The 57,328-nt window shown below is 69.5% G+C and carries 53 protein-coding genes, 1 tRNA gene and 1 pseudogene (2 of these 55 cut by a window edge); 18 read left to right on the forward strand and 37 right to left on the reverse strand.

The window, feature by feature from the left end:
* The 6 genes from KCH87_RS07510 to KCH87_RS07535 form a co-directional block, all read right to left on the reverse strand.
* Positions 1–42, reverse strand: partial view of an alpha/beta hydrolase gene (locus KCH87_RS07510; RefSeq protein WP_210585115.1) — the beginning only. 858 nt of this gene lie to the left of the window's left edge; the window shows 42 of its 900 coding nt (coding positions 1–42); the start codon lies at positions 40–42; the stop codon falls past the left edge of the window.
* A gap of 174 nt (positions 43–216) precedes the next feature.
* The gene (gene kynU, locus KCH87_RS07515; RefSeq protein ID WP_210585116.1) at positions 217–1,410 is read right to left on the reverse strand and encodes a kynureninase; all 1,194 of its coding nucleotides are present in this window, start codon (positions 1,408–1,410) and stop codon (positions 217–219) included.
* On the reverse strand, positions 1,403–2,242 hold the full coding sequence (locus tag KCH87_RS07520; RefSeq protein ID WP_210585117.1) for a tryptophan 2,3-dioxygenase family protein: 840 nt from the start codon (positions 2,240–2,242) through the stop codon (positions 1,403–1,405). The genes kynU and KCH87_RS07520 overlap by 8 nt, the downstream gene beginning before the upstream one ends.
* Positions 2,243–2,391: 149 nt before the next feature.
* The gene (locus KCH87_RS07525) at positions 2,392–3,489 is read right to left on the reverse strand and encodes a magnesium and cobalt transport protein CorA (protein ID WP_210585118.1); all 1,098 of its coding nucleotides are present in this window, start codon (positions 3,487–3,489) and stop codon (positions 2,392–2,394) included.
* 93 nt (positions 3,490–3,582) lie between these two features.
* Positions 3,583–4,749, reverse strand: coding sequence for a magnesium and cobalt transport protein CorA (locus KCH87_RS07530; RefSeq protein WP_210585119.1), 1,167 nt, complete (start codon positions 4,747–4,749; stop codon positions 3,583–3,585).
* 71 nt (positions 4,750–4,820) lie between these two features.
* The gene (locus KCH87_RS07535; RefSeq protein ID WP_210585120.1) at positions 4,821–5,780 is read right to left on the reverse strand and encodes an endonuclease/exonuclease/phosphatase family protein; all 960 of its coding nucleotides are present in this window, start codon (positions 5,778–5,780) and stop codon (positions 4,821–4,823) included.
* A gap of 144 nt (positions 5,781–5,924) precedes the next feature.
* Between KCH87_RS07535 and KCH87_RS07540 the strand changes: the two genes are divergently transcribed.
* A complete protein-coding gene (locus KCH87_RS07540) occupies positions 5,925–6,344 on the forward strand; it encodes a DUF3151 domain-containing protein (RefSeq protein ID WP_210585121.1) in 420 nt (139 codons plus the stop codon).
* Positions 6,345–6,470: 126 nt separating this feature from the next.
* On the opposite strand, the gene KCH87_RS07545 is transcribed toward KCH87_RS07540, so the two are convergent.
* The 8 genes from KCH87_RS07545 to KCH87_RS07580 form a co-directional block, all read right to left on the reverse strand.
* On the reverse strand, positions 6,471–7,937 hold the full coding sequence (locus KCH87_RS07545) for an MFS transporter (protein ID WP_210585122.1): 1,467 nt from the start codon (positions 7,935–7,937) through the stop codon (positions 6,471–6,473).
* 64 nt (positions 7,938–8,001) lie between these two features.
* Positions 8,002–9,033, reverse strand: coding sequence for a class II fructose-bisphosphate aldolase (gene fbaA / locus KCH87_RS07550; RefSeq protein WP_210585123.1), 1,032 nt, complete (start codon positions 9,031–9,033; stop codon positions 8,002–8,004).
* 116 nt (positions 9,034–9,149) lie between these two features.
* A complete protein-coding gene (pyrE, locus tag KCH87_RS07555; protein WP_210585124.1) occupies positions 9,150–9,701 on the reverse strand; it encodes an orotate phosphoribosyltransferase in 552 nt (183 codons plus the stop codon).
* Positions 9,702–9,711: 10 nt separating this feature from the next.
* The gene (locus KCH87_RS07560; protein WP_210585125.1) at positions 9,712–10,509 is read right to left on the reverse strand and encodes an aldose 1-epimerase; all 798 of its coding nucleotides are present in this window, start codon (positions 10,507–10,509) and stop codon (positions 9,712–9,714) included.
* Between the two features lie 233 nt (positions 10,510–10,742).
* Entirely contained in the window at positions 10,743–11,501 is a 759-nt protein-coding gene (locus tag KCH87_RS07565) for an SRPBCC domain-containing protein (protein WP_210585126.1), read from the reverse strand.
* Positions 11,502–11,682: 181 nt separating this feature from the next.
* The gene (locus KCH87_RS07570; protein ID WP_210585127.1) at positions 11,683–13,320 is read right to left on the reverse strand and encodes a polyamine aminopropyltransferase; all 1,638 of its coding nucleotides are present in this window, start codon (positions 13,318–13,320) and stop codon (positions 11,683–11,685) included.
* Between the two features lie 58 nt (positions 13,321–13,378).
* A complete protein-coding gene (locus tag KCH87_RS07575; RefSeq protein ID WP_210585128.1) occupies positions 13,379–13,945 on the reverse strand; it encodes a DUF2617 family protein in 567 nt (188 codons plus the stop codon).
* Between the two features lie 384 nt (positions 13,946–14,329).
* Entirely contained in the window at positions 14,330–14,605 is a 276-nt protein-coding gene (locus KCH87_RS07580) for a hypothetical protein (protein WP_210585129.1), read from the reverse strand.
* 129 nt (positions 14,606–14,734) lie between these two features.
* Here KCH87_RS07580 and KCH87_RS07585 point away from each other — a divergent pair, with 129 nt between their 5' ends.
* Complete coding sequence (locus tag KCH87_RS07585; protein WP_210585130.1) at positions 14,735–15,928, forward strand: pyridoxal phosphate-dependent aminotransferase; 1,194 nt, start codon at positions 14,735–14,737, stop codon at positions 15,926–15,928.
* Positions 15,929–16,036: 108 nt separating this feature from the next.
* Here KCH87_RS07585 and KCH87_RS07590 read toward each other — a convergent pair whose 3' ends face one another.
* The 3 genes from KCH87_RS07590 to KCH87_RS07600 form a co-directional block, all read right to left on the reverse strand.
* Positions 16,037–16,564 (reverse strand): YbjN domain-containing protein, encoded by a 528-nt coding sequence (locus tag KCH87_RS07590; protein WP_210585131.1) that lies wholly within the window; start codon positions 16,562–16,564, stop codon positions 16,037–16,039.
* 147 nt (positions 16,565–16,711) lie between these two features.
* A complete protein-coding gene (gene clpB / locus KCH87_RS07595; protein ID WP_210585132.1) occupies positions 16,712–19,309 on the reverse strand; it encodes an ATP-dependent chaperone ClpB in 2,598 nt (865 codons plus the stop codon).
* A gap of 392 nt (positions 19,310–19,701) precedes the next feature.
* Entirely contained in the window at positions 19,702–20,040 is a 339-nt protein-coding gene (locus tag KCH87_RS07600) for a hypothetical protein (RefSeq protein ID WP_210585133.1), read from the reverse strand.
* A gap of 288 nt (positions 20,041–20,328) precedes the next feature.
* On the opposite strand from KCH87_RS07600, the gene KCH87_RS07605 reads away from it, so the two are divergent.
* Together KCH87_RS07605 and KCH87_RS07610 are read left to right on the forward strand one after the other, a co-directional pair.
* Positions 20,329–21,372, forward strand: coding sequence for a helix-turn-helix transcriptional regulator (locus KCH87_RS07605; protein ID WP_210585134.1), 1,044 nt, complete (start codon positions 20,329–20,331; stop codon positions 21,370–21,372).
* Positions 21,369–22,352, forward strand: coding sequence for a helix-turn-helix transcriptional regulator (locus KCH87_RS07610; RefSeq protein WP_210585135.1), 984 nt, complete (start codon positions 21,369–21,371; stop codon positions 22,350–22,352). The genes KCH87_RS07605 and KCH87_RS07610 overlap by 4 nt, the downstream gene beginning before the upstream one ends.
* Here the strand turns inward: KCH87_RS07610 and KCH87_RS07615 are convergent.
* Entirely contained in the window at positions 22,315–23,337 is a 1,023-nt protein-coding gene (locus KCH87_RS07615; protein WP_210585136.1) for a LuxR C-terminal-related transcriptional regulator, read from the reverse strand. The two genes, KCH87_RS07610 and KCH87_RS07615, sit on opposite strands and share 38 nt — an antisense overlap.
* Positions 23,338–23,606: 269 nt before the next feature.
* Here KCH87_RS07615 and KCH87_RS07620 point away from each other — a divergent pair, with 269 nt between their 5' ends.
* Genes KCH87_RS07620 through KCH87_RS07630 form a run of 3 tightly spaced genes read left to right on the forward strand, consistent with a single transcriptional unit; the run spans position 23,607 to position 26,925 of the window.
* Entirely contained in the window at positions 23,607–25,151 is a 1,545-nt protein-coding gene (locus KCH87_RS07620; protein ID WP_210585137.1) for a circularly permuted type 2 ATP-grasp protein, read from the forward strand.
* Positions 25,148–26,080: an alpha-E domain-containing protein gene (locus KCH87_RS07625; protein ID WP_210585138.1), complete on the forward strand. Its 933-nt coding sequence runs from the start codon at positions 25,148–25,150 to the stop codon at positions 26,078–26,080. The genes KCH87_RS07620 and KCH87_RS07625 overlap by 4 nt, the downstream gene beginning before the upstream one ends.
* A gap of 2 nt (positions 26,081–26,082) precedes the next feature.
* The gene (locus KCH87_RS07630) at positions 26,083–26,925 is read left to right on the forward strand and encodes a transglutaminase family protein (RefSeq protein WP_210585139.1); all 843 of its coding nucleotides are present in this window, start codon (positions 26,083–26,085) and stop codon (positions 26,923–26,925) included.
* Between the two features lie 127 nt (positions 26,926–27,052).
* Here the strand turns inward: KCH87_RS07630 and KCH87_RS07635 are convergent, their stop codons facing one another.
* Positions 27,053–28,159, reverse strand: coding sequence for a substrate-binding domain-containing protein (locus KCH87_RS07635; protein WP_210585140.1), 1,107 nt, complete (start codon positions 28,157–28,159; stop codon positions 27,053–27,055).
* A gap of 316 nt (positions 28,160–28,475) precedes the next feature.
* On the opposite strand from KCH87_RS07635, the gene KCH87_RS07640 reads away from it, so the two are divergent.
* Positions 28,476–30,452 (forward strand): fibronectin type III domain-containing protein, encoded by a 1,977-nt coding sequence (locus tag KCH87_RS07640; RefSeq protein WP_247195874.1) that lies wholly within the window; start codon positions 28,476–28,478, stop codon positions 30,450–30,452.
* Positions 30,453–30,510: 58 nt separating this feature from the next.
* Here KCH87_RS07640 and KCH87_RS07645 read toward each other — a convergent pair whose 3' ends face one another.
* From KCH87_RS07645 to KCH87_RS07665, 5 genes are all read right to left on the reverse strand, one after another.
* On the reverse strand, positions 30,511–30,960 hold the full coding sequence (locus KCH87_RS07645; protein ID WP_210585141.1) for a heat shock protein transcriptional repressor HspR: 450 nt from the start codon (positions 30,958–30,960) through the stop codon (positions 30,511–30,513).
* A gap of 5 nt (positions 30,961–30,965) precedes the next feature.
* Positions 30,966–32,144 carry a molecular chaperone DnaJ gene (gene dnaJ, locus KCH87_RS07650; RefSeq protein ID WP_210585142.1) on the reverse strand — a complete coding sequence of 393 codons (1,179 nt, stop codon included), beginning with the start codon at positions 32,142–32,144 and terminating at the stop codon, positions 30,966–30,968.
* A gap of 33 nt (positions 32,145–32,177) precedes the next feature.
* The gene (gene grpE / locus KCH87_RS07655; protein WP_210585143.1) at positions 32,178–32,834 is read right to left on the reverse strand and encodes a nucleotide exchange factor GrpE; all 657 of its coding nucleotides are present in this window, start codon (positions 32,832–32,834) and stop codon (positions 32,178–32,180) included.
* A complete protein-coding gene (gene dnaK / locus KCH87_RS07660; RefSeq protein WP_210585144.1) occupies positions 32,831–34,681 on the reverse strand; it encodes a molecular chaperone DnaK in 1,851 nt (616 codons plus the stop codon). The genes grpE and dnaK overlap by 4 nt, the downstream gene beginning before the upstream one ends.
* Positions 34,682–34,775: 94 nt before the next feature.
* Positions 34,776–35,795: an MraY family glycosyltransferase gene (locus tag KCH87_RS07665; RefSeq protein WP_210585145.1), complete on the reverse strand. Its 1,020-nt coding sequence runs from the start codon at positions 35,793–35,795 to the stop codon at positions 34,776–34,778.
* 183 nt (positions 35,796–35,978) lie between these two features.
* Here KCH87_RS07665 and KCH87_RS07670 point away from each other — a divergent pair, with 183 nt between their 5' ends.
* The 5 genes from KCH87_RS07670 to KCH87_RS07690 all read left to right on the forward strand — a co-directional run bounded on the left by KCH87_RS07670 (position 35,979) and on the right by KCH87_RS07690 (position 41,973).
* Positions 35,979–38,246, forward strand: coding sequence for a (Fe-S)-binding protein (locus KCH87_RS07670; protein ID WP_210585146.1), 2,268 nt, complete (start codon positions 35,979–35,981; stop codon positions 38,244–38,246).
* Between the two features lie 98 nt (positions 38,247–38,344).
* Positions 38,345–38,632 carry a zinc-ribbon domain-containing protein gene (locus tag KCH87_RS07675; protein WP_210585147.1) on the forward strand — a complete coding sequence of 96 codons (288 nt, stop codon included), beginning with the start codon at positions 38,345–38,347 and terminating at the stop codon, positions 38,630–38,632.
* Between the two features lie 134 nt (positions 38,633–38,766).
* Complete coding sequence (locus KCH87_RS07680) at positions 38,767–40,065, forward strand: VCBS repeat-containing protein (RefSeq protein ID WP_210585148.1); 1,299 nt, start codon at positions 38,767–38,769, stop codon at positions 40,063–40,065.
* Between the two features lie 167 nt (positions 40,066–40,232).
* Positions 40,233–40,871, forward strand: a complete 639-nt coding sequence (locus KCH87_RS07685; RefSeq protein ID WP_210585149.1) for an FG-GAP repeat protein — start codon at positions 40,233–40,235, stop codon at positions 40,869–40,871.
* An 85-nt stretch (positions 40,872–40,956) separates the two neighbouring features.
* Positions 40,957–41,973, forward strand: coding sequence for a Yip1 family protein (locus tag KCH87_RS07690; protein ID WP_210585150.1), 1,017 nt, complete (start codon positions 40,957–40,959; stop codon positions 41,971–41,973).
* 96 nt (positions 41,974–42,069) lie between these two features.
* Here KCH87_RS07690 and KCH87_RS07695 read toward each other — a convergent pair whose 3' ends face one another.
* Positions 42,070–42,567, reverse strand: a complete 498-nt coding sequence (locus KCH87_RS07695) for a phosphoribosyltransferase (RefSeq protein WP_210585151.1) — start codon at positions 42,565–42,567, stop codon at positions 42,070–42,072.
* An 8-nt stretch (positions 42,568–42,575) separates the two neighbouring features.
* Positions 42,576–43,151 carry a dCTP deaminase gene (gene dcd / locus KCH87_RS07700; RefSeq protein ID WP_210585152.1) on the reverse strand — a complete coding sequence of 192 codons (576 nt, stop codon included), beginning with the start codon at positions 43,149–43,151 and terminating at the stop codon, positions 42,576–42,578.
* A 502-nt stretch (positions 43,152–43,653) separates the two neighbouring features.
* Here dcd and KCH87_RS07705 point away from each other — a divergent pair.
* Positions 43,654–43,724, forward strand: a tRNA-Gly gene (locus KCH87_RS07705).
* Between the two features lie 416 nt (positions 43,725–44,140).
* Here KCH87_RS07705 and KCH87_RS07710 read toward each other — a convergent pair.
* From KCH87_RS07710 to KCH87_RS07730, 5 genes are all read right to left on the reverse strand, one after another.
* Positions 44,141–44,551, reverse strand: coding sequence for a PIN domain-containing protein (locus tag KCH87_RS07710; RefSeq protein ID WP_210585153.1), 411 nt, complete (start codon positions 44,549–44,551; stop codon positions 44,141–44,143).
* Positions 44,548–44,769, reverse strand: coding sequence for a type II toxin-antitoxin system VapB family antitoxin (locus KCH87_RS07715; RefSeq protein WP_067033141.1), 222 nt, complete (start codon positions 44,767–44,769; stop codon positions 44,548–44,550). Before KCH87_RS07715 ends, KCH87_RS07710 begins: the two co-directional genes overlap by 4 nt.
* A 336-nt stretch (positions 44,770–45,105) precedes the next feature.
* Entirely contained in the window at positions 45,106–46,446 is a 1,341-nt protein-coding gene (locus tag KCH87_RS07720; RefSeq protein WP_210585154.1) for an amidohydrolase family protein, read from the reverse strand.
* A gap of 20 nt (positions 46,447–46,466) precedes the next feature.
* Positions 46,467–46,934, reverse strand: a complete 468-nt coding sequence (locus KCH87_RS07725; protein WP_210585155.1) for a nucleoside deaminase — start codon at positions 46,932–46,934, stop codon at positions 46,467–46,469.
* The gene (locus KCH87_RS07730; RefSeq protein WP_210585156.1) at positions 46,910–48,313 is read right to left on the reverse strand and encodes a cytosine permease; all 1,404 of its coding nucleotides are present in this window, start codon (positions 48,311–48,313) and stop codon (positions 46,910–46,912) included. Before KCH87_RS07730 ends, KCH87_RS07725 begins: the two co-directional genes overlap by 25 nt.
* Positions 48,314–48,595: 282 nt before the next feature.
* On the opposite strand from KCH87_RS07730, the gene KCH87_RS07735 reads away from it, so the two are divergent.
* From KCH87_RS07735 to KCH87_RS07745, 3 genes are all read left to right on the forward strand, one after another.
* Positions 48,596–50,131, forward strand: a complete 1,536-nt coding sequence (locus KCH87_RS07735; protein WP_210585157.1) for a PucR family transcriptional regulator ligand-binding domain-containing protein — start codon at positions 48,596–48,598, stop codon at positions 50,129–50,131.
* A gap of 684 nt (positions 50,132–50,815) precedes the next feature.
* Positions 50,816–51,274 carry a helix-turn-helix domain-containing protein gene (locus KCH87_RS07740; protein WP_210585158.1) on the forward strand — a complete coding sequence of 153 codons (459 nt, stop codon included), beginning with the start codon at positions 50,816–50,818 and terminating at the stop codon, positions 51,272–51,274.
* Positions 51,275–51,277: 3 nt separating this feature from the next.
* Entirely contained in the window at positions 51,278–51,844 is a 567-nt protein-coding gene (locus KCH87_RS07745; RefSeq protein ID WP_210585159.1) for a PIN domain-containing protein, read from the forward strand.
* A 146-nt stretch (positions 51,845–51,990) separates the two neighbouring features.
* Here KCH87_RS07745 and KCH87_RS07750 read toward each other — a convergent pair whose 3' ends face one another.
* The 6 genes and pseudogenes from KCH87_RS07750 to KCH87_RS07775 form a co-directional block, all read right to left on the reverse strand.
* Complete coding sequence (locus KCH87_RS07750) at positions 51,991–52,188, reverse strand: hypothetical protein (RefSeq protein ID WP_210585160.1); 198 nt, start codon at positions 52,186–52,188, stop codon at positions 51,991–51,993.
* 72 nt (positions 52,189–52,260) lie between these two features.
* On the reverse strand, positions 52,261–52,608 hold the full coding sequence (locus tag KCH87_RS07755; protein ID WP_210585161.1) for a hypothetical protein: 348 nt from the start codon (positions 52,606–52,608) through the stop codon (positions 52,261–52,263).
* 855 nt (positions 52,609–53,463) lie between these two features.
* Positions 53,464–53,979, reverse strand: coding sequence for a DUF4396 domain-containing protein (locus tag KCH87_RS07760; protein ID WP_210585162.1), 516 nt, complete (start codon positions 53,977–53,979; stop codon positions 53,464–53,466).
* 149 nt (positions 53,980–54,128) lie between these two features.
* Positions 54,129–54,553: pseudogene (locus KCH87_RS07765) on the reverse strand (heavy metal translocating P-type ATPase); the annotation flags it as partial.
* Between the two features lie 220 nt (positions 54,554–54,773).
* Positions 54,774–55,061, reverse strand: a complete 288-nt coding sequence (locus KCH87_RS07770) for a heavy-metal-associated domain-containing protein (RefSeq protein WP_210585163.1) — start codon at positions 55,059–55,061, stop codon at positions 54,774–54,776.
* A 447-nt stretch (positions 55,062–55,508) separates the two neighbouring features.
* The gene (locus KCH87_RS07775) at positions 55,509–56,369 is read right to left on the reverse strand and encodes a DUF5134 domain-containing protein (protein WP_247195876.1); all 861 of its coding nucleotides are present in this window, start codon (positions 56,367–56,369) and stop codon (positions 55,509–55,511) included.
* Positions 56,370–56,996: 627 nt separating this feature from the next.
* On the opposite strand from KCH87_RS07775, the gene KCH87_RS07780 reads away from it, so the two are divergent.
* On the forward strand, positions 56,997–57,328 hold the beginning of the coding sequence (locus tag KCH87_RS07780) for an alpha/beta fold hydrolase (protein ID WP_210585165.1). The gene runs 466 nt beyond the window's last position; the window shows 332 of its 798 coding nt (coding positions 1–332); the start codon lies at positions 56,997–56,999; its stop codon lies beyond the right edge, outside the window.

Consider the following 57,328-nt stretch of genomic DNA (forward strand, 5'->3'; position numbering starts at 1 on the left):
CTCCTCTTCGGCGGCGGCTCGGGCTGCGGCATCGTCCGGCATGCTCCAACCTCTCAGCGACGAAACAGATTTGGCGGACCAGGAGAGAATTCGGCCGTTGGCGGGGACGGTATCAGGCCGGTGACGTGCGCGGACACGGGGATGTCACGCTCGGTTAGGGTTAACGGTTCTGCCGTGCCACCGCACTCACCGCCTTCGACGGATCGCCCCGTTTTGTCACCCGGTTCCGGTGAGCGTCTCCCCCAGCACGCGCGCCGCCCGCTCCACGTCCGCGAACCCGACGTAGAGCGGCGTGAACCCGAACCGCAGCACGTCGGGAGCGCGGAAGTCGCCGACGACGCCCCGCTCGATGAGCCGCTTCATGACGTCCCCGGCGTCGTCACAGCGCAGCGCCACCTGGCTGCCCCGCTCCTCGTGCGCGCTCGGCGTCAGGGACTCGACCCTGCCCTCGGGGACGTACGACGTCACGCACTCCAGGAAGAAGTCCGTCAGGGCGAGGGACTTGGCGCGCACGGACTCGATCGAGACACCGTCCCAGACCTCCAGCGCCGCCTCCAGCGCCAGCATCGAGAGGATGTCCGGCGTCCCGACCCGACCCCGCAGCGCACCCGCCGCCGGTTCGTACGCCGACCGCATGCCGAAGGGCTCGGCGTGGGAGTTCCAGCCGGGCAGCGGGGAGTCGAAGCGGTCCTGAAGCTCACGACGCACATAGAGGTACGCCGGTGAACCCGGGCCGCCGTTCAGGTACTTGTACGTGCAGCCCACCGCCAGGTCGACCCCGTGCTCGTCGAGCCCCACCGGCAGGGCGCCCGCGCTGTGGCACAGGTCCCAGACCGACACGGCGCCGGCCGCGTGGATCGCGGACGTCAGGGACGGCAGGTCGTGCAGCCGGCCCGTCCGGTAGTCGACGTGGTTCAGCAGCACCGCCGCCGTACGGCCGGACAGCGCCCCCGGCACCTCCGCCGGTGTCACCGGCCGCAGCGTGCAGCCCGTCATCCGGGCGGCGGACTGGGCGATGTAGCCGTCCGTGGGGAACGTCGTGGCGTCGACGACGATCTCGTCCCGACCGGAACCGGCCATCCTGACGGCCGCCACAAGTGCCTTGAAAACATTGACACTTGTCGAGTCCCCGACGACGATCTGTCCCGCCGCCGCCCCGACGAGCGGAGCGATCAGGTCGCCGATCCGCTCGGGAGCGGTCCACCAGCCGCTCTCCTCCCAGGAGCGGATCCGCAGCTCGCCCCACTGCCGGCGGACGACGTCCTCGACCCGGCCGGGGACGGGTGCGGGCAGCGCGCCCAGCGAGTTGCCGTCGAGATACACGACCTCGTCGAGCACGAACCGCGAACGCACCCCGGCCAGTTCGTCGGCCGCGTCCAGTTTCCCGGCCCGCATCACCTGCTCAGACATGAGACCTCGCCGTCCACAGCTCGGGAAACACGTTCTTCTGCGCGCGCTTCTCCAGCCAGGCGACCCCGGCGGAGCCGCCCGTGCCGGCCTTGGAGCCCATGGCCCTGCGCGTGGCCACCAGATGATCGTTGCGCCAGCGCCACACCAGTTCGGCGACATCGGTCAACGCCTCGCCCAGCCGGGCGACCTCACTGCCCGCATCGCCCGAGTAGACGGCCGTCCAGGCCGCCTCCACCTCGGGCGACGGCTCGTATCGCAGCGCTACGTCACGCTTCAGGACGGACGACGGGATCGCATGCCCGCGCCGCGCGAGGAACCGCAGAACCTCGTCGTACAGGCTCGGCTCGTGCAGTGCCTTCTCCAGCTCGGCGTGGACACGGGGCGCGCCGCGGTGCGGGACCAGCATGGACGCGGACTTCTCGCCGAGCAGGAACTCCATGCGGCGGTACATGGCCGACTGGAAGCCGGAACCCTCGCCGAGCGCGGAGCGGTACGAGTTGAACTGGGCCGGGGTGAGCTGTCCGAGGGGCTTCCAGGAGGCGTTCAGCGCCTCCAGCTCCCGTACCGAACGCTTCAGCGCGTCGACCGCGACCGGTGTCCGGTCCTCGCGCAGGGCGTGCGCGGCCGTCTCCCACTCGTGGACGATGACGGTGAACCACAGCTCCATCACCTGGGTCGTGACCAGGAAGACCATCTCTCCGGGATCGTCGGAGAGGGTGTGCTGGAGGTGGGTGAGCACGTCCGCCTTGACGTAGTCCTCGTACGGCGTCGTGCCTGCGAAGTCGAGATGCGGGGTCTCGGGCTCCTGCGTTTCGTGAGCCTCGTGGGACATCGCTGTCTCCTGTTGTGTACTCCGGGTAGCGGTCCGCCCCTGCCGATGCCGACACGGGGGCCCCGGTCCCCGCCGGGCATCCTCTTCGATGGTCCGACGAAAAGGCAAGGCCCGCCTGGTCACACCCGACGGGCCCGCGCGAGTGCGGCTCAGAGCCAGCCGTTGCGCTTGAACCCCCGGTGGATGACGAAGCAGGCGACCGCGATGACCCCGAGCACGAGCGGGTAGCCGAAGGTCCAGCGCAGTTCCGGCATGTGGTCGAAGTTCATGCCGTAGACGCCGCAGATCATGGTCGGTACGGCGACGATCGCGGCCCAGGCGGTGATCTTGCGCATGTCCTCGTTCTGGGCGACGGTCACCTGCGCGAGATGGGCCTGGAGGATGGAGTCGAGCAGGGCGTCGAAGGCGGCGATCTGCTCACAGACGCGGGCGAGGTGGTCGGCGACGTCCCGGAAGTACGCCTGTATCTCCTTGTCGACGGCGCGCATCGGCTCGATGGCGAGCTTCGACAGCGGGCGGGTCAGCGGAACGACGGCCCGCTTCAGTTCCAGCAGCTCGCGCTTGAGCTGGTAGATACGGCCGGCGTCGGCGGCCCGGGGACTGCGCGGGGAGAAGACGTCGGTCTCGACCTGGTCGATGTCGTTCTGCACGGCGTCGGTGACGGTGAGGTAGCCGTCGACGACGTGGTCCGCGACGGCGTGCAGCACCGTGGACGGGCCCTTGGCCAGCTGTCGCGGGTCGGCCTCCAGGTCCTCGCGCAGGGGGCCGAGCGAGCCGTGGCGGCCGTGGCGGACGGTGACGACGAAGTCGGGGCCGGCGAAGATCATGATCTCGCCGGTGTCCACGACCTCGCTGGTCGAGGTCAGCTCCTCGTGTTCGACATACGCGACCGTCTTGAACACGGCGAACAGGACGTCGTCGTACTGCTCGATCTTGGGGCGCTGGTGGGCCTGGACCGCGTCCTCGACGGCCAGCGGGTGCAGGCCGAACAGCTCGGCCACCCCCGCGAACTCCTTCTCCGACGGCTCGTGCAGGCCCAGCCAGACGAACCCGTCCTTGTGCTTGCGCACCTGCCGGACGGCTTCGTCCACCGTGTCTGTGCCGGGCTGCCGGACGCCGTCGCGGTAGACGACGCAGTTGACCACCGCGGAGCCGAGCGGCGAGCGGGCCGGGTGGCTGAGGTCCACACGTCGGCCGCCCCGCCGCGCCAGCCGGGCGACTCTGCGCAGGTTGCCCACCATCGACATACGGGACTCTCTTCCCCCCTGAGCTCGGACGAGCTCCGACCACTGCTTTCCGGACAGTGTGACAGGAGGGTCTGACATCGAGGTCAAGCGACGTCAAAGCCAGTCGCGGCCCTTGAAGACGAGGTACAGGCCGACGCAGACCACGGCCATCAGGAGGATGGCGAAGGGGTAGCCCAGGACCCAGCCCAGCTCGGGCATGTGCTGGAAGTTCATGCCGTAGACCGTGCCGATCAGGGTCGGGGCGAAGAGGATGGCTGCCCAGGACGAGATCTTCTTGATCTCGTTGTTCTGCGCGTGGCTCGCCTCGGCCAGCAGCTTCATCTCCTCGTTCTGGCCCTGGGAGACCAGCGTGGCGTTGACGGTGAGGATGTTCTCCAGCATCTGCCGGAAGCCGTCCACCCGCTCGGCGGCGGTGGTGGCGTGGTCGGCCACGTCACGGAGGTAGCGGCGCAGCTCCTCGTGGGTGCCGTACTTCTCGAAGCCGGCCTCCAGGTCCCGCATGATCGTCAGCAGGGGGCGGGCGGCGCGCTGGAAGTCGATCACTTCGCGGGACAGCTCGTAGATACGGCGGGAGACCTTGGGGTCGCCGCTGAAGACCTCGGTCTCGATCTCGTCGATGTCGTTCTGGAGCCCGGCGATCACCGGGGCGTAGCCGTCGACGACGGCGTCCAGCACCGCGTAGAGCACCGCCTCGGGGCCGAGTGCCAGCAGCTCGGGGTCCGCTTCGAGACGGCGGCGTACGACTCCGAGGTCCGGGGCCTGCGAGTGGCGCACGGTGAGGACGAAGTCGGGGCCGATGAACAGGTGGATCTCTCCGAAGTCGACCTCCTCGGCCTCGTCGATGTAGCGGGCGGCGCGCAGGACGACGAACAGGGTGTCGCCGTAGCGCTCCAGCTTGGGCCGCTGGTGGGCGACGATGGCGTCCTCGACGGCCAGCTCGTGCAGGCCGAACTGCTCGGCGGCGGCCAGCACCTGCGCCTCGGCCGGCCGGTACAGGCCGATCCAGGCCATGGTGCCGGGCTCGCCGGGCAGCTGCCCGTAGATCTCCGCCAGTGAGGTGGGGCCCTTGACCCGGTGCCCGTTCCGGTAGAGGGCGGCATCGACCAGACTGCGCTCCACGGACAGGGCGGGCGGCTCCGTGGACTCGTCGGTCCAGGGGTCCAGTGAGTGCTCGGGCGCCTGTTCCTTCCCGGTGCCACCCGGTGAGCGGGTGAACGGCCGCTTGCCCGCTCGTACCGCGCGTCCACGCCAGTCGGACATGGCTGCAACCTCCGGAGGTTTCGCCTGGTCCCCGGGGATCAGGCTAGTCCCGGTCCTGGCAACACGCGCCACTACGGTTTCGTGGAGCGGGCGGATCGTCTCAGGGCCAGCGAGGCCTGCACCGGCAGATGGTCGCTCGGGAACCGGCCGTCCCTGGAGAAGGTGTTGATCGCCGCCGAGTGCGTTGTCACCCCGGGGGTGGCCAGGATCCAGTCGATGCGCCAGCCGTCGGGCTGAAGCGGCCGGAAGTTGTTGAACGTCGCGTACTGCGGGCCGCGCTCGGCCGCGGTGTCCCAGGTGTCCACGAGCCCGGCGGCCAGCAAGGTGTCGTAGACCGGATTGTCGTGGGCCACGGCGTTGAAGTCGCCGAGCACCAGGACGGGTAAGGAGCGGTCGAACCGGGCGAGCGTCTGGGCGATCAGCTCCGCGGAGCGTTCGCGCGCGTACTGGCTCACATGGTCCAGATGGGTGTTGAGGACGTAGAACTCCCGGCCGCCGTCGCCCAGATCGCTGAAACGGGCCCATGTCGCCATGCGCGGGAAGCGCGCGCCCCAGGTGTTGGAGGCGATCTCATAGGGCGTGTCGGAGAGCCAGAAGTTGTCGAACTCGGTCGGCTTCAGCCGTCCGGTGTCGTAGAAGATCGCCATGAACTCGTCCTCGCGGCCGCCCCCGCTCCCCGTGCCGAGCCAGTCGTAGTGCGGGCCGATGTCCTGCTCGATCCTCCGCAGCTGCTGGTAGAGGCCCTCCTGGGTGCCGATGACATGCGGCCGTTCCCGGCGCAGCAGTTCCCGCATCGCCGGGCGGCGCACGGGCCAGCGGTGGCTGCCGGTGGTGCTCGCGAAGCGCACGTTGTACGTCATGACGTTCAGCGCGGGCGGAGGCCCGGCGACCGTGCCGGGCCGGTTGGCCCCGGCGGTGGCGGGCCGGGTGGACTCCGTCGTGGCGGGCTGCCGGGTGGAGCCCGCCACGGTCAGCAGCGGTGCGGCCATGGCGACCGCCGCCACGGTCCGCAGGCTTTGGCGGCGCGTCATTCGTCCGTCGTTCAGCACGTGATCCCCTCCCCTTGGGAGTCAGGATGAAGGCTGCGTGCTGTGTTACGGAAGAGGCGGCGGGGCTGCGGCGAAGGCCCGCCCGCACTGCCCCGGAGGCCCGGCCGTAAGTGGGAGACTGCATGCATGACGACTCACAAGAACCTGCTCGGCGGCCCGGAGCCGACGTACCTGCCGGAGAACGAAGAGGCGTACCGCCTGCTGGGCGAGGACTCCAAGGCGCCGGCCGAGGTCGCGGCGCAGCACCCCACGTTCTCGCTCGCCTGGGCGATGCTCGCGGACGACGCCTTCGAGGCTGGTCGCGTGATCGAGTCGTACGCCTACGCCCGTACCGGCTACCACCGCGGACTCGACTCCCTGCGCAGGGCCGGCTGGAAGGGGCACGGCCCCATCCCCTGGGACCACCGCGCCAATCGCGGCTTCCTGCGCTGCCTCGCGGCGCTGGGCCGTGCCGCCGGCGAGATCAATGAGAAGGACGAGACGGAGCGATGCTGGCAGTTCCTTCAGGACAGCAGCGCTGAGGCGTATACCGCGCTCAAGCGGTAGCGCCAAGCGCTCCGCGGGTTGTGCCACGAAGGGCCGTCGATCGGCTACGGGTCCGTCGTGGCTGGTCGCGCAGTTCCCCGCGCCCCTTTGGGGCGCGGGCCGCCCGGCCTGTGAATGTGCTGGGCCCTATTCGATACGGCCCTTTGCGCGCTCCCCCTCCAGTGGCGGGGCGGTGATCGAGCCGAAGGTGCGGCATTCGGGGCGGCGGCAGTCGGGTGGCAGGCTTCGTACGGTCGCGAAGGACAGGACGGAGCCCGCCACCAGGACGCCCGCGCACCAGACCATCGCCCGGCCGAAGGCGTCGTCGAAGGCGTCCGGCGAGCGGTAGGCGTCCTCGCCCATCCCGGCGAGCAGCGGCAGCGCCGCCACCGCGATCAGGCCGGCCGCCCGCGCCGCCGCGTTGTTGATGCCGCTGGCCAGGCCCGCCCGCGAGGTGTCCACAGAGCCGAGGACGGTGGCCGTCAGGGGCGCGACCAGGGTGACCAGGCCGACGCCGAAGACGAGCACGGCGGGCAGGATGTCGGCGACGTACGAGGCGTCCGGGCCGACGCGCAGCATCAGCAGCAGGCCGGCGGCGCACACCAGGGGGCCGACGGTGAGCGGGATGCGGGGGCCGATGCGTTCGCCCAGTTCGCCGGAACGGGCGGAGAACAGCAGCATCAGGACGGTCGACGGCAGCAGGGCCGTACCGGCGGCGAGCGCCGAGTAACCGACGACCACCTGGAGCTGGATCACGGCCAGGAAGAAGAAGCCGCCGATCGCCGCGTACACGCACATGGTGACCAGGTTGACCGCGGTGAACTGGCGGACCGCGAAGATCCCGAGCGGCATCATCGGGTCCGGCCGCCGTTTCTCGACGTACACGAAGGCGACTCCGGCGGCGACCCCGGCGATCGCGGTGACGGTGACGACCAGGGACCCTCCGCGGGCCTCGATCAGCGCGTACGTCACCAGCGCGAGGGACAGCGCCCCGAGGACCGCGCCGAGGACGTCGAAGTGGCCGTGCTTGCGGCCGTCCCCGGACTCGGGGACATGGCGCAGGGCGATGGGGACGCACAGCAGCGCCAGCGGGACGTTGAGCAGGAAGACCCAGCGCCAGCCGGGACCGTCCACCAGCCAGCCGCCGAGGAACGGGCCGACGGCCGCGCCGATACCGCCGAAGCCGGACCACAGGCCCACCGCCCGGCCCCGGTCGTCGGGATGGAAGGAGGCCTGGATCAGGGCGAGCGAGCCGGGCGTGAGAAGCGCGCCGCCGACGCCCTGGAGGGCCCGCGCGGCGATGAGCACGCCGGCGTTCGGGGCGAGCCCGCACAGCAGCGAGGCCACGGCGAACCAGATGACGCCGATGACGAAGATCTTGCGGCGGCCGTACTGATCCCCCAAGGAGCCGCCGAGGAGGATCAGACCGGCGAGCGTGAGCATGTACGCGTTGACGGTCCACTGGAGGGCGGACAGGTTCGCGTCGAGGTCCTCGCCGATACGGGGGAGGGCGACATTGACGACGGTCGAGTCCAGCAGGGCCATGCTGGAGCCGAGGACGGTGGTGAGCAGGATCCACTTGCCCTGCGGGGAGGCGATCCGGACGTCGGGCATGCCCACAGGTATACAACGAGCCCGGCGCCGTAGCACCGGGCTCGCTGCAAACGTGCGACTACGGCTACTTGATCTTCGTGCCGGTGGAGCGCAGGTGGCCGCAGGCCTCGAGAACGCGCTGCGACATGCTCGCCTCGGCCAGCTTGCCCCAGGTGCGCGGGTCGTAGGTCTTCTTGGAGCCGACCTCGCCGTCGACCTTGAGGACGCCGTCGTAGTTCTTGAGCATGTGGTCGGCGACGGGACGCGTGAAGGCGTACTGCGTGTCCGTGTCGATGTTCATCTTGACGACGCCGTTCTCCAGCGCGGTCGCGATCTCCTCCGCGGTGGAGCCGGAGCCGCCGTGGAAGACGAAGTCGAAGGGCTGGGAGCCGGCCGGCTGCCCGTACTTCGCGGCCACGCCGTCGTGCAGGTCCTTCAGCAGCTCGGGGCGGAGCACGACGTTGCCCGGCTTGTACACACCGTGGACGTTGCCGAAGGAGGCGGCGAGCAGGTAGCGGCCCTTGTCACCGAGGCCGAGCGCCTCGGCCGTACGCAGGGCGTCGTCGACGGTGGTGTAGAGGGAGTCGTTGATCTCGTGCGAGACGCCGTCCTCCTCACCGCCGGTCGGGGTGATCTCCACCTCAAGGATGATCTTTGCGGCGCGGGCGCGCGCGAGGAGTTCCTGGGCGATGGCCAGGTTGTCGTTCAGGGTCTCGGCGGAGCCGTCCCACATGTGGGACTGGAACAGCGGGTTCTCACCGCGCGCGACGCGCTCCTCGGAAACGGCGATCAGCGGCCGCACATACCCGTCGAGCTTGTCCTTCGGGCAGTGGTCCGTGTGCAGGGCGACGGTGATGTCGTACTTCTTGGCGACGATGTGCGCGAACTCGGCCAGGGCCACCGCACCGGTCACCATGTCCTTGTTGTGCTGGCCGCCCAGGAACTCGGCGCCACCCGTCGAGATCTGGATGATGCCGTCGCTCTCCGCCTCCGCGAAACCGCGCAGGGCCGCGTGCAGGGTCTGGGACGAGGTCACGTTGATGGCCGGGTAGGCGAACTTGCCCGCCTTGGCCCGGTCAAGCATTTCGTTGTAGACCTCGGGGGTTGCGATGGGCATCTGTCCGCTCCTTGATTATGCGGGTGGCGTTCTGCTTGCTTACGGCCCTGACCTAGGGGGTGACGTCATCGTCTCGCCCATCTTTCCAGACAGGACCGGATGATCGGGACGCCCCGTCAGTCCAGTCCCAGCTCGTCCTTGGAGTACGCGAAGAGGTACGGCACCCCCGCGCCCTCCTGGATCTTCTCGGCGGCGCCGGTGGCCCGGTCGACGATGGTGGCGACGGCGACGACCTCGGCACCGGCCTCCCGCACGGCCTCGACGGCGGTGAGCGGGGAGTCGCCGGTGGTGGAGGTGTCCTCGACGACGAGGACACGGCGGCCGGCGATGTCCGGGCCCTCGACGCGGCGCTGTAGGCCGTGCGCCTTGGCGGCCTTGCGGACGACGAAGGCGTCCAGCTTCTGCCCCTTCGCGGCGGCGGCGTGCAGCATGGCGGCGGCCACCGGGTCGGCGCCCATGGTGAGGCCGCCGACCGCGTCGAAGTCCAGATCGTCCGTCAGGTCCAGCAGCACCTGCCCGACCAGCGGAGCGGCCTCCCCGTCGAGGGTGATCCGGCGCAGGTCGACGTAGTAGTCGGCCTCCAGACCCGAGGAGAGGGTCACCTTGCCGTGCACCACGGCCTTGTCCTTGATCTGCTGCAGCAGCGCGCCGCGTACGTCCGTCGTCATGCCTGTCAGCTTAGACAGCTCCCAGACGCCGCCAGGCCCAGGTGGTCGAGGCCTCCAGCGGCTCCAGCGGGGTGACCAGGCGGGGCAGGGTGTTGAGCCCGTTCGGCGGCCCGGTCTGCGGCTCGACGCACACGGCCGCCTCCTGCTCGTCGTACACGACGACCCACTCCTCACGGCTGCTGACGGTCAGCTCCAGCTGTCCCGGCCAGGTGAGGGTGACGCCGACACCGCCGGGCATGCCGAAGCAGTCGTCCCAGGGGCCGGGCGCGGGGTCGATCCGCTTCCCGGTGGGCAGGTGGTCGTCGCCGCGCTCCTCCTGCCAGGCGGGGGCGAAGTCGAGGAGCACGTCCTCCGCTCCCAGGTTCCGGTTGAACCACGGGTGCCAGCCGATCTGCGCCGGGAAGGAGGAGTCGTACGTCTCCACCGCCATGGTCAGCGTGAGGGCGTCCTCGGTGAGGCTCACGGCCTGGGTGACGCGGCCGGGGTAGGGCCATGGGTCCACGAGGTCGTACGTGATGACGGCCTCGTCGGTGGTGACGCGGGCCGTGCGCCAGGCGCCCTCGCGGACGGTGCCGTGGATGGCGTGCGGCGGGGAGTTGAGCGGCATCTGCTGGACGACGGCCCCGTCCCGGAACCGTCCGTCCCGGATCCGCCCGCACCAGGGCACCATCGGGAAGCAGCCGAAGCGGTCGCCCTGGCGGAGGAGTTCGGTGCCGGCGATCTGGAGGCCGGCGATGCGGCCGCCGTTGCCCGGCCGTACGGTGACCTCCGCGTCGCCCGCGGTCAGCTTGATGTCTTCGTTGCTCACGGGATGACCCTACTGGGGGCGGTGCGTCGTCAAAGTGCGGACCGTGGGGGCTGGTCGCGCAGTTCCCCGCGCCCCTAGGTGGGTGATGTCAGCGGCGTTTCACAGTGCCCCACCCAGCATGATTCAGCCCGTCCGGCGTTTGAGGACGAGGCCCTTCGGGCCGACAGCGGGGGGCTGGGGGCGGCCGCCCCCAGGGACGGGACGGGTAGGGGCGGCGGGGGCGAAAAACTGCTCTAGCGCCGCTTCCGCAGGACCCGGCCGACCACGATCGCCGATGCCAGGACGAGCGCCGCCGCCGGCGCCGCCCAGCGGAGCGTGGAGTGGGAGGCGACCGTCTGGGGCGCGGGAACGGGGGCGTACCGGCCGCGCGGCGGCGCATGGTCGACCTCCTCCGCGCTGCGGCCGATCATCGTGCGCCGAGCGTGGGCGGCTTCGGCGGCGGGGGGCTCCACGGCGTCGGCGGGCGGCGGCGTCGGCGGGGGCACCTCCGTGTCGAACTCGGAGGCCTCCGGCGTCTCGGCGACGGCGTCCTCGGACTCGGACTCCGACTCCGCACCGCTCGGCTCCTCCCCCGCCTCGGCGCCCAGGTTCTCCGCGAAACGGTTCAGCAGACGGGTCACAGCCGAGGCGACCGTCTCCGCCGGGAGTTCCGTGACACGTCCGTCGGCGGTGGCGGTCCCGTCGAACGTGAACGTCGTGCCGCCGTCCGTGTCCCGGAGGCGGACGGTGAGGGAGAGCTTGACCGAGCCGGTGCCGCGGGCCTCGGTCGCGTCGCCCTCGACGGCGTACGACCCGTCGTCCTGGCCGGAGAGCCGGGCGGAACCGCGGTAGGTGATGGTGTGGCCGCCGATGCGCACCTTCAGTCTGCCGGTGACGGGCTCGGCGCCCGCGTCCTGCTGGAACCCGGGGACCGCCCGGGCAACCCGTGCGGGGTCGGCCAGCGCCTCCCTGAGCCGCTCGGCCGGAACCGGAACGAACACCTCATGCTCCATGTCGGCCGAGCGTACCCGTTTGAGCCGGCCGTACGCTCCCGTTGGCTGCAAGTTGCCGTGCCTTTGTGAGGGCGTCGACTGGGGGCTGCCGCCCCCAGACCCCCGCTTCGGCCTGAACGGCCTCGTCCTCAAACGCCGGACGGGCTGGACATGCGGACCTGCGCCGAGAAAGGAACCCCTCTCAATACCGCGGATGCACCAGCGTCGAAGTCTCCAGCCCCCGCACCCGCATCCCCTCCAGCGCCCTCGCCCCCGTCTCCAACTCCCCCTGGGTCAGCATCCGGAGCGTCGGCGAGGCGGCAAGGCTCAGCGGCGGTTTCCTCCCGGTCGTCGCCAGGACGAAACCCCAGTCGTGCGGGGTACGGGTCGGGCCGCCGGTCGAGCGGTCGGGCCCGGCGAGGAAGCCCGCGTCGCGGCCGGCGACGCAGTAGGGGGACGTCCGCAAGGAGGCGGCGCGCATCGTCGTGTCGACCGTCCAGAACGTCTTCGGGCGCGAGGACACCGGGCCGGCGTGCACGACGAGACGGCCGCCCGGCGCCAGCACCCGCCCGGCCAGGCCGTAGAACTCCTGTGAGTACAGCTTGGTGCTGGCCGTGATCCCGGGGTCCGGCAGATCGGAGATCACCACGTCGTACGCCGATCTGGGCGCCGACCGCAGCCAGGCGAAGGCGTCCGCCGTGGTCACATGGACGCGGGGGTCGTCGTAGGCGTGGCCGTTCAGCGCGGAGAGTGCGGGGTCGGTGCGGGCCAGGCTGACCACCCCGGCGTCGAGTTCGACGACGTCGACGCGGTGGACGTCCGGGTAGCGCAGGACCTCGCGGGCGGCCAGCCCGTCCCCGCCGCCGAGAATCACCACGCGCGCGTGCGGGCCGTTCATCGCGGGGTGGACCAGCGCCTCGTGGTAGCGGCGCTCGTCGTGGCCGCCGACCCGGAGCCGGCCGTCGAGGTAGAGGTCGAGGGGCCGGCCGTCGGTGCCGCCGGTGAGGACGACCTCCTGGATGTCGGTCTGCACGGCCACGCGTACGTCCCTGCCGTACACCGCGTGCCGAGCCGCCCGCTCGAAGTCGTCGACGTGGACGGCGGCGGTCGCGAGGGCGCCGAGCACGGTGAGGTTGGCCAGCACCAGCAACCACCGGCCGCGCAGGGTGAGATCGCTGCGGAACAGGCCCAGCACCAGCGCGCCACCCACCACCGCGTTGACCGCGCCCGTGAGCAGCGCGCCCGTCAACTGGCCCAGCAGGGGGAGCAGTACGAAGGGAAAGGCCAGGCCGCCGACCAACGCGCCCACATAGTCGGCCGCGAACAGGTCGGCCACCGCACCGCCCGGGTCCTGGCGCCGGATGCGCTGGATCAGCTCCATCAGCAGCGGCACTTCGGCGCCGATCAGCAGACCGATGGCGAGGGAGAAACCGACGAGCAGGAGCCGCGGGCCGTGCACCCACAGCCCGCCCCAGTCGCCGGTCCAGGCGAAGACGGCGTACAGGGCCATCGCGCTGGAGCCGCCGACCAGCGCGAGCGTCGCCTCGATCGCGCCGAAGCCGGCCGCGGCGAGGCTGCGCAGCCGTTTCGCGGCGAGGGAGCCGATGCCCATCGCGAACACCATCACGGACAGCACGACGGACGCCTGGGTGACCGAGTCGCCGATCAAGTACGAGGCGAGGGCGACGAGTTCGAGTTCGTACACGAGTCCGCAGGCAGCGCAGACGAACACCCCCGCCAGGACCAGGAACCGGCCGACGCCGGGCCGGACGGGCAGCCGCGCGGGGCCGCCCCAGGGCGGCGGTGTGCCGGGTGGGGCGGGCGCGTGCGGTTCGATCACCTTGCGACGGTACGTCACACCGCGGGCACGCTTCGTCACCCACACGTGTGGAGTCGGTTTACAGTCGCCGGATGCTGGTTTGGGCCTCAAGCTCCCCCGACGGACCCAGTCGGCCCACCGGTACCCGCACCCCCACCCGGGTCCGTGTGGCCACCAACTGGCCGTCCTGCGGATACGCGTGCCAGGTCCGCCAGTGCACCTGCCCCTCGTACCGCTGGGCCAGCAGCGCGGTGAAGGCGTGCGGGCTGCCGGGGAAGACTCCGGCGAGACCGTGGGGGTGGTCGGAGACCAGGGCCAGCAACTCCTGGGCGCGGCCGGCGAAGGAGCCCGGGGAGAGCACCTCGACACGGGCCGCGAACTCGTACTCCCAGTCGCCCACCCGCTTGGCGACACCGAGCGGCAGCGGTGTGCTGCTGCCGGCGATGCACGCCACCGTCTCCGAACACACGCCCTGTTCCTCCTCCAGGAGCACCTGGTGGGACGCGCCGAGCAGTCTCAACTGGAGCTTGCCCCCGGCAAGTTCGAGGTCGAGCGTGGCCAGTGCGGGAAGCGGCTCCCGCCCCAGGGCCCAGGCGAGGTCGGCCGCGCGCGTGTCGGTGTACGAGGTTGTCAGGGTCGTGAGCATGGGTCGGCTCCGCTAGCACGCAAAGAAAGGGAGGGGTGGGTCCAGCGCATCCCCGGCCCACGCCGGGAGATCGGCCCGGTCAGCCCGGTCGGGAACAGGTGTCCGCGGGACGTCCGAGGGGCCGCTTTGGTGATTTAGAGGGAATCATGAACTGAGGCGCCGCCACAGCGTTTTTACCCAACTTCGTGGGGTTTCCATCCCTCAGTGGGCTCTACAGCTCAACTGTTCAACCACGGCGTGCGCCTGAGCTCGTACGGCGCGCGCCGGAGCGCACGAGCGCCCGCCGGGATTTGTTCCCGGCGGGCGCGCATTGGGGCCCGGCACAGAGCACGGACCCCATGGTCCGGATGCGGTTCCCCCTACTCGGAGCTCAGCTGCCCCGTGTCAGCTGCCTCCTCCACCGCATCCGCCACCCCCGCCGCCGCCCCCGCACGACGACCCGCCGCCACAGGACGAGCCGCCGCCGCACGACGAGCCGCCGCCGCTGTCTCCCCCGCCGGCCCACCAGCTGCCGCCGGCGCCGCCGCTGGAGCCGCTGGAGCCGCTGCTGCTGTACCGCCCCGCACGCCGGCGACGAGACTGGCCGCTCCTGCGCGCATTGGCGATCAGGGCTGCGAAGAACAGAATGATGAAGACCGTCAGGATGATGCCGAAGGTCATGGCGTCACCCTCCTTCCGTTTCCCCCGAAGCGGCCCCCCGTGGGCGCCTCGCTGGTTGCGTGACCTGGGAATGCCCGGCCGCCCCGACGGTCAAAGCAGAGTTGAGGAAGTCCAGAGCTTGGGCGCAGGATGACGGGCATGACCTCCAGCGCACGCCCGCTCCTCAACCGCCGGCTCGCCGAGTTCGGGACGACGATCTTCGCCGAGATGTCCGCCCTGGCTCTGAAGACCGGCTCGATCAACCTCGGCCAGGGCTTCCCCGACACCGACGGCCCCGAAGAGATCCGGGAGGCTGCGGTGCGCGCCCTGCGCGACGGCCGCGGCAACCAGTACCCGCCGGGCCCGGGCATCCCCGAGCTGCGCGGCGCCGTCGCGGCGCATCAGCAGCAGCGGTACGGGCTGTCGTACGACCCGGACCGTGAAGTGCTGGTGACGGCGGGTGCCACCGAGGCGATCGCCGCCTCCCTGCTGGCCCTGCTGGAGCCCGGTGACGAGGTGATCGCCTTCGAGCCGTACTACGACTCGTACGCGGCCTGCATGGCGATGGCGGGCGGCACGCGCGTGCCGGTCACTCTGCGCCCGCACGACGGCAGCTTCCGCCTCGACCTCGACGAGCTGCGCGACGCCGTGACGGACCGGACGCGCCTCCTCCTCATCAACACCCCGCACAACCCGACCGGCACCGTCCTCACCCGCGAGGAGCTGACCGCGATCGCCGAGCTGGCGGTCGAGCGGGATCTGCTCGTGGTCACGGACGAGGTGTACGAGCACCTGGTCTTCGACGACGCCGAGCATCTGCCGCTGGCCACGTTCCCGGGGATGCGCGAGCGGACCGTCACCATCGGCTCGGCCGGGAAGTCCTTCTCCTTCACCGGCTGGAAGGTCGGCTGGATCACCTCGACGCCGGAGCTGGTCACGGCGGTGCGGTCGGCGAAGCAGTTCCTGACGTATGTCGCGTCCGGCCCGTTCCAGTACGCGGTGGCCGAGGCCCTGGCCCTCCCCGACACCTACTTCTCCGCCTTCCGCGCGGACATGCTGGCCAAGCGGGACCTGCTGGCGGCCGGGCTTGCGGAGAGCGGCTTCGAGGTCTTCAAGCCCGCCGGGACCTACTTCATCACCACCGACATCCGCCCCCTCGGCGAGAGCGACGGCTTCGCCTTCTGCCGCGCGCTGCCGGAGCGCGCCGGGGTGGTCGCCATCCCGAACGCCGTCTTCTACGACCACCGGGAGGCGGGCGCGCCCTTCGTCCGGTTCGCGTTCTGCAAGCAGACGGGGGTGCTGGAGGAGGCGGTGAAGCGGCTGAAGGCCCTGGCGGAGGGCTGAGGTCAGCAGGGTTTCAGAGTTTTCCACAGGCTGTGGACGACGAGAACCCGGCCCTGGCGCGCGGCCGCACTGGCCCACGCCCTGGCCGGGCTCCGCTGTGGCCGGGACTTACTCGTCGTCCTCCGGCGTCTCCGCGTCGTTGACCTCCTGCTCGAGGCCGAGCTGCTCCACGAGCCACTTGTCGAACTCGATCGCGGCCCGCACCCAGCTGACCGTGGACGAGACGAAGTGCTCCAGGCTCACGCCCGTGCCGATCAGCATCTGGGCCTCGCCGATCAGGCGGACGGTGCCGTCGTCGTGGGTGTGGCTGTAGACCTTGGGCCACAGGGTGCGCCGGTTCCAGTCGTCGATGGACTCCAGCAGCAGCGGCTTCTCGTCGATCTTGTGGGGCCGGTCGTAGAACGTCCGTACCGAGAAGACCTGCTGGTCACCCTCGCCGCGGAACATGAAGTACGTACGGAACTGCTCCCACGGCGCGACGAGGTCACCCTCCTCGTCCACGAGGTGCTTGAGCTCCATCTGGTCGAGGAGCTGCTTCACGAGGTCCTGATCCGGGACGACGGGGCCCGCCGGTCCTTGGGGCTGCGGCTCGGGCTGGCCCCCGAAGTTCGGAATCGAGGACGGGTCGATGGTCACCGTGAATTTCCCTTCGTACGGATTCCGCCATCCTCCCCCATGCGGGGCGGGGGGTGGCAACCCCCGCCCCGGACGGTTCACCTCTCATTGGCGTAATTCAGCTCTGAGCGTGTTTACCGAGCCCGTCACCGGGTTTTCCGGCGCCGGTCACAGGGTTTTCCCCGTGGCCGGCCCGACGATCAGACCCTCCCCGAAGGCATCCACCCGGACCGTGTCGCCATCCTTGACCTCGCCCGCCAGGATCTCCTTGGCGAGCCGGTCGCCGATCGCGGTCTGGACCAGTCGGCGCAGCGGCCGGGCACCGTACGCCGGATCGTTGCCCTCGTCCGCCAGCCAGGCGAGCGCCTCGGGCGTCACTTCCAGTGTGAGCCGTCGTTCGGCGAGCCGCTTGGCGAGGCGGCCGATCTGGAGCCCGGCGATGCGCTCCAGCTCCTCCTTGTTCAGCACGGAGAAGACGACCAGGTCGTCGAGCCGGTTGAGGAACTCGGGCTTGAAGGAGGCCCTCACCACCTCAAGCACCTGCTGCTTCTTCTCCTCCTCGCTCGTCAGCGGCTCCACCAGGAACTGACTGCCGAGATTCGAGGTGAGAACCAGGATGGTGTTGCGGAAGTCGACGGTCCGCCCCTGACCGTCCGTCAGACGGCCGTCGTCCAGCACCTGGAGCAGGATGTCGAAGACCTCGGGGTGTGCCTTCTCGACCTCATCGAGCAGGACGACGCTGTACGGCCTGCGCCGCACCGCCTCCGTCAACTGCCCGCCCTCCTCGTAGCCGACGTAGCCGGGCGGGGCGCCGACCAGGCGGGCGACGCTGTGCTTCTCGCCGTACTCCGACATGTCGATACGGACCATCGCCCGCTCGTCGTCGAAGAGGAAGTCGGCGAGCGCCTTGGCGAGTTCGGTCTTGCCGACACCGGTGGGGCCGAGGAAGAGGAACGAGCCGGTCGGGCGGTCGGGGTCGGCGATGCCGGCCCGGGTGCGCCGTACGGCGTCCGACACCGCCTGCACGGCCTCGGCCTGTCCGATCAGGCGACGCCCCAACTCCTCCTCCATGCGCAGGAGTTTCTGTGTCTCGCCCTCCAGGAGGCGGCCCGCGGGGATGCCGGTCCAGGAGCCGACGACGTCGGCGATGTCGTCCGGGCCGACCTCCTCCTTCACCATGGTGTCCCGGCCGGCCTCCTGCTCGGCCTCGGAGGCGGCCTCCAAGTCCCGTTCCACGCCCGGGATCTCGCCGTAGAGCAGCTTGGACGCGGAGTCGAAGTCACCGTCCCGCTGGGCCCGCTCCGCCTGTCCGCGCAGTTCGTCGAGCTTCTCCTTCAGCTCACCCACCCGGTTGAGGGACTGCTTCTCCTTCTCCCAGCGGGCGGTCAGGCCGCGCAGCTCCTCCTCCTTGTCGGCGAGGTCGCGGCGCAGCTTGTCCAGGCGTTCGCGGGAGGCCGGGTCGGTCTCCTTGCCGATCGCCAGCTCCTCCATCTTCAACCGGTCGACGACACGCTGGAGTTCGTCGATCTCGACGGGCGAGGAGTCGATCTCCATACGCAGCCGTGAGGCCGCCTCGTCGACGAGGTCGATGGCCTTGTCGGGCAGGAAGCGGGAGGTGATGTACCGGTCGGAGAGGGTGGCCGCCGCGACCAGCGCGCTGTCGGCGATGACGACCTTGTGGTGGGCCTCGTACCGCCCCTTCAGCCCGCGCAGGATCGCGATCGTGTCCTCGACGGACGGCTCGGCGACCAGCACCTGCTGGAAGCGCCGCTCCAGCGCCGGGTCCTTCTCGATCCGCTCCCGGTACTCGTCGAGGGTCGTGGCACCGACCATGCGCAGCTCACCGCGGGCGAGCATGGGCTTGAGCATGTTGCCGGCGTCCATGGCGGAGTCCCCGCCTGCACCGGCCCCCACCACGGTGTGCAGCTCGTCGATGAAGGTGATGATCTGCCCGTCGGAGTCCTTGATCTCCGCGAGCACGGTCTTCAGCCGCTCCTCGAACTCACCGCGGTATTTGGCACCGGCGACCATGGCGCCGAGATCCAGCGCGACGAGCCGCTTGTTCTTGAGCGACTCGGGCACATCGCCCTTCACGATCCGCTGGGCCAGCCCCTCGACCACGGCGGTCTTGCCGACGCCGGGCTCGCCGATGAGGACGGGATTGTTCTTCGTACGGCGGGACAGCACCTGCACGACCCGCCGGATCTCCTGATCCCGCCCGATGACCGGGTCGAGCTTGCCCTCGCGGGCGGCGGCGGTGAAATCGGTGCCGAACTTCTCGAGCGCCTTGTACTGGCCCTCGGGGTCGGGTGTGGTCACCCGGCGTCCTCCCCTGCTCTTCTGGAACGCCTCCAGCAGCTTCTTCGCACTGGCGCCCTGCTGGGAGAGTACGTCGCCGGTCTGGCCCCCCTTCGCGGCGATCCCGATGAGGAGGTGCTCGGTGGAGAGGAACTCGTCCCCGAGCTCCTTGGCCTTGGCCTGCGCGTCGGCGATCACCGCGAGCAGCTCACGGCTGGGCTGCGGCGGTGCGACGGTGGACCCGGTCACGCTGGGCAGCCCGGAGATGATCTTCTCCGCGCCGGCGCGTACGGCGGCCTGGTCCGCGTCGACCGCGGCGAGCAGGTCGGTGATGTTCTCGTTCTCCTGCCCCGCGAGCAGGGCGAGCAGCAGATGAGCCGGCGTGAGATCGGGGTGTCCCTCTTGCACAGCCCGGTTACTGGCCGCGTTGATCGCGTCCCGGCTCCGGTTGGTCAGCTCGGCGTCCACGTATCCGTTCTCCTCCTAGGCGTCAGCCGTCCACACTGACTTGACCAACGTACACAAAGTTGAGTCTATTCCACTCAAGTAGGTGTCCGGGAGGGTACGGCGGCTAAGTTCCCCCTCATGGCGACGACACACTCCGTGGATCCGGGCGATCCCGACGCGTCGTATCTCAGCTTCTGGCGGGAACGCGCCCCGAAGGGGACTCGACGTCGAGATCGAGGTGACGCTTGCGATGGGGAGGGGCTGATGTTTTCCGGCCATGGACGACCATGGACCGGGGACGCCGATATGCCGAAATATCCCGTAAAACTGCAGCGGCGTCACCGTGTTCAGGTCACGGTGACGCCGCTGCGGGGGGAAGCACCTGAGCGATCTGTTACGACGGGGGAATCGCGTCAGGCACTGCGGGGGGTGGCTGGGACGGCCTGTGGGGCGGCCGGGGCCTCGGGCTCGTCCAGCTGGTGGTCACGCTGGTCGAGGTTCACAAAAATCATTCCATACCGGATGGCACACCTCACCGGCTGCGGCGCCCCGCGAGGACGCCGCAGGCACCGGTACGCCCGCAGGTCCTCGTCGTCGTCCCTCGTGACGACGACCGGCTCACCGAACACGGTCACCATCAGCGAGTCACCGCTGTGGGGGATGGCGGTGGCCAGGTCGATGAAGTGCCAGCCGGAGCGGTAGGCGGTGGCCATTTCGCGACGGAAGGAGCGGTCGTCCGGTGGGGTGGTCATGTCAGCTCCCGGCTCCGTCCGTCGAAGCATCGGCGTCGTCGGCGACGCTGCTCACAGCCACTGACGGCCAGTGCGTGTCCGCCTGCAGGTTGCGCTCATCGTCAGAGTGGCCACTCAGCACACCGAAAGCCACTGCGACGGAGAAGGCGGCAACAAGCATTGAGCGAAGCAGTCTCTTACGCATTGTCGGCTTCGTCCTCACTCGAAGGTCCCCATTTCCCCCGTCGGATAAGACGATGGCTCATTCAGGCACGTGATGGCCACACGATCGATGCATCATGTTCCTGCATGTTCAGGACCCTGGGGGGTGGAGATTTACTAATGAATCAGACCAATAGGGCACATCCCCATGCGGTGACCGAGCTGTGTGAGGAAGGTGGCCGACTTTATGCGAGCGCCCTGCGCACGGGACGCATCGCCCGGGGAGAGGCGGAGTCCGCCCCCTGCCTGCTGGAGTTCGCCCTGCTCCGCCCGGACCCTGACGACGCAGACTGGCTGCGCCCCGTACCCCCGTCGGTCGCCCTGGCGCAGCGCCTCAACGCCGTAGAGCGGGAGATCGCCGAGCACAGACGACTGTCGATCGAACTGTCCGATGCTTTCGAGCCGTTCATGACCCTGAGTACTCAGACCATTACGAGTACGGATTGGGTCACTGTGCTGGAGGGCAACGAGCAGATCAACGCGGCGCTCGACCTGGCCACCGGGTCCTGCCAGACCGAGGTGCTCACCATCCAGCCGAGTGACCGCGAGCGCTTCTCCGAGCGCAGCCTCCTCAAAGGTCTTGAGCGCGACCGGCCGCTGATCGAACGTGGTGTGCGGATCCGGACCCTGTATCAGCACACGGCGAGGTACAGCCCCGAGAAACTTGCCTACGTGGCTCAGCTCGCCGACGGCAAGGTGGAGTACCGCACCATCGACGAGGTGGTCGAGCGCCTCATCGTGTGTGACGAGACCGTCGCCTTCATACCGACCCGGGACGACCAACAGGTCGCCCTGGAGCTCCGTCACCCGGGCCTCGTCCGCTACCTGGTCAAGCTCTTCGAGTTCATGTGGGGCCGGGCAGTCCCGTTGAGCGCGGGCGCCCCCTACGAAACCACCCAGGGCGGAATCACCGAGGTTCAACGCTCCATCGCCAAACTCCTCGTCGAGGGCCACGTGGACGAGGCCATCGCCCGCCGCTTGGGCATGAACGTCCGCACGTGCCGGGCCCATATAGCCAAGCTGGCCACCGCCCTCGGCAGCGGCAGCCGTGCCCAACTCGGCTTCCTCATCGCCCAGTCCGAAATCCTGAACGAGGACCAGCCGGCAGCGGGAGGAGCAGACCACCCGTGACGGAGGCTCACACGCACACAGCGGAGGAACTGTGCGACGCGGGTCTGGACCTTTACGCCCATGCCCTGCGCGAAGGGCGAGTGCGCACCGAAGCCGTGGAAGCGGCGCCGTGCCTGATCGATCTGGGGCTGCTACAGCCGGACGTCGGCGACCTGGGGTGGCTGCAACCCGTCGCGCCGGCCTTCGCCCTCCACCGGTTGCTGCGCACCATCGAGGACCGCATTGCCGACGAGCGGCGACTCGAGGAGCAACTGGCGGCCGTGTTCCAGCCGTTGATGCGGATCGACGGCAGGCATACGACAGCGGCGGACACACCGACGGTCACCTTGCTCAGCGGCACGGAACAGATCAACCGAGCCATCACCCAGGGCATGGCGGATGCCTGCGAGGAAGTGCTCTGCGTCCAGCCCAACTCGCACTACTCCGACCAACGCGGCGCGGCGGCTCAGCGCGTGGCCCATCCACGCGACCAGGCCCTCCTGGACCGCGGCGGACGCATCCGCACCTTGTACCAGCACACCCAGCGCTACTCACCAATTGCCCAGGCCCGCTACGAACAGCTCAGCGGCGACGCAGAGGCCCGCACGCTCGACGAGATCACCGACCGCCTGGTCATGGTCGACCGCACCGTCGCCTTCATCCCCGCCAACCCCGACGGCACAGCGGCCCTGGAGATCCGCCACCCCGCGATCGTCTCCTACCTCGCCACCACCTTCGACCGCCTCTGGCGTCTGGCCACTCCGATGTACCCCGAGGCAGTCCAACGCCCCACCCTCAACGGCATCACCCCCCGCCAGCGAGCCATCGCAGGCCTCCTCGTCGAGGGCCACACGGACGCCGTCATCGCGCAACGCCTCGGCATGAACATCCGCACGGCCCGCGTGCACATCGCCAAGCTCGCGGCGACCCTCGGCAGTGAGAGCCGTGCCCAACTGGGCTATCTCATCGGACAGTCGGGGATTCTTGACCCGGAAGGGTGAGGGACTGGGGCGGGCCGTTGAGGCCGACCTGGGCGATGCGGACGCCCAACTGCGTACGGCTGGCCGCGCCCAGGGTCTCCGACAGACGCGCGATGTGGGCGCGGCAGGTGCGGACGCTTATGCCCAGCCGCTCCGCGATCACCGCGTCCTGGTGGCCCTCCGCCAGCAGGGCCGCGATGGACTGCTCCCGGTGTGAGATGCCCTCGATGCCGGTGTCCGGAAGCGGCGCGGTCAGGGGGATCGCAAGGCGCCAGAGGCGTTCGAAGACCGTCACCATGTAGCCGACGAGCGCCGGGTGGCGGATCTCCAGGGCCAGCGTGCGGTCCGTGTTCGCCGGGATGAAGGCCACCGTGCGGTCGAAGAGGATCAGCCGGTCGATGACCTCGTCGAGGGTCCTCGCCTCGACCGCGTCGCCCATCAGCTCCAGGTAGTTCCGCAGGCCCTGGCCGTGCCGCGCCACATGGGTGTACAGGTCCCGCATGCGCACCCCCCGGCCGCGCAGGGCGAGGGCGCGGTGGAGGCCCTCCGTCAGCTCGTGCTCGGGGCGGATGCCGCCGGGCTGCACGGTCAGCACCTCGGTCGTGCACGCTTCTGTCGCCTCGTCCATGGCGGCCTGGATACGGGAGAGACCGTCCAGGACACGGAGCGAGGTGCCTTCGACGGACGCCGACGACAGGCGCGGGCCGAGTCCGGCGAACCGCTCGACGGCCGCGACGGCCGACCCGACCCGCCGCTGGCTCGCGCTGACCTCGTCGTACACCCCGCGCAGCAGCCGGGTCATGACCTCCTGCGGGGAGGTGGGGACCAGCCAGTCCATGTCGTCGGGGTCCGGGTGCAGCAGGGCCAGCTCAAGCAGACACGGCACCGGCTCCGCGTCCTGACGCGGCACGCGGCCCCGCCGTACGGCCCGGGAATACACGCGATCCCCGGCCCCGCACAGTCGGTCAGCACCGTGTGGATGCTCGTCCGTCCCGTGCCCGGCCATCGCCCATCCCACCCCCGGTTCAGCCTCTTTGCAGCGCAACTATGAAGGGACCGGACCTGCTCCGCAACACGCCTCCTCTCAGCGTGGCGACGATATTCGGCCTCTTTGCCCGGCTATCTGCATCCCTCAGTACGTTGAATTGCAACAAGCTGATGTCGGTGTGGCGTATCCGCCCGGCGCGGCGGGGACAGGGCTCCCGGGCCGAACGCGTGAGCTGCCGGAAATCACCGAGTGATCGTTGTGTTACGTACCGCCCTTAACGTCCCTCCATGGCGGACATATTTGACGCATACGCATTGGCCGATGCGTGGGACGAGATGTTTGTGCGGCTGGGTGAGGTCAGGGCCGCCTATGAGCCGGTGCTGGCGGCTTTGCAGCCGATCGAGCCGAGTGAACTGCGTTTCCGGGCGGACCAGATGGCCCGGGCGTTCACCGACCGTGGTGTGACCTACGCCTTCGCGGGCGAGGAGCGGCCCTGGCCGCTGGACCTTGTGCCGAGGATCCTCGACGCCCTGGAATGGGATCTCATACAACGCGGGGTGAGCCAGCGGGTGCGGGCCCTGGAGGCCTATCTCGCCGACGCCTACGGGCACTGCCGTGCCTTCGAGGACGGCGTCGTGCCCTGGCGCCTGCTTCTCAACTCGGCCCATTTCCACCGGGCGGCCCACGGGGTCGAACCACCCGGGGGCGTGCGCATCCATGTCGCCGGCATCGACCTCGTACGGGACGAGGCCGGGGACTTCCGGGTGCTCGAGGACAATGTGCGGGTCCCCAGCGGGGTGTCGTACGTCATCGAGAACCGCAGGGCGATGACCCGGATCTTTCCCTCGCTCTTCGCGGAGCAGCATGTCGTGCCGGTGGACGGGTACGCGCAGCGGCTCCTCGCCGCACTGCGGGCCGCGGCGCCCGGCGGTACGGCCGATCCACGGGTCGTCGTCCTCACCCCGGGCCCCAGCAACGCCGCCTACTTCGAACACGCCCTGCTCGCCCGGCTGATGGGTGTGCAGCTGGTCGAGGGGCACGACCTGGTGTGCCGCGGCAACCGGGTCTGGATGCGGACCACGCGCGGCGAGGTGCCCGTCCACGTCGTATACCGGCGGCTCGACGACGACTTCCTCGATCCGCTGCACTTCCGGCCCGACTCGGTGATCGGCTGCCCCGGCATCCTCAACGCCGCCATGTCCGGCAACGTCACACTCGCGAATGCCGTGGGCAACGGCATCGCGGACGACAAGCTGCTGTACACGTACGTCCCGGATCTCATCCGCTACTACCTCGGCGAGGAACCGGTTCTCCCCAATGTGGAGTCCTATCGGCCCGATGAACCAGGGCAGTTGGAGGCGGTCCTCGACCAGATCGGCCAGCTGGTCGTGAAGCCGGTCGACGGGGCCGGCGGGCAGGGCATCGTGATCGGGCCCAAGGCCGACCAGAAGACGCTGGAGCGGGCCAGGAAGGCCGTCGCCGCCGACCCCCGCGGCTGGATCGCCCAGCGGCCCGTCGCCCTGTCCACCTCCCCCACCCTCGCGGGCGAGCGGATGGCGCCGCGCCACATCGACCTCCGCCCCTTCGCCGTGAACGACGGCAACGATGTCTGGGTGCTCCCCGGCGGCCTCACCCGGGTCGCCCTCCAGGAGGGCAACCTGATCGTCAACTCCAGCCAGGGCGGCGGTTCCAAGGACACCTGGGTGCTGGCGGAGGGCCCCGCCGACCAGCCGGCCCCGGCGCCTTCCGGCGGCCTGCCGGACGTCGCACCCCGCCAGCACGGACCCGACGGCTCCCCCACCGTCGTACAGGAAGGGGCGCAGCAGCAGTGAACGACGTGATCCTCTCCCGGATAGCCGAGGCACTGACCTGGACCGGCCGCTATGTCGAGCGGGCGGACGCCACCGGGCGCATCCTCGACGCGTATCTGCACCGCCTGCTGGAGGACCCCTGGCGCGACGAGGACGTGGCCTGCCGGTCGCTGTACGCGATCCTGGGCGTCGACGCGGGCGACGACCGCGTGGACATGCAACAGGTCCTCGACCAGCTGGCCTTCGACGCCCACTCGACCTGCTCCATCGAGGGCGCGCTGGGCGCGGCCCGGCTGAACGCGCGCAGTGCGCGTGAGGCGGTGTCCTCCGAGATGTGGGAGTGCCTCAACGCGACGTGGCACGCGCTCGGCGAACAGCGGCGCGCGGCCCGCCGTACCGGCCCCTACGCCTATCTCGAGCTGGTCCGCAGCCGGGCCGCGCTCTTCTTCGGCCTCGCCGACTCCACCATGAGCCGGGACGACAGCTGGCGTTTCGTCGTGCTGGGCCGGAGTCTGGAGCGGGTGGACATGACCGTACGGCTGCTGTCCGTGCGCGTGCTGGACGCCGTCCACGCCCCGGACTGGACGACGCTGCTGAGCGCGAGCGGGGCGGACGAGGCGTACGCGCGCGTGCACAGCGGCTTCGGCGACAGCCCGCGGGTCGCCGAATTCCTGCTCCTGGACCGGGCCTTCCCGCGCTCGGCGCTGCACGCGCTGACGACGGCCGAGGAGTGCCTGACGGCGCTGGGCCGCCCGCGCCAGGACCCGGCGCGCCGCCCGATCGGCCGGATACGCACCCGGCTGGAGTATCTGGACTCGCATGCCCTGGAAGAGCAACTGCCCCTGCTGCTGAGCGACTTGCAGCAGTCCTGCATGGCCTCCGCGGAGGCGGTGGCGGAGCGGTTCTTCCCGTACCAGGGGCCCGTCGAGTGGGCCCAGGAAGGAGCGTGAGCATGACCCGCCGCCTCCGTATCAAGCACATCACGAGCGTCTCGTACGCGCAGCCGGCCGCCTCGTCCCACAACGAGGTCCGGATGACCCCGCTGACGGTGCCCGGCCAGACCACCCTGGACGCCCGGGTCAGCATCACCCCGGCGACGGCGACCTGGTCGTACTGGGACTACTGGGGCACCCAGGTGACCGGCTTCGACCTCATGGACCCGCACGCCGACCTCACCATCACGGCGACGAGCCTGGTGGAGACGGCCCCGCCCCAGGCCCTGCCCGAGGCGCCCGAGTGGACCGAGATCGCGGGACGCACCGCGGACTCCCGCCTCCTCGAATTCGCGAACGCAACAGTGCGTACGACGGTCCCGGCGGAGCTCGTGGCGAAGGCGAGGGAGGCGTCCGCCGGCCTCGACCCGCACGGGACGGCGATCGCGGTGTCCGCGTTGGTCGCCGACCGGGTCTCCTACCTCCCCGGCACCACGGGCGTGAACACGTCCGCCGCCGAGGCCTGGGAGCAGGGCGCGGGCGTCTGCCAGGACATCGCCCACGTCACGATCGCCCTCCTGAGGGGCGTCGGCCTGCCCACGCGCTATGTCTCCGGCTACCTCCACCCCGAACGCGAGGCGGAGCTGCACCGCCCGGTCGCCGGCCAGAGCCACGCCTGGGTCGAGTACTGGGCCGGCGACTGGTGCGGCTACGACCCCACGAACCGGACACGGGCCGACGAGTCCCATGTCGTGGTCGGCCGGGGCCGCGACTACGACGACGTGACCCCGCACAAGGGCATCTACCGTGGCGTGGCGGGCGGCCCGCCGGAGGTGACGGTGGAGTTCACGCAGGTGGGATGAGCGGAGGGGAGGAGCTGGCGGGCCAGAGTCATTCCGGCCCGCCGGCGCCCCGAAGGGGCGCGGGGAACTGCGCGCCCAGCCACGACGGCGCCGCGGACGATCGACGCAGATCGCGGCAGCGCAGCGCCTACTTCAGCCCGATCTCGTCGCACGCGGCCTTGTACTTGGACGTGCAGATGTCCGACAGCTGGTAGATGTCGTCGGCGAGGACCGTGTCCTTGATGGTGTTCTTCGTCAGCGCGACGACGGCGACGAGCTGGGCGGGGATGTCCTTGTCCGTGGGGCTGTCGACCTTGTCGCGGGTGAGGGCGTCGAACTGGATGTCCTTGCCCTGGATCTTGGCGACGGCCATCTCCGCGGCGGCCTCGGCCTCCTGCGGGTACGACTTGTAGACGCTCATGAACTGCTCGCCGCCGATGATCCGCTGTACGGCGGCCAGTTCGGCGTCCTGGCCGGTGATCGGCGGCATTTCGGTGACGCCCGCATCCTTCAGGGCCGCGACGATGCCGCCGGCCATGCCGTCGTTGGCGGAGTAGACACCGGCGATGTTGTCCACGCCGATCGCGTCGATCGCCTGCTCCATGTTGGCCTCGGCGTTCTCCGGCTTCCAGTCCTTGGTGTCGAACGACTCGGCGATCGTCACCTTGCCGGTGAGCTCGTCGAGCGCGCCCGCCTTGAACTGCTTGGCGTTGGGGTCGGTGGGCGAGCCGTTCATCATGACGATCTTCTTGGAGGTGTCCTCGCCGTTGCCCAGCGCCTCGACGAGGGAGCGGCCCTGGACCTCGCCGACCAGCGAGTTGTCGAAGGAGATGTACGCGTCGATCGGCCCCTCGGCCAGCCGGTCGTAGGCGATGACCGGGATACCGGCCTCCTTGGCCTTCTTCACGCCGCTCGCGATGGTGTGCGCGTCGACCGCGTCCAGCAGGATCACGTCGACCCTGTCGTCGATCATCTGCTGGAGCTGGCTCGCCTGCTTGTCGGCGCTCGCCTCGGCATTGGCGTACTCGACCTTGCCCCGGTTCCTGGTGAGGGACTCGACCTTCTTCTTGATGATCGGGTAGTCGAAGCTCTCGTACCGGGAGTTCGCCTTCTCCGGCAGCAGCAGCCCCAGGGTGATGTCGTTGCCCTTGGTCGGGCTCGCGTCACTGGCGTCCCCTGACGCGTTGAGCACCCCGCACGAGGCAAGCGACAGGGTCATCGTGGACGCGGCCAGTGCTATGGCGGTACGACGCATGAAGGGGCTCACTTCTGGTGTCTTCTGGACATGGGCGCAGCGTTGCGACCCAGGTGACTGAAAAGCCAACGCGTCCGGGCCCATCGGCGTCAAGCGGAACTACTTAACGAGATGACAACATCACCCTCCGCTTTGCTTGTGAAGACTCCGATTTGCTTGTGAAGACTCGGGAGATTCACCTCCAAACTCCCTTTACGGACCCTTCATTCAACACACCCCGAGGAGAGAGCGAAGATCAGTACAACCAAGGCCATACCTCGCGAGTCGTGATCACGGCAGCTTCTTCACGTCGTTCCGATCCCGACCCGAGGACCGAATGAACTCAGCCAGACGCACGACGACCGCGGCAGCGACCGTCGTCGTGCTCGCCACCGCCGGTGGCCTGCTCAGCGCCGCCGTCACCCCCGCCTCCGCGGCCGTCGGCTGCGCCTCACCGGTCTTCAAGCGGCAGCTCTTCGCGAACACCGGCTTCTCCGGCGCGGCGAAGAAGACCGACTGCGACAGCGCGATCGACCAGAGCTGGAGCGGCGCCCCCGCCTCCGGGCTGCCGAAGGACAACTTCGGCGTCCGCTGGACCGTCACCCGTGACTTCGGCGCCGGCGGTCCCTTCGCGTTCGCCGCGTCCGGGACGGACGGCATCCGCGTGTACCTGGACGGCACGCGCAAGATCAACCTCTGGTCGAACACCACGAGTTCGCGGGCCAAGAGCCTGAACCTCACGATCCCCAAGGGCAAGCACACCCTGCGGATCGACTACGTCAACTGGACCGGCGCCGCCAAGGTCAAGTTCACGTACTCGCCCCGGACTTCGGCGACCGTCGACAAGGTCAAGCCGCTCGCCCCGGCCGGCCTCACCGCGGCCTACACCGATGCCACCCAGCAGACCAAGCTGAGCTGGCGGAAGAACGCCGAGATGGACCTGGCCGGATACCGGGTCCACCGGCGCGTGGCCGGCACCACCACCTGGCAGGTCCTGCGCAACGTGGGGACCACCGCCACCTCGTACACCGACACCCCGCCCGCCACCGGGGAGACCTACGAGTACGTGCTCCGGGCGTACGACAAGGCCGGCAACTTCTCGGCCGACACCCCGATCGTCAAGGTGACCAGCCTCGCCGTCACCACGCCGGCCGGCTTCACCGCCACCGGCACCGACACCGGGGTCGCCGTGAGCTGGAACGCGGTGCCCGGGGCGGTCAAGTACCGGGTGGTCCGCTTTGCCCACAGCGACGACGACGGCGCCACCTGGGAGACCACGGGTACGTCGATGACCGACACCCGCGCGACCCGCTCCGCCGTGAACGAGTACCACGTGGCCGCGATCGACGCGAGCGGCCGGGTCACCGCCTACTCCACGTCCAGGACCGCCCGCCGTCTGGTGGCCGCGCCCACCATCGGCAGGGCCTTCCCGCACTCCGGCGCGGTCACCGTGACCTGGGACGCGGACCACAAGACCGGCGGGTCCTACCAGGGCTTCCGGATCTACCGCGCCAAGGGCACGAGCACCGACTGGGTCGAGGTGACCGAGCGCTGCCACTGGTACGAGCGTGAACTCGCCGACGGCAGCGACCAGTACCTGTGCAACGACTGGTCGGCGGGCACCGACACCGCCTACCGGTACGCCGTCAGCGGCTACGACAACAACGACAAGGAAGGCCTGCGCAGCGGCGAGGTGGCGGCCACCACCGGCACCGACCGCCAGGCGCCCGCGGCTCCGGCCTCCGTGACCGCCACCGTCAAGGACTGGGGCACGGTCCTGACCTGGTCGCAGGTGTCCGACGCCGACCTCGACGAGTACACCCTGTGGCGCGGCACGAGCGTCGACGGCGTCTGCACGGACACCGAGAAGCTGGACTACACCGGCGTGACCGAGACGTCGTGGCGGAACGTCGATGTCGCGGACGGCGAGAGTCTCTGCTACGTCGTCCGGCCCGCCGACTTCGCCGGAAACCTCAGTGCCGGCACCACGGTCCACATCACCGAGCACGATCTGCGGCCCACGGTGGAGACTCCGGCCGGGGCCACCCACGCGGCCTACGCGTCGCTCTCCGCCCTCGGCAATGTGCAGTTGAGCGGCTGGGCGCCCGCGGGCACGGAGGACTTCGCCGGTTTCCGCGCCGCCCGCTGGAACCCGCAGACCGGCGCCTTCGAGGCGCTGCCGGACTCCGAGCCGCTCCACGACGCGAACGTGCCGACCGGAACGTCCCTGTGGTACCAGGTCGTCGGCGTCCGCGAGGACGGCACCACCTCACTGCCGGTCCTGGTGAGCGTGGCCGTACCGGCGGCATCCTGACGTGAAAGAGGCCCGGAGGTTCATCTCGAACCTCCGGGCCCCTGCACGCACGTAACTCTCAGTCCGAGGACTGCCGCTTCGGTCGCCACACCACCAGCGCGCTCGTCTGCTGCACGTCCTGGTACGGAACCAGGTCCCGCCGGTAGGAGGCGTGCACCGCGGCCTCACGCTGCTGCATCGCAGTCGCCGCGCCCTCCAGGGCCGCCTGCATCTCGGACATCCGGGCCTGTAGCGCCGCGACCTGGTTCTCCAGCTCGATGATGCGCTTGATGCCGGCCAGGTTGATGCCCTCGTCCTGCGACAACTGCTGCACGGTGCGCAGCAGTTCGATGTCGCGGGCCGAGTAGCGGCGACCGCGTCCGGCGGTGCGGTCCGGAGACACGAGGCCCAGACGGTCGTACTGGCGCAGTGTCTGCGGGTGCAGGCCGGACAGCTGGGCCGCCACCGAAATGACGTAGACCGGGGTCTCCTCGGTCAGTTCATACGGGTTGCGTCGACGGCCGTCCATGTCCATCAAGCTCCCTTCGCGGCCTGGAACAGCTCAGCCCGCGGATCCTCGCCCGCGGTCGCCTCGCGATACGCCTCGAGTGCGTCACGAGCCTTCCCCGTCAGGTCCTTCGGGACACTCACCTCGACGGTGACCAACAGGTCGCCGCGCGTACCGTCCTTGCGGACCGCGCCCTTGCCCCGCGCCCGCATGGTGCGGCCGTTGGGCGTGCCCGGCGGCAGCTTCAGGGTCACGGGCGGGCCGCCCAGCGTCGGGACCCGGACCTCTCCGCCCAGTGCCGCCTCCGTGAACGTGACCGGCACCGTCACCGTCAGGTTGTCTTCCTTGCGGCCGAACACGGGGTGGGCGTCGACGTGCACGACGACGTACAAGTCGCCCGCCGGGCCGCCCCGTTCGCCGGGTGCGCCCTTGCCGCGCAGACGGATGCGCTGGCTGTCCGACACCCCGGCCGGGATGCGGACCTGCATCGTGCGCGACGACTTGGCGCGGCCGCTGCCCTTGCAGACCTCGCAGGGGTTCTCCGCGATCAGACCGCGGCCCTTGCAGTCCGGGCAGGGGTCGGTGAGGGAGAAACCTCCGCCTGAGCCCCTTGCCACCTGGCCGGTTCCCACGCACGTCGGGCACACCCGTGGGTTGCCGTTCGCGTCGCCGGTGCCCGAACAGGCCTTGCAGGGTGACTGCGAGGACATCCGCAGCGGGACCGTCGCGCCCTCGATCGCCTCGGTGAAGCTGAGGGTCACCTCGGACTCGATGTCCTGGCCGCGCCGCGGCTGGGTGCGTGTGGTGGCGCCGCCGCGGTTGAACAGGCCCCCGAAGACGTCACCGATGCCGCCGCCGAAGCCGCCGGGATTCGCCCCGCCCTGGGTGCCGCCTCCGAAGAGGTCCCCCAGGTCGAAGTTGAAGTTGCCGCCGCTCGCGCCGCCCGGCCCCGGGCGGAACCCGCCGTTGCCGAAGAGGGCGCGTGCCTCGTCGTATTCCTTGCGCTTCTTGGGGTCGCCGAGTATGTCGTTCGCCTCGGAGATCTCCTTGAAGCGCTCCTCGGCCTTGGCGTTGCCCTTGTTGGCGTCCGGGTGGTACTCGCGGGCGAGCTTCCGGTACGCCTTCTTGATCTCGGCCTCGGTGGCGTCCTTGGGGACGCCGAGGACCTTGTAGTAGTCCTTCTCGATGAAGTCCTTGGTGCTCATCCTCGACGCCCCTCCTTCCTCATGGGTTCAACGTCAGCCCTCGTCCGGGCCACCGCTCTCCTTGTCGTCCGTGGCGGACGTCTCCGTCCCGTCCTCGGCCTTGACCGTCTGCGCACCCGGCTGGGGTTCGGCGACGGCCACCCGCGCGGGGCGGATGGTGCGCTCGCCGAAGCGATACCCCGGCTGGAGGATCGCGACGCAGGTCGTCTCGGTGACGTCCGGCGCGTACGAATGCATCAGCGCTTCGTGGATCGTCGGGTCGAAGGGCTCGCCCTCCTTGCCGAACTGCTGAAGTCCCATCTTCGCCGCGACGGTCTCCAGCGACTCCCCGACGGACTTGAATCCGCCGACGAACTCGCCGTGGTCCCGGGCCCGGCCGATGTCGTCGAGCACGGGCAGGAGCTCGGTCAGGAGGTTCGCGATGGCGATCTCCTTGACCGCGATCCGGTCACGCTCGACCCGGCGGCGGTAGTTCGCGAACTCGGCCTGGAGCCGCTGGAGGTCCGCGGTGCGCTCGTTGAGCGCCGTACGCACCTGGTCCAGCTGGGCCAGCAGGCCCGCGTCTGCGTTGTTCACGTCCCCGGCCGGGGACGCCCCCTGTTCGGGAGCGCCCTTCGGCTCGGCGTCGTCGGGGGTCGCGCCGGAGGGGACGTCGGGCTTCTCGTCGAAGCCCGGGGTCTCCTCGGTCACGCCGCACCGTCCTTGCGCTCGTCGTCCACGATCTCGGCGTCCACGACGTCGTCGTCGGCCTTGGCAGCACCGCCGTCGGTGGCACCCTCGGGACCGCCCGCGGCCTGCGCGGCCTGGGCGTCGGCGTACATGGCCTGGCCGAGCTTCTGCGAGACGGCCGCGACCTTCTCGGTGGCCGTGCGGATCTCGGCGGTGTCCTCGCCCTTGAGGGCTTCCTTCAGCTCCTCGACGGAGGCCTCGACCTCGGTCTTGATCTCGCCGGGGACCTTGTCCTCGTTGTCCTTGAGGAACTTCTCCGTCTGGTAGACGAGCTGCTCGCCCTGGTTGCGGGTCTCGGCGGCCTCGCGGCGGGCGTGGTCCTCCTCCGCGTACTTCTCGGCCTCTTCGCGCATCCGGTTGACCTCGTCCTTCGGCAGCGAGGAGCCACCGGTGACGGTCATCTTCTGCTCCTTGCCCGTGCCAAGGTCCTTGGCCGTGACGTGCATGATGCCGTTGGCGTCGATGTCGAAGGCGACCTCGATCTGCGGGACACCGCGCGGGGCCGGCGGCAGACCGGTCAGCTCGAACATCCCGAGCTTCTTGTTGTACGCCGCGATCTCGCGCTCGCCCTGGTAGACCTGGATCTGCACGGAGGGCTGGTTGTCCTCGGCGGTGGTGAAGATCTCGGACCGCTTGGTCGGGATCGTCGTGTTCCGCTCGATGAGCTTCGTCATGATGCCGCCCTTGGTCTCGATACCAAGCGACAGCGGCGTGACGTCGAGGAGCAGGACGTCCTTGACCTCACCCTTGAGGACACCGGCCTGGAGAGCGGCGCCGATGGCGACGACCTCGTCCGGGTTGACGCCCTTGTTGGCGTCCTTGCCGCCGGTCAGCTCGCGGACGAGCTCGGCGACGGCGGGCATCCGGGTGGAGCCACCGACGAGGACGACGTGGTCGATCTCGTTGATGGAGACGCCGGCGTCCTTCATCACGTTGAAGAACGGGGTCTTGCAGCGCTCCAGCAGGTCGGCCGTCAGCTGCTGGAACTGAGCCCGGGTGAGCTTCTCGTCCAGGTGCAGCGGGCCCTCGGCGGAGGCGGTGATGTAGGGCAGGTTGATCGAGGTCTCGGTGGACGAGGACAGCTCGATCTTGGCCTTCTCGGCGGCCTCGCGGAGGCGCTGGAGCGCCATCTTGTCCTTGCCGAGGTCCACGCCGTGACCGGCCTGGAACTGCTGGACCAGGTAGTCGACGATGCGCTGGTCCCAGTCGTCACCACCGAGGTGGTTGTCACCGTTGGTGGCCTTCACCTCGACGACGCCGTCGCCGATCTCCAGCAGGGACACGTCGAAGGTGCCGCCGCCGAGGTCGAAGACGAGGATCGTCTGGTCGTCCTTGTCGAGGCCGTACGCGAGGGCGGCGGCCGTCGGCTCGTTGACGATACGAAGGACGTTGAGACCGGCGATCTCGCCGGCTTCCTTGGTCGCCTGGCGCTCGGAGTCGTTGAAGTACGCGGGGACGGTGATGACCGCGTCGGTCACCTTCTCGCCCAGGTAGGACTCGGCGTCGCGCTTCAGCTTCTGAAGGATGAACGCGCTCATCTGCTGCGGGTTGAACTGCTTCCCGTCGAGCTCGATCTTCCAGTCCGTGCCCATGTGGCGCTTGACGGACCGGATGGTCCGGTCCACGTTGGTGACCGCCTGGCGCTTGGCCACCTCGCCGACGAGCACTTCGCCGTTCTTCGCGAAGGCGACGACGGACGGCGTGGTCCTGGCGCCCTCTGCGTTGGTGATGACGGTGGGCTCGCCGCCTTCAAGAACGCTGACGACGGAGTTAGTCGTGCCCAGGTCGATGCCGACCGCACGTGCCATGGTTGATTCCTCCAGCTGACTTGAGTGGAACGGACTCAAGTGTGCATGACGTCCGCGACTGGGTCAACAGACCTGAGTCGCAGGGACTCAACTCTTATCCGTTCCTTACACGCAACTGGGTCGTGACCTGCGGTGACGCGGACCGTCGAGGCCCGTACACCGGGACGCAGAGCAGCCCGACCACGATGACCAGGGCTCCCCCCGCCACCCACAGCACGGCGGATTGGACCACCCACCCGACATGTACCAGCACCCCGACGACCACCGCCGAGAACGCGGCGACGGCGAGGATGACCACCGCCCCGTGCGGGGTGAGCCCGAGCCGCCGCAGCCGGTGCGCGAGATGGTCGGGCCCGCGCCGCAGCAGGGGCCGCCCGGCCAGGCGGCGGGAGAGCAGCACGAGGACGACATCGGCGCCGGCGACGGCGGCAAGGGAGAACAGCACCCCCGCACCGGACACCGGATCACCTCCGGCCCGCGCGAACACGGTCGTCGAGGCCAGCAGGAACCCGGTGAACAGCGACCCGCACGAGCCGAGCGCCACGCGCGCGGGCGGCCAGTTGTGCATGAGGAACCCGGTGAGCGCGGCGGCCAGCACACTCAGCAACACCGCGAGCCCGTCCAGGACTTCCGCCGCGGCGACGGCACCGGAGCCGAAGGCGGTCACGACCCCGACGGTCCCCGCCAGCGCGTCCGCGTGATCGAGCGCTCGGAACCCGACGGCGACGAACACGATCCATCCGACGGCCAGCACGCCGACGACGAGCCCGGTCTCGCCGTACGGCACGACACAGGTCGCCGCGATCGCCGTACCGCCGACGAGGAACCGCATCTTGACCCGTCTGAGGTCGGCGATCAGCCCGAGCCCGGCGACGGCGACGGCGGCACAGACGAGCGCGCCGACGCCATCCCCGAGCGGAGCGAACCCCGCCCTGTTCCCCACCGCCGCCACGGCACAGGTGGCGAGCACGACGGCCACCCCGCCGACCACCGGCACGGGCCGCTGCCACCGCCGGTCGAGCAGCCCGATCCGCTGGGCGGGCATCCGGAGCAGGGCGGCGAGGACGGCGGCTAGGAGGAAGGCGGTGGAGGCGGCGACGATCCCGTAGAGCACGGTCTTAAATTAGTCATAAATTGCCGTAATTGGTACGAATAACACGGTCGACTCCTGAGGTAACCCTCAGCGATCCAGATCACGGTGCACCTGGCTACAGTGCGACGGAAGATGTGGGTAGTCTCAGACGGACTGCATAAGTTACCGCTTAGTAATCACCTCGCAGGCCCGAGGAGCCCCGAAATGCAACTCGCCGCGATCATCGTGTCGCTGGTTCTGATCGTGGTCGGCGTGGCCCTGTTCGCCCGCGCCGTCGTACAGATCTACACCTTCATGCGGCTCGGCCAGAACGTGCCCGCGGGCACCCGCACCGACGAGCCCGTGCAGCGCACGGTCACTGTGGCCAAGGAGTTCCTCGGCCACACCCGGATGAACCGCTGGGGCATCGTCGGCGTCGCGCACTGGTTCGTGGCGGTGGGCTTCTTCTCCCTGCTGCTGACGATCGTCAACGCCGTCGGCCAGCTGTTCCAGGCCGACTGGCTGCTGCCGGTCGTCGGCGAGTGGGCGCCGTACAACGTGTTCGTCGAGTTCATCGGCACCATGACCGTGCTCGGCATCCTGGTCCTGATCGTGATCCGCCAGCTGAGCAAGCCGAACAGGCCGGGCCGCAAGTCCCGCTTCGCCGGCTCCAACTTCGGCCAGGCGTACTTCGTCGAGGCCGTCATCCTCACCGTCGGCGTCTGCATCTTCATGCTGCACGCGCTCGAGGGCGCCCAGCACCACGTCGACAGCTACGAGGCGTCGTTCTTCATCTCGTACCCGGTGGTGTCGGGTCTTGAGCACCTGGACCTCTCCACGCTCCAGAACCTCACCTACTTCTTCGCCGGCCTGAAGATCGCGACCTCCTTCATCTGGATGATCGTGGTCGCCCTCAAGACCGACATGGGCGTCGCCTGGCACCGCTTCCTGGCCTTCCCGAACATCTGGTTCAAGCGGAACGCGGACGGCGACACATCGCTGGGCGCCCTGCTGCCCATGACGTCGGGCGGCAAGCCGATCGACTTCACCGACCCCGGTGAGGACGACGTCTTCGGTGTCTCGCAGGTCGAGCAGTTCTCCTGGAAGGGCCTGCTGGACTTCTCGACCTGCACCGAGTGCGGTCGCTGCCAGTCGCAGTGCCCGGCCTGGAACACGGGCAAGCCGCTCTCCCCGAAGCTGCTGATCATGTCGCTGCGGGACCACGCGCACGCCAAGGCGCCGTACCTGCTGGCCGGTGGCGGCAAGTCCATGGAGGGCGAGGAGAAGGCGTCCGAGGAGCAGCTGGCGGGCGTCCCCGCGGCGGCTCTCGCGGAGGCCGAGCGCCCGCTCATCGGCACCGCCGAGGAGAACGGCGTCATCGACCCCGACGTCCTGTGGTCCTGCACCACCTGCGGTGCCTGTGTCGAGCAGTGCCCGGTGGACATCGAGCACATCGACCACATCGTCGACATGCGCCGCTACCAGGTGATGATCGAGAGCGCGTTCCCGTCCGAGGCGGGCACGATGCTCAAGAACCTGGAGAAGAAGGGCAACCCCTGGGGGCTCGCCAAGAAGCAGCGCCTGGAGTGGACCAAGGAGGTCGACTTCGAGATCCCGGTCGTCGGCCGCGACATCGAGGACCTGTCCGAGGTCGAGTACCTGTACTGGGTGGGCTGCGCGGGCGCGTTGGAGGACCGCGCGAAGAAGACCACCAAGGCCTTCGCGGAACTCCTCCACATCGCGGGCGTCAAGTTCGCGATCATGGGCGGCGACGAGAAGTGCACCGGTGACTCGGCCCGCCGCCTCGGCAACGAGCCCCTGTTCCAGGAGCTCGGCATGGAGAACGTGGCCGCGCTGAACATGGCGTTCGGCGAGGACGACGAGGACGAGAGCACCAAGAAGCCCAAGTCCGCGAAGAAGATCGTCGCGACCTGTCCGCACTGCCTCAACACGATCGGCAACGAGTACCCGCAGATCGGCGGCGACTACGAGGTCATCCACCACACCCAGCTGCTCCAGCACCTGGTGGACGAGGGCAAGCTGGTCCCGGTGACCCCGGTCGAGGGCATCATCACATACCACGACCCCTGCTACCTGGGCCGCCACAACAAGATCTACACGCCCCCGCGCGAGATCATCGCCAGCGTCCCCGGCATCCGCAACGAAGAGATGCACCGCCACAAGGAGCGCGGCTTCTGCTGCGGCGCCGGTGGTGCGCGGATGTGGATGGAGGAGCGGATCGGCAAGCGCATCAACAACGAGCGCGTCGACGAGGCTCTGTCCGTGAACCCGGACATCGTGTCCACCGCCTGCCCGTTCTGCCTTGTCATGCTGACCGACTCGGTCAACGGCAAGAAGAACGACGGCAAGGCAAAGGAGTCGATCCAGGTGGTCGACGTGGCCCAGCTGCTGCTGGACTCCGTGCGGACGCCGGTCGATCCGGCGGGCGAGGCGGCGGCGGAGAGCACGCCGGAGCCGGAGCCGGTGAAGTAACAACCGCTGTACAGCTCTGTACCGTGACGCCCCCTGACCCCTCGCGGGCGGGGGGCGTCGCCGTACGCTGACCGCCTCGTCCCCGAGAAAGGCCCGGCATGATCATCTTCGGCACCAAGGGTTACCTGTACCAGCTCGCGATACTGACGCTCCTGTGCGGCCAGTGCGGCAACCCCGCCGCGCACACCCTGCGCAAGCGCGTCACCAAGTTCACGCTGTTCTTCGTGCCGCTGTTTCCGTTCTCGACGAAGTACGCGACGCAGTGCACCTTCTGCGGCGCGGAGCAGAAGATCACCGAGGAGCAGGCGGAACAGCTTCAGGTGCAGGCGGCGAGTGGCGGTCAGGCGTACGGGCAGCCGCACCAGCAGCAGCCGTATCAGTCCTGAACACGTCACACCCGTCAACCACGTCACACCTCTCAACCACGTCACACCTCTCAACCACGTCACACCTCTTAACTCGCAGCCCGAACACGCGCATCATTACTGAGTCGTTGTCAAAGAGGCTGACGAGGTGAGCGGTGCGCGTGCGGAGATGCGCGATAGGTGTGGCGGCGGTCACCGTCGCCTGGCTTCTTCCACTCGCCGCCTGCGGGCCGACCCATCACACCGGCACCGCCGAGCAGACCCCTGTGAAGGTGGCGAAGGACGACGGTCCCGCCCGGCTTCCCGTCCCCCGCGGCAAGGGCAGCAAGGTCGCCGACGACTTCAACGGCGACGGCCACCGCGACCTGGTCCTCGACGACTTGGTGAAGGAGCAGAGCCACGCCGACGACGCCGGTATCGGCATCGTCTACGGCTCGGCGCGCGGACTCGTCCCGGCCACCCGGCAGTTGCTGACACCGACCAGGAACGCCGCCCGCGCCAAGGGCCAACTCCCGGCCCTCTTCGACGCCGAGGCGGCCTGCGACCTCGACGGGGACGGCTTCACCGACCTCGTGGTGTCCACCGACCCGCCCTACGACGGCCAGGGGCAACCCCCGGTCCCCCTCCAGCTCCTCTTCGGCTCCCCCGAGGGCCTGACCGGCAAGGCCGTCACCCTCGCCGTCCCCGACCGGGCCCGCGCCGGCAACGACTGGCCGGACCAGCCGGTGTGCGGCGACTTCGACGGCGACGGAGCCGAGGATCTGGTCGTCCACGCCTCCGACCAGCAACTCAGCTTCCTGCCGGGCCCGTTCAGCCGTAAGGGCGGTCCGAGCGCCGCCACCGCCCCGATCCCCGCGCCCGGCAACCTGCCCACCGGTCCCGCCGCCGACGTCGACCGCGACGGATACGACGACCTGGTCGTCCGTACGGCGGAAGGCACCGCCACCGCGGCGCTCGTCCTCGGCGGCCCGACCGGACCGACCCGCACCGGGGCCACGCTCCCGGAAGGCATCGACGTCGCCCTCGGCGCCTTCGGCAAGGCCCCCCAACTCGACGCCGCCATCGGCGCCATGGACCACACCGCCCTCCGCTACGACCTCCCCGCCCCCACCCGAGCCACCCTCTCCTCCCCCGGCTCCATGCTCGACACCGCCGACTTCGACGGCGACGGCAAGGACGAGCTCGTCTCCAGCGGTTCGCGGATACGGCTGTTCCGCGGTCGTACGGCCGGACTGTCCGCGGCACAGCCGGTGACCGTCGAGCCCGCCGCCCGCGGCACCACCCGCGTCCTCACCGCCGCCGACTTCGACGGCGACGGGCGGGCCGACCTGGCCGTACGGACGTACCGGGGCGAGACGAAGGACACCGTCGCCGTCTACCCGGGCGAGAAGAGCGGACTGATCGCGGCCGAACCCGCGGTGACCTTCTCCACGTCGGCCTTCCTCGGCCTCTGACCTCACAGCAATCCCAGAAGCTCACCCGCCTCCCGCACAACCCACGCGTCTTGCCGCGTGCCTCCTCATCGCGAGCCCAGCCCGCTCACCGCTTCAGGAGACCCCTTGCGCAAGCGCACCGCCGGCCTGCTGACCGCCGCCCTCCTCGCCGCCGGCGTGCCGACCTCGTGGTCACCGGCGCCAAGCCCACCGCGGACACGCACCTCGCCACCGCGGTGTACTACCGCGGCACCCCGAGCGGCCTGACCAAGGCGGCGAACCTGCGCACGGCCTCGACGGCCGCGATCGGCGACCTCAACAAGGACGGCTACGGCGACATCGTCCTCGGCAACCCGGCCGACCCCGACACCGAGCCGTCCGCCTCCAAGGGCGGCAAGATCCACGTCATCCACGGCACCGGCTCGGGCCCGAGCGCGACCTGCCGCGTCACGTACACCCGGAACACGGCGGGCGTCCCCGGCACCTCGGCGTACGCAGACCGGTTCGGCCGGGCGCCGGCGATCGGCGACTTCGACAAGAACGGCTACGGCGAGCCGGCGATCGGCGCTCCGGGCGACGCCGACCCCGGCTCGATCACGCTGCTGAAGGGTTCGGCGTCGGGACTGACCACGACGGGGGCGGTCCTGCTGACACAGAACAGCACCGGGATCCCCGGCACGAACGAGTGGGGCGACGGCGTCGGCGCCACCCCGCCGGCCCCGGACATCAACCGCGACGGCCGCGCCGATCTCACCGCCATCGGCGTCGGGGAGAACAGCCCCGCGGGAGCGGCCTGGTTCCTCCCGAAGGCGGCGGCCACGGGCTAGCTGTCTTCAGAGGCGGGTCAAGGAGTCTCCCGTAGGGCTGCACCCTGACCGACCACGGAGAACAGCCCCATCCGCCCCTTAGGGGATGTCACAGCTCGGCAGCAAAGCCGGGCCCGAAACCCCGGGCCCGGCACGTGACCCCCGAGAACCAGGTACGTTCGATGACGTGGCTGGATTCAGGATCGGACGCGGCCGAAGCAACGGCGCTCCTCACGCGCGACCGCAACAACCTCCGTACGGACAGACCCCACAGGGTCCGCCGTACGGCAATCCCCCGGCTCCGCAGCCGTACGCCCCGCAGCGGCAGTGGCCGCAGGGCAACGGCGGCCAGAGCGGGGGTTACGGCAACCAGGGCCACGGCGGCTACGGCGGCCGGGGCGCGGGAGGCTACGACGAGCCGGAGTACTTCGGCGACGGCGGCGCACACGCGCCGCAGCCCGCGCACGACCCGTACGCGGCCAACAACCCTGGTCACACCCAGGCGTTCACGGTCGGCGACGAGCCGTACAACCAGGGCGGGACGTACCACGCGGGCTCGACCGCGCCGTCCGGTCCCGTCGGCCCGCGCCTGCACTGGAAGGCGCTGCTGAGGGGCATCGTGGTCGCCCCCAACCAGACCTTCCTCCAGATGCGCGACTACGCGATGTGGGCGCCGGCCCTCATCGTGTCGTTCCTCTACGGCCTGCTGGCGGTCTTCGGCTTCGACGGCGCCCGCGAGGACGCGATCAACGCGACCCTCTCGAACGCGGTCCCGATCGTCCTGACGACGGCCGTCGCGATGGTCCTCTCCTCCTTCATCCTGGGCGTGGTCACCCACACCCTCGCCCGCCAGCTCGGCGGCGACGGCGCCTGGCAGCCCACGGTCGGCCTCTCCATGCTGATCATGTCCATCACGGACGCCCCCCGTCTGATCGTCGCCATGTTCCTCGGCGGCGACGCCCCCTTCGTCCAGCTCCTCGGCTGGGCCACCTGGGTAGCGGCCGGCGCCCTCCTCACCCTCATGGTCACCCGCTCCCACGACCTCCCCTGGCCCAAGGCCCTCGGCGCGTCGGCCATCCAGCTGATCGCCCTGCTGTCGATCGTGAAGCTGGGCACGTTCTAGTTCTTCGAGGCATACGTTCTTCGAGGCATACGGAGAGGGGCTCCCGGCGTGGTCCGCCGGGAGCCCCTCTTCTGTGCCGGCTGCGGTCCGCTGCCGTCAGGCGTCGAGCACTTGCCCGGCACGACGTACGACGGGCGGTTCCACACTCCACGGGAAGTTGATCCAGTCATCGGTCCGCTTCCACACGTACTCGCACTTCACGAGGGACTGCGACTTCTCGTAGATGACGGCGGAGCGGACCTCGGCGACGTGGTCGACGCAGAAGTCGTAGACGAGCCGTAGGGTCTTGCCGGTGTCGGCGACGTCGTCGGCGATCAGGACCTTCTTGTTGGAGAAGTCGATCGCGTTGGGGACGGGCGCGAGCATGACGGGCATTTCGAGGGTGGTGCCTACGCCGGTGTAGAACTCCACGTTTACCAGGTGGATGTTCTTGCAGTCCAGGGCGTAGGCCAGCCCGCCCGCCACGAAGACGCCGCCGCGGGCGATGCTGAGCACGACGTCGGGCTCGTACCCGTCGTCGGCGATGGTCTGCGCGAGTTCGCGCACGGCGGTGCCGAACAACTCGTAGGTGAGGTTCTCCCGTACGTCGCTCATACCGCCCATCACACCTGCGTCCGGTGGAAGTTGAGGAACGACCGGGAGGCGGTCGGCCCCCGCTGCCCCTGATACCGCGACCCGTACCGCTCGCTGCCGTACGGGAACTCGGCGGGCGAGCTGAGCCGGAACAAGCACAACTGGCCGATCTTCATGCCGGGCCAGAGCTTGATGGGGAGCGTGGCGAGGTTGGAGAGCTCCAGCGTCACGTGCCCCGAGAAGCCTGGGTCGATGAACCCGGCGGTGGAGTGGGTGACGAGCCCGAGCCGCCCGAGGGAGCTCTTGCCCTCCAGGCGGGACGCAAGATCATCGGGGAGAGAGATGACCTCGTAGGTGGAGGCCAGGACGAACTCGCCCGGGTGGAGGATGAAGGGCTCGTCGCCGTCCGGCTCCACGAGCCGCGTCAGATCGGCCTGCTCGACGGAGGGGTCGATGTGGGGGTACCGGTGATTCTCGAACACCCGGAAATAGCGGTCCAGCCGCACATCCACGCTCGACGGCTGCACCATGGATTGGTCGTAGGGATCGATCCGTACCCGCCCGGCATCGATCTCGGCCCGGATGTCCTTGTCTGAGAGAAGCACGCCCCGAGGATACGCAAGGCGCGCGGAGCCTCCACAACCGGACGACTCCACGCGCCTGTTTCTGATCGCTTACCGCTTCTCCAGCGTCACCTGCACGACACTGCGGAGCCGGGCGCACCGCGGACATCGGACGAGCCGTCCGGGTCCGAGTCGCTCGGCCTGCTGCATCGGGAACGAAGCGGTGCTGAACACGTGCCCATCGGCACAACGGACGACGGTGCGCTCCATCAAGTCCAAGAGTCCCTTCCCCAAGAGCTGCGTCCGGCTGCTGCCCGCCGGACGACGAAAGCCCACATTACGGGATGAATGGGACGGCCTCCAGACGGCACTCCAGTCCCGCCCAGACCCTCTTCCACCCCTCCACCGTACGCCCCAACTCCCGCCCCCCGCAGCCCCATCACCCCCTCAAAACGCCCTCGGGCCCCACGGCTTCAGCACCGGGGGCCCGTCATGAGGTAGAGTGACCAGGCATTCTGACACCGGACCTCATCCGGCGTCTTACGCGGGTGTAGTTTAATGGTAGAACATCAGCTTCCCAAGCTGAGAGCGCGAGTTCGATTCTCGTCACCCGCTCTTCTCGAAGCCCCAGGTCAGCGGCCTGGGGCTTGTGCATTGGCGGGGAATTTTCCGCAGGATCCGCCCTCTGGGCGTACGAAGATGGGGCACGTGGAGGGCACGAGTTCTCGGCGGCCGTGGCCGGCTCACCGGCCCTGGCATCGAACGGCGCCTCTGACCTGTGGTTTTGCTGCATCAACCACATCGGTCACACCTGTGAGCCCTCAGCTTGCCCGTCCCCTCGGAGAGACGGATGGCGTTTACGGACGCTGCAGGACTGTCGGTTGCCCAACTCCTGCCCAACAGACATGACTTCAACGAGCGCGCCACGGTGGACACGGGCGGACCGGGCGGCACCCAGGTGTTGCTCCGAGATCTCCGGTATGACGACGCGGGCCGCCACCCTCGCCTGACGCAGGCTCGGCAGAAATCCCTCAGGCGATGTCGTGAACGTTGTGCTCGGTCAGGTCGGATGCGTGCCGGGCGACAGCACGGTAGTCGGCATCGTCGTGGAGGACAGCCAGGCCATGGTGAGCCGCGGTGGCAGCGATGACAAGGTCGACCGCTGAGGCGCTGCGATGCTCCCCGGCCCGGGCCATGCGGTGCTGCACCGAACCGATCCAGCGCCCCGCGTTCTTCGGCACCGACACATCTGGATAGAGGTCGACGAACATCTCCATGATCTCGTCGTACTCGCGGCCGTTCCGGGCACTGTGGAGGAACTCGGCGCGTTGCAGGTAGCAGGATGCGATGGCCCCGGCATCGATCGCGTCGTACCAGGCCGATTGCAGTTTCGGGTCGCTGAGCAGCCGGACCAGGCCGGACGTGTCGAGCAGGTAGATCACCGGCTGTCCTTCTCCGCCCGGTGCAGGCGCTCGGCGTCCTCGACGGCACCCCACTCACGCGCGCGCTCGAAGTGCCGGCTGATGCGTGCCGCGCGCTCCTGCTGCTCGGCGTAGAAGTGCAGAGCGAGATTGACCGCCTCCTTCTTGGTCCTGACCTTGGACAGGGCCATGGCGCGCTCCAGGGCGTCATCGTCGATGTCGATCTGGGTCACAGACATACCGCACCTCCCGCTCAATGTTGGTGATGTACATCGAAGAATACGTCACCAACATTCGCGGGTCCACGTCTGAGTGCCGAATCCCGGTATGAGCAGTCGCGACGAACACTCCGGATCGGCCCGAGAGGCGATGCGGTCCGGTCGACCGTAAGCACCGCGCGCACGCCCACGGTCTCGCCCGCGCTGGTTCCGTCGGCCAGTGCCCGGTCCGGGAGGTTCCAGCCGCCCGGGGTGGCGTACTCGGTGACCGAACCGGCGACGGGCACCGAAGAGCCGATGAACACGCCCGTCCACTCGCTGAAGGACGGGGCACTCGGGGATGGCCGACGTTCGGGGTCAGGGGGTGAGTGCCGCGCGGCGGCGGAAGAGTTCCTCGGCTGCCGTCTGGGCCCGTTGGCGGACCTGTTCCGTGTCCACGGTGAGGACACGGCCGGAGTCCACGAGGAGGCGGCCGTCCACCCAGACGTGATCGACGTCGGCGGCGCCGGCCGAGAACACGAGGTGGGCCGTGGCGTTGAAGTCGTCGCCGTGGAGGAGGGGGGTGGTGTGGAGCTTGCGGAGGTCCACGGTGACGATGTCGGCCTTCTTGCCGGGTTCGAGCGAGCCCGTCACCGTGTCGAGGCCCAGTGCCCTCGCACCCTCCAGAGTGGCCATGGTCAGGATGTCCCACGGGTCGCCCGTCGTCGGGTCGGAGGTGGTGACCTTCTGCAGCAGAGAGGCGAACTTCATCTCCTCCAGCAGGTCCAGGTTGTTGTTCTCCTTCTCGCCGTCGCTGCCCAGGCCGACCGCGATGCCGCTCCGGCGCATCTCGATGACCCGGGCCGGGCCGGAGGAGAGCTTCATGTTCGAGCAGGGGCAGTGCGCGACGCTCGTGCCGGTCTCCGCGAGGAGTTCGATCTCACGGTCGTCGAGCCAGACACAGTGTGCGACGACGGTGCGCGGGCCGAGTATGCCCCGGTGGTGGAACTCCTCGATGGGGCGGCGGCCGAACCGGCGCAGGGATTCCTCGACTTCCCAGGTGGTCTCCGAGGAGTGGGTGTGCAGGCCGGTGTCGAACTCGTCGGCGAGCGCGGCCGCCGCCTTGAAGGCTTCCGGGCTGCAGTAGAAGAGGTGTTCCAGGCCGACCCAGGAGCGGACGCGGTCATCGGCATACGTGCGGTAGTCCTCCAGGAGGCGGCGGTTGGTGTCGAGGGTCTCGAAGTAGTCGTAGCCCGGCAGGTCCGCCACGTACGGGACCAGCGTCGCGCGGATTCCGACCTGTTTCGCCGCGTGCGCGGAGCCCTCCATGTGGCGCCACATGTCCATCACCGAGGTGGTCCCCGCACGCAGCGACTCCGTGTAGCAGAGCAGGGAGGCCGCCTCGGCGATCTCCGGTGTGAGGGCCTTGTGGGCGGGGTCGACGTAGTCGCGCAGCCAGTCCCACAACGACTTGGACTCGGCGGTGCCGCGCAACAGGCCCGAGTGGAGGTGGGTGTTGTGCAGGCCGGGGATGACGGCATGGCCGGTGGCGTCCACCACCTGCGCGTCCGCCACGGCCGCGTCGAGATCGGCCACCGGGCCGACGGCGGTGATCCTGCTGTCCTCGATGAGGACCGACCCGGGGTCGTACACGGTCCTGCGGCCCTCGCAGGGGATGACGATGCCGTTGCGGATCAGGGTGCGGGTCGTGCGGGTCACGGGATTCTCCTTGCAGGGGTTCAGTTCCAGAAGCCGTCGTGGACGGCGACGGCGCGTTCGCGCAGGTGGGGGCCGGAGACCTCGATGGGCCGCTGGCCCGCCGCGAACACCTCTCGGCAGGGCAGCGCCATGGTGGGGTTCTCGTCGTTCGCCCCGGTCAGAGCGAGGAGTTCGTCCTCGCCGAGGGCGTAGACGACCCGCCCGATACCGCTCCAGTAGACGGCGCCCGCGCACATGGCGCAGGGTTCGGTGCTGGTGTAGAGGGTCGCCGCGGCGAGTTCGTCGCGGGCGTACGTGCGGGTTGCGAGCCGTACGAGGTTGGTCTCGGCGTGGCCGGTGGAGTCCTGGTCCGTCACCACGGTGTTGCCGGCTTCGAGTACGACCGTGCCGTAGAGGACCAGCACCGCGCCGAACGGGTGGTTGCCTTCGTGGCGGGAGCGTTCGGCGCGGTCGATGGACGCGATCAGGAACGTGTCGTCGTCGGGCATGAGGTCTCCTCAACTGGTGTGTGGCGATGGGTTTTCCGGGTGGACAACGCGGCGTAGGCCGTGCCCGCGACCGCGAAGCCGACGAACTGGCCGAGCGGGCCGAACACCGGGTGGGCCTCGGCGAGCGGGCCCGTGTACAGCGACTGGTTCATGAAGGGGACCTCGGCGACCAGCGCGAGCAGCACCGCCGGGAGCCCCCAGCCGAAGCGGTGGCCGGTGTCGTACAGCGGTGTGATGTCGTACGTGCCGCGCTCCCGCCACCAGTACGCCGTGACGATCACCGCGGCCCAGGGCGCCAGCCAGTAGCCGGTCATCAGGAGGAAGTCCTGGAGGTGCTGGGCGAAGTCGCCGTGCCCGGCGTACCAGGACAGTGCCGTGCCGAGGCCGCCGACCACCAGGACCGAGACCCAGCGCGGGATCCTGAACCCGGCGACCAGTGCGGCCATCGCGCCCGAGTACAGGTCGATGACGGTCGAGGCGAGGGTGGAGAGGAGGAGGGAGACAAGGACGACCATGCCGAGGGCGTCCGGGAGCAGACCGCTCACCATCGAGCTGGGGTCGGCCAGGGTGCCGAGGGTGCCGAGCGCGGCGCCGAGGGCGCCGATCCACACCCCGGCCACCGCGCTGCCGCCGCCCGCCGCGAGGAAGACCCGCTTCGGACCGGCCGAGGGAGGCAGGTAGCGGCTGTAGTCGGAGGCGTACGCCGACCAGCCCAGCACCCGGGCCGAGGTGACCGCGACGGCCAGCAGGAAGGCGGTGGTGCTGCCCGCGAACGGTTCGACCGGGGCGGCGGCCCGGGCGTCGCCGAAGCCGTACACCGACACCACCGCGAACACGGCGACCAGGAGGACGGCGAGACCGCGCTCCACGGCGTGGATCATCCGGTAGCCGAGGACGGCGACCGCCAGTTGCGCGGCCGCCATGACCAGCAGCGCCGGACCGAAGCCCAGGGCGGTCAGTTCACGCAGGATGAAGACGCCGAGGAGGGTGTCGACCACGCACCAGCCGACGCCGTTGACGACGGTGAACGCGGCCGACGGCAGGGTCCCCAGGCGGCCGAACGGGCCCCGGACCTGGATGAGTTGGAGCACTCCGGTCAGCGGCCCGCGGGTGGAGAACAGGCCCACCAGGGCCGAACTGAGCAGCGTGCCGAGTGTGACGGCGAGGATCGCCGGGAGCAGGTCGAGGCCGAACACCGATGTCGACAGGGCGCCCACGCTGAGGGTCGCGAACTGCACGTTCGCGCCGAACCACAGGGTGAACAGCGACCACGGGCGGCCGTGGCGGCGGTCGAGGGGTACGGGTTCGACGCCCGCCCGTTCGATGCCGAGGGTGGTGGTGGGCGAGGGGGATGGCGCGGGGTGGGGATTGGCATGCACGGGGTCTCCTCAGGGCGACGGAAGCGCGATGGGCATCGGGCACGGGGACGTCCAGGGCGCGGGGCATGCGGCTCGGGCGGTGGTACGCGCGGAGCCGGCCGGTACGGACGGGCATCGGCCGGCTCCGCGACGAGCCCTCAGTGAACCCCCGGCGGCACGGGGCGCGGACTGGCACGGATCTACAGACGACGGCCGGCGGAACGCCTGGCGGCCTGTACTACTCTCCAAACCCCGGGCCCGCCGAGGTACGTGCCCGTAACACGTGCGGAGGGAGGACGCCCGGTGCTGCTGACCGAACTGCTCGACATCCCCGGCCTCGGCCTGCTGCCTGTCGTGCCCGGCGACCCCCGCGACCGCCGGGTACGCGGCGTCTACACCACCGACCTGCCCGACCCCGGGCGCTACATCGACGGCGGTGAGCTCGTCCTCACCTCCACCACCTGGTACCGGCAGCCTCGGGACGCCGAGGTGTTCGTCGCCGCGCTCGCCGGATCGGGCGCCGCCGCGCTCGTCGCCGGGTCGGCGGCCGTCGGCGTATTGCCCGTGTCGCTCGCCGAGGCGTGCGAGCAGCACGCCCTGCCGCTGTTCACCGTCGGCGACGACGTGTCGTACGCGGCCCTCACCGAGACCGTGCTGGCCGCGCTCGCCGGGCCCGTCGGCCGGTCACCGGGAGCCGGCCTGCACCGCGGCCTGGTCGCCAGCATGGCGTCGGGCGCCGGGCCGGAGGGACTCGTCGAGGTCCTGGCCCGGTCCACCGGGGTGTGGTGCGCCGTACTGTCCGCCACGGGCAGCCCTGTCGCGGGCGCGGTGCCCGAGGTGTCGGACCACCACCTCGAACGTACGCACCGCGAGGCCCTCGCCGCGAGGGCCTTCCCCTGCGTCCAACCCCTGCCCGGGGGCGGGCACCTCACCTTGTTCCCTGTGCAGTCGCCCATCGCCCGCCGCCCGCCCGCGGGATACCTCGCCGCCTCTGGTGACTACCGCGACTGGGCGCCCGGCGTCGCGGACGCCGCCGCCGAGGTCTGCGCGCTGCTCGCGCTGGACCGGGTGTCCCGGCAGGAGCGCCGGCGCATCGAGGAGCGCTTCCTGCGAGAGACCGTCGACCTGCTGCGGGAGGGCCGCGGCAGCGCGGCCGAGAGCCGGCTGCGCAGTCTCGGCCTCCCCCCGGACACGCCACTGACCAGCGTGTACGTCACGACCACTGGACACCCGTACGGCGCGGAGCTCGCCGCCGTCATCCTCGACGACGTCTTCGACCAGCTCCCCGGCTGCTCCGCGCCCGTCGCCGAGGGCGACGGCTACCTGATGCTGGTCCCGGCCGACGACGACAGCCGCGTCTCCGCCCGCCTGGAGGAGGTCGCCCGACGGCTCGCCCCGCTCCTCGCGCACGGCTGGGCCGCGATGGGTACGTCGGGGCCCGCCGCCGGAGCGGCAGGACTGCGCCGCTCTCTCGACGAGGCACGACACGCCCACGGCATCGCCCGCCTCAAAACCGGCACCGTGCGCACCGCCACCGTCGAGGACCTCTCCTCGCACCTGCTGCTGCTCGCCTCGGTGCCGGACGACGTCCGCGCGCTCTACCGCGAGCGGCTCATCGGCGTCCTGGAGCGGTACGACGCCGAGCACCACAGCGACCTCGTCGGCACGCTCACCGCCTTCCTCGACGCCTCCGGTTCCTGGCAGCGCTGCGCGGAACAGCTCCATGTGCACGTCAACACGCTGCGCTACCGCCTCCAGCGCGTCGAGCAGCTCACCGGGCACAGCCTCGCCACCCTTCGTGACCGCGTGGACTTCTGCCTGGCGTTGAGCATCCGCTGACCTGACGGGCTCGGCCGCCGTCACGGCCTCGGATCCGGCTCACCTGCGCGATGGCAACGGCCTACCCCGCTCGACGGTGAAACACGGGGTCGCCAGCGCCCCTGCCAGTACCCTGCCCCGGTTTTTCGGCTTGCCCCTACGTCGTGCCCACGGTGTGCCCGTAAGAACGGTCGACCACGGTCAACAGCGGTGCGATCCTGCCCCCTCAGGCCCTACGCCAGAGCACATAAGCCCAGCTCAGAAGACACTTCGCTCCGCAAGCGCCGTCGCTTCCCAAGCTGAGAGCGCGAGTTCGATTCTCGTCACCCGCTCTTTTTGAAGTCCCAGGTCAGTGGCCTGGGGCTTAGTTGTTGTCCAGGCATTTTGGCGCCCCTCGCGCCCCCGACGCGGCTCGAGATAGGGCACGCGGAGGGCAAGGGGTCCCCGTCGGCACATTTGGCCGCCACCTACCGTCTCCTCAACTGCACGACCTGGCAGACCTTTTGACGCAAGGGCCCTGGCAAGGCACGAGTCAAAGCCATCAGCTTGCCGTTCCCTTGACGAAGAGGGCCGGATGTTCGGAGTACCGCAGGCTCGACACCCCGAACCATCACTATGTTTCACTTGTTGCGTTTACTTCGATTGTTTCGGATAATGCGTATACGCAGACTCGACGTCTGCCTCCCGCACCGACAGGGGCGCACCATGACCAAGACAGACACCCGGCCCGTGAAGCTGCCACCTGAGAAGGCCGCGGCTGCTGCTCACGCGCTCGCACAGGTCCGCAGCTACCTGGCGGCACACCAAGACCTCGCAGAGATCACCGTGACGGTCGAGGACGGAGAGTGCGAACCCCTCGCCCTACCCCGCGAGGCCGTGGAACTGCTCGCCGGCATGCTGGCCCACCTGGGGGCCGGCCGCGCCGTCTCAGTCGTCCCGTCCGACGCCGAGCTCACCACACAGCAGGCAGCGGACATGCTCAACGTGTCGCGGCCATTCCTGATCGGGCTCCTCGACGTCGGAGAAATCGAGTACCGAACCGTTGGCACACACCGGCGGATCACCGCGTCCTCGCTCCTGGAGTACAAGCGCAAGGACGACCAGCGTCGCCGCGAAGCCGCCGACGAGCTCACCCAGCTCGGCCAGGAAATGGGAATGGACTAGCGCATGGCTTTCGTCGCCATCTACGACGCCAACGTCCTCTACCCCAGCACTCTGCGCGACGTCCTCATCCGAGTCGCGCAGAGCGGCCTCGTCCAAGCCAAGTGGACCGATCAGATCCTCGACGAGACGTTCCGTAACATCCTCAAGAACCGCCCGGACATCCCGCCCGAGAAGCTCGACCGCGTCCGCGCACTGATGAACGCTGCAATCCGGGACTGCCTGGTCAGGGGACACGAACCACTGATCGATGCCGTGAAGCTGCCAGATCCGGACGACCGGCATGTCCTGGCCGCGGCGATCCGGGCCAAAGCACAGGCCATCGTCACCTTCAACCTGAAGGACTTCCCAACCGATGCCCTGACTCCCTGGGACGTCGAAGCTGTGCATCCGGACGCCTTCCTGGAGGCACAGATCGATCTGTCCCCGCAGGTCGTCTACGGCGCGGTGCAGAGAATCGCGGACAGCTGGCGAAAACCGCCTGGCACAGTGGACGATGTGATCGCTAGGCTGGAGCGGCAGGGCCTGGTCGCCTCGGCGGCAGCCCTACGAACGCTTGCAATCACGCCCTGACCTCCGTGCCCAAGTACGCAACGGGCGGTGGCCCTGCACGCCTCGCTGCGTCCGTCAGCTGGCGGACGCGCAGGTCCGCGCTGCGCACGGGGCACCACACTACTGGCAAGCACATGGAGCTCGGCTTCACCGAGATCGTCATCCGCTCAGGAACGACAACTGCGGGGAATCGCGGCGCCTGGTTCGCCCTGCCCTGCAGAGAGCACCTGTACCGCATCGGAGGGAACGGCGAAGGTGTCGCCCGATTCGGGGTCCCACAGTGTCACCTTACCGCCGACCACGCCGAACGTGCCGTACACGTGCTCGGGGTCCAATCGGTGCCCGTACAGCGGCAGTTCGTCCACGGAGCCGATCGGAGTGACACAGACTGGTTGAGGATTGGCACCGTAGTAGTGATCTGGTACTCGGCCCGATCGTCATTGCTCTACCACCTCGTCTCCGGCCGCGCCGGCGCCGTCCAGTACGGTCAGTGCCCATGCCAAAGTGAGTGCCATGACCCCGGTCAAGGCGGCGATCGGAAGGAGCAGGCGCAGCGTACGGTGGCGGAACAGGGGCTCCGCATAGCCCCAGCAGGCCAGAAAGAACAGGGTCAGCGCCACCGAGATCCCCAACACGTACATCGAGGCCAGGAACTGCCACACTTCCGCAACGTCCATCTCCTCGGCGCGGACGTGGAACGCGGCACCATAGAACGTGAAGAGCACAGGGCTGAGCCCGCCCATTGCCGGAACAACCACTGGCAACAGAGCAACGAACACCGCCACCAGAAACGGTCTCCGGCTACCCGCGCGGGCCAGGCGTCGGGTGCGCCCGTGACGAACACCGCGCCTGCCAGGAGCAGGTGCAGGCGTAGAGCGGCAGTGGGATCAGCAATCCAGGTCACCCAAGCTGTGACCGCGAAGAGCGCTCCGCTGGTCGCCAGCGCCGCCAGCAACGCGTGACTGCGCCGGCGCCGATGGACCACCACTTCCTCGTCTCGCAGAGCCTCGCCCCCGTCCCCGGTTGCCGTGCAACGGCCATCCGACGTGAGCGGGCTGGTTCGGCGCCGACGGACGATACGACGTCGACGGACAAACGGAAGCATGACGGTTGCACACCACCAACTCAGCAGCGCCCACGCCACCAACGCCGGCAGAGCAATGCACCAAGAGCCAGAAGCAGCCGGAATGCCAAGCACACCCGCGGCCCAACTCAGCGCCGTAGCCCTCACCACCCATCGGTGGCTTTCGCCCACCCTGGTCCGGCGCATTCCGTCGTGTGCCCTCATCCGGCGCGGGAACGGGGGACGCACCCGACCCTCACCAGCGTGCCGCTCGGCCTCCTCGTACGAGCCGAACAGCACTGTCCCGGTGTCGTGTAACCCCATACGCCGCTCCAGACAGCCACCTGGCTGCGGTGACCGGCGAGGCGGGCGCGCTCCTCGGCTTCGTGATCATGGAGGACGTCCTGTCAGAGCTGGTCGGACCGGCACCCGCTACCGCCTGAGCACCGGCCATGGCGTACGGCTGCCGGGAAGGCCGCTGAAGCCACGATCATTCACACGGCGTGCCACGAACGCGCCTGGGGCGCCCCATGGTCTCGGGGCGCCCCAGGCGCGTTGGAGCCAGTCCGACTGATGGTCAGTGGTAGGCGTGGACGACCGCGTGGCCCTTGCCGCGGCCGATCATCCACTTGTTGACCGGAGTGGTGATCAGGAAGGCGACCGCGAAGCCGCCGAGCAGAGCGGACCAGAACAGACCGTCGGACAGGTGGGCGTCCATCGCGTCCGGGGTGAGGGCGATGATGGCGTTGTCGACCAGCTCCATGACGGCGATGGAGACGGTGTCGGCGGCGAGTGCGACCTTGATGGCGGTCTTGAGGTCCAAACCGGCCCGGCGCACGGCGAACAGCGTGAAGGAGTAGCCGAAGAGGAACGCCAGCGCGATCGCCAGGACCATGGTGGGCACGTTGCCCCAGAGCAGGGCGGTGCCGATGACCATGCCGAGGATCTCGCCTATGGCACAGCCGGTCAGGCAGTGCAGCGTCGCCTTCACGGCCGTTCCCCACGTTGCCCCCGCGTGTTCGCCGTGCTCGGCGTGACCCTCGTGCGTGGCGTGGTCGTGAGCGGGTCCGGTGTGGTGAGCGCTGTGGTCCATGACCTCTTCCCCATTCTCATCCGGTGTGGCCCGTTCCCGGGTCATCCACACTTCCGAACTTTATACCCCCCAGGGGTATTCAGCCAGGCATCCAATCCTTGCGGTCGGCCGATGGGACACGGGCCATGTACTCCGCCTGGAGGGCACCGAACCGCTGTCGGGGGCGCGGCCTTCGCCTCGGCCGGCTCGCGGGGCAGCTCGATGATCCACTCCGTGAGGAGCTTCTCGTGCCCGACGAGTACGGCGTGACCGTCGACGACACCCTGGACGCCGAGGCCGGCGAGATCCTCGAAGTTCTCCGGCACCGGCAGGCTTCCGGCCCTCCCCCTGGGGTCCCCCCGGCCGAAGGCTGGGGGGACTTCGGCCGGGGGGACCCCATCTCGCTTCGCTCGGCGGCGCCTGCCGCGATGGCCTGGGCGATCGGGTGCTCGGAGGCGTGCTCCAACGCGCCCGCCAGCCGTAGCAGTTCGCGCTCGTCCACGCCGGGTGCGGTGAAGACGTCCTGGAGTTGCATGCGGCCCGTGGTGACCGTGCCGGTCTTGTCGACGGTGGCGATCAGGTCGGTGACCTCGATGCCGGCCGCGCACGAGGCGCAGGTCATGCCGCCGATGGAGAGTTCGACCTCCTGGGCGGGCGTGGGCGCCGTGCCGGCGGCCATCGTCTCGGGAGCCGTGCTGGGCATGTGCGTATCTCCAGGGGGAGGCCGGGACGTACGGCGTCCGTATCAGCGGAGCGATACGTCCCGGCGCGGGGAGGGATTCGCGTTGCTGGGGCCAGGAGCCCCGGCGGGCTGATCAGGCCCGGCCGACGAGCTCGTACCCGGCCTCGTCCACGGCGGCGCGGACGGCCTCCTCGTCGAGCGGGGAGGCGGAAGTGACGGTCACCTCGCCGGTCTTGGCGACGGCCGTGACCGCGGTGACGCCGGCCAGCGCGGATATCTCCTGCGAGACCGCGCCCTCGCAGTGGCCGCAGGTCATGCCGGACACCTTGTAGACGGTGGTGACGCCGACGCCCTGGACGTCGACCGTGGTGCCGGAGCCGCAGGAGCCGCAGCAGGAGCCGGAGTTCGTCTCGGTGGTCATTGGCTTCTTCCTCTGGATGTGGGTGCGTGGGTCGTCATCCGGGACAGGTGTTGCTTCGGGTCCCTCACCGGATGTCGACACTATACCCCCTGGGGGTATTACATTCGCCTGTGGTGCCGCCCACACGGGTCCGTGCAGTCGGCTCACGTCTCACCAACTTGCTTAGTAGGTGTCGCGGCCTGCGACGACAACTGCACATTGAGGCGACGGCGAGCAGGAACCCTGGTGAGAATCCGGGACGGTCCCGCCGCTGAGACCGGGGATGAGGCGCGACCGGCCACAGGGTTGATCGTCCACCCGCTGCGAGACGGGCTGATCGCTCTCGCGGCGTTGGCCGACTACGTACAGGTCAGCGGGGGTTGTCTCCATTCCGGACGCCGAATGCGAAGCACCTGCTCCCCGCTGGTGCGCTCAGGCGCCGCCCTGCTGCTCGGTCGGGCTCGACGGTCACGCGGCCATCATCAGCAGCATCGCGGACATGGTCCCGCCCATGCCGATGTGCGCCGCGAGCGCCGCGTCCGGCGCGGCCCCGAGCTTGCGGCGTCGGCCGTGACCGCGCCGCTCCGCCGTCCTCGCCCTGTCCCATATCGAGACCGTCAAAGACGCCAGGAAGACGAATACGGTGTCCGGCATGGCGAGCAGCCAGCGGCCCAGGCCGAATCCGGAGCCGGCGGTGCGGCCGCCCCTGCCGGTACCGCGTGCCCTCGCCCACACGGACGCCCCGATGGACAGCAGGAAGTAGACGGCGAGCGCCGCGATGACGAACCGCCACACGGAGGCGGAGCCCGCAGAGGAAGCCGTGTCGGCTGCGGTATGCGTCATGCCCTGCATGTCCATCCCGTGCGTGGCACCCATCCCGTGCATGTCCATGCCGCCCGTGTGGTGCGTGTCCGTGGTGCTCGCCGTGTTCTCCAGGCCTGGCATGTGCGCCATGGAATGTCCGCCGCCCAGCGCGAGGACCGGTCCGGACGACGTGCTCGTCATGGCGAGCGTCATGATCACCATGCCCGCGCTGCCGACGATGAGGTGGACCCAGTGACGGCCGCGCTTCCACCCGCCCTCGCGCGTGTGCCTGACCGCCACCGCGACACCCCCGAGCCCCAGAACACCGAATGCCACCGCCCACCACATGCCGTAGCCCGCGTACCAGCCGACCGTCGCCGGCAGCGCCATGGCGGCCATGCTCAGGCCCATCAGCAGGTCGCCGCCCGCCGCGAATCGGGCCTCACCGCGCGTGGTCACCACCCGGACCGCGCTGACGGCGGCCACCAGGGCGGCGACCAGCGCGATGGCCCAACTGAGCGCCATGGTTCCCATGTTCACCTTCCCGGTCGTCCGGACACGGCGGGCCTGCGCTGCCGACTCCGCCTCGCCGTACGGGGCACCTGGGGGCGCAGCGTGGGCTCTAACTGCTAGTGCCCTTAGTACGTTTGGGGGCTGGAGAGCGTTCAGACTGCCGGTGGGATTCCGCGCTGTGCCGACCTGATCGGCCTCTTGATCCCTTGGGCGGAGGAGTGGACGGCCGCACGCCGAGTGAAGCCGGTCATGCAGTGAGGCTGAGTCTCTTCAACCCTCCGGCTTGTGCGCGACCCCGATGACGCAGGGAGAGTTGGGCGTCGTACGGCAGTTGAGAAGGAAGTCGAAGCGTCGCGCTCGCTCCCGGCATCAGTGGCTGTGGCCGTCCTCCGCGTGACCGGATTCCTCCTCGGTGACCGCGCGCCGCAGCCGCGGCGAGCCTGTCCTCCGGCGATCATGTCGGAATGAGGGTCCAACCGCCGGCCGGGAGATCGGGTGGCTGGGCTCTCGGTCAGCTGATGCAGGACGAACCCTCTGTGGTACGTGCTGTTCCTTCAGCCCCCCGGTGAGGTACCCCCGCCGGGTATGGTCGGTGGCCTGTTCAGACGACTCAGTCCTGGCCTGCGGGGAGGCGACACGATGGACATCACCTACCGGGGCAGCGATGGGTGCCCCCTATATGCAGTGAGCGTTGGAGCGGGTCCAGCGGTGTTCCTGCTGCACGGCGGCGGACCGGATCATCGCAGCCTTCTGCCCCTGGCACGTCTGCTGGCCGACCGCTACCGAATCGTGCTGCCGGACGTGCGAGGGTATGGCCGGTCGGTCTGTGTCGATCCGGCCCTCCACACGTGGTCCCGATACGCAGACGATGTCCTTGCGCTGATGGACCACCTCGGACTGTCTGGGGCCGCTGTCGGCGGCACCGGTCTGGGCGGCACCATCGCATTGCGCGCCGCCTCGGCCCACCCCGA

This window comes from Streptomyces sp. GESEQ-35, assembly GCF_017948485.1.
GTDB lineage: Bacteria > Actinomycetota > Actinomycetes > Streptomycetales > Streptomycetaceae > Streptomyces.

Bases quoted from the DNA above. Each gene is read 5' to 3' on its own strand.
- KCH87_RS07565 (WP_210585126.1), bottom strand. From the start codon at position 11,501: ATGGAGCATGAGGTGTTCGTTCCGGTTCCGGCCGAGCGGCTCAGGGAG.
- KCH87_RS07575 (WP_210585128.1), bottom strand. From the start codon at position 13,945: ATGCTCACGACCCTGACAACCTCGTACACCGACACGCGCGCGGCCGAC.
- KCH87_RS07725 (WP_210585155.1), bottom strand. From the start codon at position 46,934: ATGCCCGACGACGACACGTTCCTGATCGCGTCCATCGACCGCGCCGAA.
- fbaA (WP_210585123.1), bottom strand. From the start codon at position 9,033: ATGCCCATCGCAACCCCCGAGGTCTACAACGAAATGCTTGACCGGGCC.
- KCH87_RS07630 (WP_210585139.1), top strand. From the start codon at position 26,083: ATGACCCGCCGCCTCCGTATCAAGCACATCACGAGCGTCTCGTACGCG.
- KCH87_RS07545 (WP_210585122.1), bottom strand. From the start codon at position 7,937: ATGCCCGACGTCCGGATCGCCTCCCCGCAGGGCAAGTGGATCCTGCTC.
- KCH87_RS07530 (WP_210585119.1), bottom strand. From the start codon at position 4,749: ATGTCCGACTGGCGTGGACGCGCGGTACGAGCGGGCAAGCGGCCGTTC.
- pyrE (WP_210585124.1), bottom strand. From the start codon at position 9,701: ATGACGACGGACGTACGCGGCGCGCTGCTGCAGCAGATCAAGGACAAG.
- KCH87_RS07615 (WP_210585136.1), bottom strand. From the start codon at position 23,337: ATGGCCGGGCACGGGACGGACGAGCATCCACACGGTGCTGACCGACTG.
- KCH87_RS07670 (WP_210585146.1), top strand. From the start codon at position 35,979: ATGCAACTCGCCGCGATCATCGTGTCGCTGGTTCTGATCGTGGTCGGC.
- KCH87_RS07775 (WP_247195876.1), bottom strand. From the start codon at position 56,369: ATGGCGCTCAGTTGGGCCATCGCGCTGGTCGCCGCCCTGGTGGCCGCC.
- KCH87_RS07600 (WP_210585133.1), bottom strand. From the start codon at position 20,040: ATGACCACCCCACCGGACGACCGCTCCTTCCGTCGCGAAATGGCCACC.
- KCH87_RS07690 (WP_210585150.1), top strand. From the start codon at position 40,957: ATGTCACAGCTCGGCAGCAAAGCCGGGCCCGAAACCCCGGGCCCGGCA.
- KCH87_RS07635 (WP_210585140.1), bottom strand. From the start codon at position 28,159: ATGCGTCGTACCGCCATAGCACTGGCCGCGTCCACGATGACCCTGTCG.
- dnaJ (WP_210585142.1), bottom strand. From the start codon at position 32,144: ATGAGCACCAAGGACTTCATCGAGAAGGACTACTACAAGGTCCTCGGC.
- KCH87_RS07520 (WP_210585117.1), bottom strand. From the start codon at position 2,242: ATGTCCCACGAGGCTCACGAAACGCAGGAGCCCGAGACCCCGCATCTC.
- KCH87_RS07540 (WP_210585121.1), top strand. From the start codon at position 5,925: ATGACGACTCACAAGAACCTGCTCGGCGGCCCGGAGCCGACGTACCTG.
- dnaK (WP_210585144.1), bottom strand. From the start codon at position 34,681: ATGGCACGTGCGGTCGGCATCGACCTGGGCACGACTAACTCCGTCGTC.
- KCH87_RS07620 (WP_210585137.1), top strand. From the start codon at position 23,607: ATGGCGGACATATTTGACGCATACGCATTGGCCGATGCGTGGGACGAG.
- kynU (WP_210585116.1), bottom strand. From the start codon at position 1,410: ATGTCTGAGCAGGTGATGCGGGCCGGGAAACTGGACGCGGCCGACGAA.
- KCH87_RS07580 (WP_210585129.1), bottom strand. From the start codon at position 14,605: ATGACCTTCGGCATCATCCTGACGGTCTTCATCATTCTGTTCTTCGCA.
- KCH87_RS07695 (WP_210585151.1), bottom strand. From the start codon at position 42,567: ATGAGCGACGTACGGGAGAACCTCACCTACGAGTTGTTCGGCACCGCC.
- KCH87_RS07645 (WP_210585141.1), bottom strand. From the start codon at position 30,960: ATGGACGGCCGTCGACGCAACCCGTATGAACTGACCGAGGAGACCCCG.
- KCH87_RS07525 (WP_210585118.1), bottom strand. From the start codon at position 3,489: ATGTCGATGGTGGGCAACCTGCGCAGAGTCGCCCGGCTGGCGCGGCGG.
- KCH87_RS07675 (WP_210585147.1), top strand. From the start codon at position 38,345: ATGATCATCTTCGGCACCAAGGGTTACCTGTACCAGCTCGCGATACTG.
- KCH87_RS07640 (WP_247195874.1), top strand. From the start codon at position 28,476: ATGAACTCAGCCAGACGCACGACGACCGCGGCAGCGACCGTCGTCGTG.
- KCH87_RS07770 (WP_210585163.1), bottom strand. From the start codon at position 55,061: ATGACCACCGAGACGAACTCCGGCTCCTGCTGCGGCTCCTGCGGCTCC.
- KCH87_RS07585 (WP_210585130.1), top strand. From the start codon at position 14,735: ATGACGGGCATGACCTCCAGCGCACGCCCGCTCCTCAACCGCCGGCTC.
- KCH87_RS07740 (WP_210585158.1), top strand. From the start codon at position 50,816: ATGACCAAGACAGACACCCGGCCCGTGAAGCTGCCACCTGAGAAGGCC.
- KCH87_RS07745 (WP_210585159.1), top strand. From the start codon at position 51,278: ATGGCTTTCGTCGCCATCTACGACGCCAACGTCCTCTACCCCAGCACT.
- KCH87_RS07535 (WP_210585120.1), bottom strand. From the start codon at position 5,780: ATGACGCGCCGCCAAAGCCTGCGGACCGTGGCGGCGGTCGCCATGGCC.
- KCH87_RS07715 (WP_067033141.1), bottom strand. From the start codon at position 44,769: ATGTCTGTGACCCAGATCGACATCGACGATGACGCCCTGGAGCGCGCC.
- KCH87_RS07605 (WP_210585134.1), top strand. From the start codon at position 20,329: ATGTTCAGGACCCTGGGGGGTGGAGATTTACTAATGAATCAGACCAAT.
- KCH87_RS07760 (WP_210585162.1), bottom strand. From the start codon at position 53,979: ATGGACCACAGCGCTCACCACACCGGACCCGCTCACGACCACGCCACG.